We start from the raw sequence: 57,671 nt of genomic DNA, 5'->3' as shown, positions 1-57,671 counted from the left end.
GCTGCCGGGCCTGGTATTGCTGATCATCATCCTGGCGGTGGTGATCCGGATCAATCGCCGCCTGAGCTCGGAAATCGCACGGCGAATCGATCTGGAACAGGAACTGCGCAGCAGCGAATACCACTATCGCGGGCTGGTAGAGAGCCTGTCCGCCATTGCCTGGGAAGCACGGATCAGCGATTTCACCTACAGCTACGTGTCGCCCCACGCCGAGGATCTGCTCGGCTATCCCCTGTCCCATTGGCTGATTCCGGGGTTCTGGCGCAACATCATCCACCCCGCGGACCTGACCCGCGCCCAGACCTTTTGCGACCACGAAGTGCTGGCCGGGCGCGATCACAGCGTCGATTACCGGGTCATCACGGCCGATGGCCGCTGCCTGTGGGTGCGCGATATCGTCAGCCTGATCGAGCACGGCCATGAACCGGTGCTGCGCGGGCTGATGATCGACATCAGCGACGCCAAGCGTACGGAAGAGGCGCTGCGCCTGTCGGAACAGAAGTTCGCCTCGGTGTTCCAGCAATGCCCGGACATCCTGGTGATCGCGCGGCTGTCCGATGGCTGCCTGCTGGAGGTCAACGAAGCCTTTGAAGAGCAGATTGGCCTCAAGGCCCGGGACGTCATCGGCCAGACTGCCACCGATTTGAACATCTGGGGCATTCCGGGGGTTGGGCCGGGCTTGCTGCAACGGTTGCAGGCCGGCAGCATCCGCAATCTGGAGATGCCCTTTCGCCGCAACAACGGCCAGGTGTTCACCGGCCTTATTTCCGCCGAGCCGTTCGATCTCGATACGACGCCCGCACTGGTGGTCGTGGTGCGGGACATCAGTCAGCTCAAGGAAACCCAGCAACAGCTGCAAACCTCCGAAGAAAAGTTCGCCAAGGCCTTCCACGCCTCGCCTGACGGCTTGTTGCTGTCGCGGCAGAGCGATGGCCTGCTGCTGGAGGTCAACGAGGGTTTCAGCCGCATTACGGGCTTCAACAGCGCGATGTCAGTGGATCGTTCGGCGCTGGACTTGGGGATCTGGGTCAATCTGAACGAACGCAAACAGATGCTCGACTTGCTGCATCGGGATGGCTTTGTCCGGGATTTCAGCTGCCACATCCGCCGCAATGACGGGCAGATCCGCCTCTGCGAAGTGTCCAGCCGGCCGCTGCCGATCGGTGATGAAGATTGCATGCTGACCATCGCCCGAGACATCACCGAGCGCCACCTGATGCAGGAGAAACTGCAACAGGCCGCCACGGTATTCGAGAGCACCGCCGAAGGCGTGTTGATCACCGACACCCAGCAGCACATCAGCGCGGTCAATCGCGCTTTCACCGAAATCACCGGTTACAGCGAGAGCGAAGCACTGGGCCACACCCCTCGCCTGCTCGCTTCGGGCCTGCATGACAGCGCGTTCTACGCGGCGATGTGGCATCAATTGACCGACGAGGGCCATTGGCAGGGCGAGATCTCCAACCGGCGCAAGAACGGCGAACTGTACCCGAGCTGGCTGACCATCAGCGCCGTGCGCAACCGCGACAAGTTCATCACGCACTTTGTCGCCGTGTTCGCGGACATCTCCAGCCTCAAGCACGCCCAGGCCAAGCTCGATTACCAGGCGCACCACGACCCGCTCACTGGCCTGCCGAACCGCACGCTGTTCGAAAGCCGACTGCTGACCGCGCTCAACAACCAGCAGGAAAACGGCGGCCAAGGCGCGGTGTTGTTCCTCGACCTAGACCGCTTCAAGCACATCAATGACAGCCTCGGCCACCCGGTCGGCGACCTGCTCCTCAAAGGCATCGCCGTGCGCCTCAAGGAGCAGCTGCGGGACATCGACACGGTCGCGCGCCTGGGCGGCGACGAGTTCATCATTCTGCTGCCCGGCTTGCAGCAAGCCAGCGATGCCGACCACATCGCCACCAAACTGCTCAACTGCTTCTGCGCACCGTTTCAGGCCGGTGAACACGAGTTCTTCATCAGCGCCAGCATCGGCACCAGTCTTTATCCGAAGGACGGTTGTGACGTCGCCACGCTGGTCAAAAACGCCGATGCGGCGATGTACCGCTCCAAGGCCAAGGGGCGCAACCGGGTCGAAAGCTACACCCGCGACCTCACGGCCCAGGCCAGCGAGCGCATAGCGCTGGAACACGAACTGCGGCGCGCCATCGAGCGCAATGAATTGCACCTGTACTACCAACCGAAGATCAGCCTCGACGACCATCGCCTGGTGGGCGCCGAAGCGCTTATACGCTGGCGCCACCCGACCTTCGGTGACGTGCCCCCTGAGCACTTCATTCCCCTGGCTGAAGAAAACGGCATGATCCTGCAGATCGGCGATTGGGTACTCGAGACCGCGTGCCGGCAGATGTTTGAATGGAACCAGCTCTACGAAAGCCTCGGCCCACTGTCGGTCAACCTCGCCGGCGCACAACTGCGCCAGCCGAACCTGCTCGGCCGCATCGAACAACTGCTCAAGGACAACCGCCTCAAGCCCGGATTTCTGCAACTGGAAATTACCGAAAACTTCATCATGAGCCAAGCTGAAGAAGCGCTGGCCGTGCTGCACCAACTCAAACACCTGGGCGTACAACTGGCGATCGACGACTTCGGCACCGGTTATTCGTCCCTCAGTTACCTCAAGCGCCTGCCGCTGGACATCCTCAAGATCGACCAGTCCTTCGTCCGCGGACTGCCGGATGACCCCCACGACGCGGCCATTGTGCGAGCCATCATCGCCCTCGGCCGCAGCATGCAATTCACCATCATCGCCGAGGGCGTCGAAACCCAGGCCCAGCAAGAATTCCTCGCCCTCGAAGGCTGCGAACAGATCCAGGGCTACATCGTCAGCCTGCCCTTACCGCCCGAAGAATTCGCCGCGACGTTTCTTCGTATAGCCGTATCGGATTTTTCGGATAGCACAGCCGAGAAACCATCGCTATAATCCGCGGCCTACTGAGGGCCTATAGCTCAGTTGGTTAGAGCAGAGGACTCATAATCCTTTGGTCCACGGTTCAAGTCCGTGTGGGCCCACCAAACAAAAAAGCCGCGCTGATGCGCGGCTTTTTCGTGTCTGGCGTTCTGGTTTTTCAGATGAGTTTTGCTTCAATAAAGCAGCGGAAATGTCCACAAAGTGTCCACATCGATTTCCAGCGACACGAAGTCATCCGTAGACACAAATTTGAAATTGACAAACCGACCTTGAACTTTAGGACGGCTCAACCTATAAATACTATAGAAAAACACATGAGCCCTCTTCTTCCTTTTCCACTGCCAAAAAAGAAAGCGCTTGAAATTATTCGTGAGCTTTCAGAGGTATCGGAACGCATCTTCTACTCCCCACACGCTAAGGCGCGGATGATTGAACGAGGCGTGAACATGCCGGACGTGATGGACTGTCTGGGTAAAGGGCAGATCACCGAGGGGCCGTTTCAGCAACCGGGAGGTGATTGGAGATTTACTATTTCCTGGTTCAAAGCTGGGTCACCTCTCCAGGTCGTCGGGGCAATCGACATCGATGACGACGGGACATTTCTCGTCATAGTGACCACGATACAAAAGAAGGGATGAATTTTATGTACCACTACGTAGAAAGCGGCCTACCGAACGTATGGCTTAGCAATGGCTTCGTGGTGAAGGAGACCGCCTATGGCGAGTCTGTCGCCATCACGGATGTGAAGGGCCTCCATGACGTAATCGGCAAAGCCATCGCGGAGAAACCTTCAGTACTAACAGGTGCTGAGTTCAGATTTTTGAGGAAGGAGCTTGGCCTGTCCCAGGAAAGCCTCGCCGAGATTGTTGGTTTGACAAGTCAGGCTGTAGCGATCTGGGAAAAAACCGACAAGATCCCGATGGTAAACGACCGTTACTTGCGAGGCCTTTATCTTGAAGCCAAAACGGGTGAAGCGGATCTGATGGCGGCTATCAATACCATCAACAAAATGGACCACGAACTCTACAAACTGAATCTGGAGTTTGAAGGCGAATGGCACAACCAAGCATGCGCTTGAGTCTGAATGTTCTGTAAAGCCCGGCAAAAAATGCCGGGCTTTTTCTTCACCTGCGACTCCCCTTACTCAGGCAACGCATAAGCAATCACATAATCCCCGCGATCCGATGACTGTCGCGCCCCACCCACCGTCAGCAAGATGTATTGCTTGCCAGTCTTCGGTGAAACGTAAGTCATCGGCCCGGACTGACTGCCCACCGGCAAGCGCGACTTCCAGATCTCATTGCCATTACCGGTATCAAACGCCCGCAGATAGAAATCCTGAGTGCCGGCAAAGAACAACAACCCCGACTGAGTCGCCAGCGAAGCGCCCAGCGTCGGCATGCCAATCGGGATCTGCAAGTGCATGCGAATGCCCAGCGGCCCCGTGTCTTGCACGGTGCCGACCGGAACCTGCCACATCAGTTTGTGGGTCTTGAGGTCGATGGCGGACATCGTGCCAAACGGTGGTTTCTGGCACGGGATACCGGCCGCCGAGAGGAAACGTTCGCGCATGGCGCCGAATGGCGTGCCTTCCTGTGGCACAACGCCCATTTCAATGCCGCTGGCCCCCGCGGCGATTTTGTTGCGCGGGATCATGTAGTTGGCCAGGCCCAGGCGCATGTCGTTGACGAACATGTAATTCGTGTTCGGATCAACCGACACGCTGCCCCAATTCATGCCGCCCAGGGAGCCCGGGAATTGCAGTGCGCGATCAAGGCCCGGCGGGGTGTAGACGCCTTGGTGGCGCATGCCTTTGAACTGGATGCGGCACATCAATTGGTCGAACGGGGTAGCACCCCACATGTCGGATTCGGTCAGTGTCTGGTTGCCGATTGACGGCATTTCCACCGAGAACGGCTGGGTCGGCGAATAACGTTCGCCGGGGACGTTGCCTTGCGGTACCGGCCGTTCTTCGACCCGGGCGATGGGCACGCCGGTTTCGCGGTTGAGCAGGAAGATCTCGCCCTGTTTGGTGACTTGCGCCAAGGCTGGCTGAGTGCCGCCCTTGTCGTCCGGCACATCGTAGAGCAGCGGTTGCGCCGGCAGGTCGAAGTCCCAGAGGTCGTGGTGGGTGGTCTGGAAGTGCCAGCGCACCTGACCAGTCCTCACGTCGATGGCGACGATGGATGAGTTCCACTTGTCATCGAAGGCCGTGCGTTGGCCACCGAAGAAGTCAGGCGTAGCGTTGCCGGTTGGCAGGTAGACCAGACCGAGCTTGGCGTCGTAGGACATGGCCGACCAGACGTTGGGCGTACCACGGGTATAGGTCTCGCCGGCCGGCGGGCGCTTGGTGGTGTTCGGGTTGCCCGGATCCCACGCCCACACCAGTTCACCGCTGCGCACGTCGTAGGCACGGACTACGCCGGGTGGTTCACCGGTGGAATAGTTGTCGGCCACGCGTCCGCCGACGATCACCACATTGCCCGCGACCAGCGGGGTCGAGGTTTGCTGGTAGTAACCCGGTTTGACTTCGCCCATGTCGGTTTTCAGGTCGACGGTGCCTTTGTCGCCGAAGTCTTCACACGGCTTGCCGGTATCGGCATTGATGGCGATCAGACGGGCATCGCCCGTCGGCAGAAACAGACGTTTCGCACAGGCCGTTGGCTGGTTATCCGACGACACAGGGGTTTCGGAATAACCCAGGCCACGGCAACGCTGCCAGTTCGGCGCGGTGCCTTGAGGGTCGAACTTCCAGCGCTGGGTGCCGGTGTCGGCGTCCAGGGCGAAGACTTTGCCGTAGGCGGTGCAGGTGTAGACCGTGTCCCCGATTTGCAGCGGGGTGTTCTGGTCTTCGGCGCCAGCGCCGGTGCTTTGCGGGATGTCGCCGGTGTGGAAAGTCCAGGCCACCTGCAACTTGTCGATGTTGCCTTTGTTGATCTGGTCCAGCGCGGCGAAACGATTGCCGGCGGTGGTGTTGCCCCAGTGGGCCCAGTCTTTCTGTTCGGTGCCCGGTTTCACCGGGGTCACCGCAGGCTCAATGCTGGCCCTGACCACGTGGGTCGGCACAAACATGTAGGCCAGCGTGGCGACGACGCCCACCCCCAGAATGCCTGCCAGACCGTAGGCGCCGCGCCCAGCATGAGCGCCGGAAGCACGCACCAGCGTGGGATAAATCAGCGCGACAACCAGACCGATCACGGCAAACGTCAGTACCCGCGAAACCAGCGGCCAGTAATCGAAACCGCTGTCCCACACCGCCCAGATCGCCGTCAGAATCAGCGCCAGAGCGTACAGCCACGCTCCTTGCGGCTTACGACGGGCAATCATCAGCCCGGACAACAGCATCGCCAGGCCCATCAGCAGGAAGTACCAACTCCCTCCCAACGCAATCAGGTAACCACCGCCACCGGCCAGACCGAGCCCGATCAACGCAATCAGGACACCCAGCCCCCACAGCAACCATTTGCTGCCGGCGGCAGCCCCAGAATTATTCATGTCGGAAGTTTTCCCCATTTGTGACAAGCGCGAAATGATGTACTACCTAGTTACTTATGGCAATTTGTCGCAGATGAAAAAGTTCTGAACGGTCCTGAGGCCAGATCAAACCTCCGCCGGGCAAGCCGTGCTGTAACATGCCAACCCACCAATTTATGTTGCTGGAGACGACCTTTGCCTGACACCCGCCCACCCGTGCTCGACGAAATCGACCGCCAGTTGATCGCGGCCTTGCAGATCAACGCCCGTGAAAGCGTGGCCATGCTCGCGCGGCAATTGGGCATCGCGCGCACCACGGTCACTTCGCGGTTGGCGCGACTGGAGAAGGCCAAGGTCATCACCGGTTATGGCGTGCGCTTGGGTCAGCGGGTGGTGGATGGCGGGTTGCAGGCGTATGTCGGCATCACGGTGCAGCCGCGCTCCGGCAAGGAAGTGTTGCGCCGGCTCAGTGCGATGGCTCAGGTGCAGCAGCTGTGCGCGGTGAGTGGTGAATTTGATTACGTGGCGTGGTTGCGTACGGATTCGCCGGAGCAGCTGGATCAGTTGCTGGACCAGATTGGCAGCGTGGATGGGGTGGAGAAGACGACCACTTCAATCATCTTGAGCAGCAAGATTGATCGGGGGCAGCCGGTTTGAGTTTTGGACTGGTTGTTTTGTAGTGTCTTTGAGGGCCCCTTCGCGGGCAAGCCTTGCTCCTACAGGGTCGATGTGTAGCGATAGATCGTCATATTGATCTATAAGATGGCAAAACGACGACACATTGCGTCTTATTAACGTGTTCTACGCTCTCTAGAATGGCTGCCATCTTTTCCTATACTCAGACGCGCATCCCGCGTCGGGTCGCCAGCAAGGTCAGCCATGAACAAGAATAATCGCCATCCTGCAGACGGTAAAAAACCAGTCACCATTTTCGGCCCGGATTTTCCGTTCGCCTTCGACGACTGGATCGAGCACCCGGCCGGCCTGGGCAGTATTCCCGAGCACAACCACGGTGCCGAAGTGGCAATCGTCGGTGGCGGGATTGCCGGTCTGGTGGCGGCCTACGAGTTGATGAAACTGGGCCTCAAACCTGTCGTCTATGAAGCCTCGAAGATGGGCGGCCGTTTGCGCTCCCAGGCGTTCAATGGCGCCGAAGGCATCGTCGCCGAGCTCGGCGGCATGCGCTTCCCGGTGTCGTCCACTGCGTTTTATCACTACGTCGACAAACTCGGCCTGGAGACCAAACCGTTCCCGAACCCGCTGACACCGGCGTCGGGCAGCACGGTGATCGACCTGGAAGGCCAGACCCATTACGCACAGAAGCTGTCGGATCTTCCTGCACTGTTCCAGGAAGTGGCTGACGCCTGGGCCGATGCGCTGGAAGACGGCTCGCGCTTCAAAGAGATCCAGCAAGCGATCCGCGACCGCGATGTACCGCGCCTCAAAGAACTGTGGAACACCCTGGTGCCGCTGTGGGACGACCGCACCTTCTACGATTTCGTCGCCACCTCCAAAGCCTTCGCCAAGCTGTCATTCCATCACCGCGAAGTGTTCGGCCAGGTCGGTTTCGGCACCGGCGGCTGGGACTCGGACTTCCCCAACTCGATGCTGGAAATCTTCCGCGTGGTGATGACCAACTGCGACGATCACCAACACCTGGTGGTCGGCGGCGTCGAGCAAGTGCCGCTGGGCATCTGGCGTCATGTGCCGGAGCGCTGCGTGCATTGGCCGGCAGGCACCAGTCTCAGTTCGTTGCACCGTGGCGCCCCGCGTTCCGGGGTGAAGAAAATCGCTCACGCGCCGAACGGCCGTTTCACCGTCACCGACAACTATGGCGATAGCCGCGAATACGCTGCCGTCCTGACCACCTGCCAGAGCTGGCTGCTGACCACCCAGATCGAATGCGATGAAACCCTGTTCTCGCAAAAGATGTGGATGGCCCTCGACCGCACTCGCTACATGCAATCGTCGAAGACCTTCGTGATGGTCGACCGCCCGTTCTGGAAGGACAAGGATCCGGAAACCGGCCGCGACCTGATGAGCATGACCCTCACCGATCGCCTGACCCGTGGCACTTACCTGTTCGATAACGGCGACGACAAGCCGGGGGTGATTTGCCTGTCGTACTCATGGATGAGCGACGCGCTGAAAATGCTGCCGCACCCGGTGGAAAAACGCGTGAAGCTGGCGCTGGATGCGTTGAAGAAGATCTACCCGAAAGTCGACATCGCCGCGCGCATCATTGGCGATCCGATCACTGTGTCGTGGGAATCCGACCCGCACTTCCTCGGCGCTTTCAAAGGCGCCCTGCCCGGCCACTATCGCTACAACCAGCGCATGTACGCGCACTTCATGCAGGACGACATGCCGGCCGAGCAACGCGGGATTTTCATCGCCGGCGACGATGTTTCGTGGACGCCAGCCTGGGTCGAAGGCGCGGTGCAGACCTCGCTCAACGCGGTGTGGGGCATCATGAAACACTTCGGCGGTGAAACTCACGCCGAGAACCCGGGTCCAGGAGATGTGTTCAACGAGATCGGTCCGATCGCCCTGCCCGAGTAAGAGGAATCCGAAATGCGCGTAGCCCTTTACCAATGTCCACCACTGCCCCTGGACGTCGCCGGCAATTTGCAACGTCTGCATCAATTGGCGCTGGAGGCCAAAGGCGCCGATGTGCTGGTGCTGCCGGAGATGTTCCTGACCGGCTACAACATCGGCGTCGATGCGGTCAGCGTCCTCGCCGAGGTGCACAACGGTGAATCGGCGCAGCAGATTGCGCGCATCGCCAAGACGGCCGGGATTGCCATTCTTTATGGCTACCCCGAGCGCACCGAAGACGGCCAGATTTACAACTCGGTGCAACTGATCGACGCTCATGGCGAACGCCTGTGCAACTACCGCAAGACTCATCTGTTCGGCGACCTCGATCACTCGATGTTCAGTGCCGGCGGGGATGATTTCCCGATTGTTGAGCTCAACGGCTGGAAGCTTGGATTCCTGATCTGCTACGACATGGAATTCCCGGAAAACGCCCGGCGCCTGGCCCTGGCCGGTGCCGAGCTGATCCTGGTGCCGACGGCGAACATGATTCCCTTCGACTTTGTCGCCGACATCACCGTTCGCGCCCGGGCCTTCGAAAACCAATGTTATGTGGCTTACGCCAACTATTGCGGCCACGAAGGCGATATCCAGTACTGCGGCCAAAGCAGCATCGCCGCGCCGGATGGCAGCCGTATCGCCCAGGCCGGTCTGGATGAAGCGTTGATTGTCGGTGAGCTGGATCGGCAGTTGATGGTCGATTCCCGCGCCGCCAATCGCTACCTCATTGATCGCCGTCCGGAGCTGTATGGCGAGCTGAACAAGCGCTGAGTTACCGTTATCCGCTAGCATTAGCGCTTCTCTGCTCTGGAAGTGCTCATGCCTGCGTTGAATCCCCCCCGCCCTCACACTGAAACCCTGGCCAACGGCCTGCGGGTGACGCTGCGCCATGCCCCGGATTTGAAGCGCAGCGCTGCGGCGTTGCGGGTCGCGGCCGGCAGTCATGACGTGCCATTGGCCTGGCCCGGACTGGCGCACTTTCTTGAGCATTTGCTGTTTCTCGGCACCGAGCGCTTTCCTACCGGCGAAGGGCTGATGGCCTACGTCCAGGGGCATGGCGGGCAGGTGAATGCGCGCACCAGTGAACGCACCACGGACTTCTTTTTTGAGTTGCCGCCTCAGGCATTTGGCGGTGGGCTGGAGCGTCTGTCAGACATGCTCGCTCACCCGTGTATGAATCTGGACGATCAGTTGCGGGAACGGGAGGTGTTGCAGGCGGAATTTGTGGCCTGGTCCCAGGACGCTGCCGCGCAACAGCAACTGGCCTTGTTTGATGGGCTATCCGGGGCGCACCCATTGCGGGCGTTTCATGCGGGCAACCGAGATAGCCTGCCGGTGCCGCAGCCTGAGTTTCAGCAGGCGTTGAAAGACTTTTATCAGCGGTTCTATCAGACCGGGCAGATGACGTTGAGTCTGGCAGGGCCGCAAAGTCTTGATGAGTTGAGAGCGATGGCCGAAGCGTTCGGCGCCGTCATGACCCTGGGTGAAAAAGCTCTACAGCAATCGCCGCTTCCACTGATGGACGCTTCCGACAAAAGTTATCAACAGGCCGGCGAACGTCGGCTGGATCTGCTGTTTACCTTCGAAGCGCTTCCCGGCTCGTCAGCCCAAGCGCTGGAGTTCCTGTGCCATTGGCTGAACGCCGCGAAACCCGGTGGGCTGCTGGCCAAGCTGCAAGACAACGGATGCGCCAACAGCCTGAAAGCCACCCCGCTTTACCAGTTCGCCGGGCAAGCCGTGCTGCATATCGAATTCAAGCTGCCCACCCAGACAACAGGAATCCGTGAACAACTGATGGATTGGCTCGGGTTCTTCACCGCCCAACAAGACTGGAACGGGCTGCGCGACGAATACGCGGCCCTGCAACTACGCCAACAGCAGGTCAGCAGCGCCCTGCAACGGGCCCAACGGGACAGTGAACAACTCGAACCCCGGCTGTCCGAACAGGGCGTGGCCGCCCTCAAGGACATCCTGAAACAAATCGGAGCTGTGGATAACTTCACCGGCCAATGGCAACTGCCGGCGCCTAACCCGTTTTTGCGCGCTGAAGAACCGCTCGCCAATGCCGGACTGATCCGTGGCCAGACCAGCGCCCACCGTGGTTTGCGCACCTTTGCCCAGGATCGGTCCCGTGGTCGTCGTGAACGCTCGCCGATGCAGTTCAGCCAAGCGTTACCGGGGAACACTGATGAAGGTGCGATTTACGTGCGCTGGCGGCTGGAGTCGAAGCCTGAGAGCGGCCTTCAGTCAGGCCTGGAACACAGCCTGCAACCCTTGCGCGAAGACGCCCGCCAGGCCGGTGTCGATTTTTCCTTCAGTGCCACGGGCAACGAATGGCTGCTAAAAATGACCGGTCTGCAGGAGCCGATGCCAATCGTCCTGGAGCACGCGCTAACGGTTCTGACAAAAACGAATGCCGATTTCCCACAAGCCGAAACGACAAACCTTGGGTTGATGCCGATCCGGCAACTGCTCAAAGCCTTGCCCGAACATTGCCTTGAACACGCCACCGTCTCAGCCGATCTGCAACAACTCTGGTTGAGCGCCCGTTGGGATGGTCTCGCCGTAGGCCTGTCCGCCCAGACCCAAGCCGCCATGGGCGTTGCCCTGAGTCGTATCCCGGGTGTTGCGGACACTCAACTGACACCACCGCCCTCGATCAACTCGCAGCACCTGTGGCACACCGTCGGCACCGATTCAAGCGAACACGCGCTGCTGCTGTTCTGTCCGACAGCCACCCAGGAAATCTCTGACGAGGCCGCTTGGCGCCTGCTGGCGCACCTGTGCCAGACGCCGTTCTACCAACGCCTGCGGGTCGAGCTTCAACTGGGTTACGCCGTGTTCAGCGGTCTACGCCAGATAAACGGCCAGACCGGGCTGCTGTTGGGTGTGCAATCACCCAATGTCGCTACTGCCGAATTGCTGAAACACATCGAACACTTCCTGAACGGACTGGCCGACGGCATCGAGGCATCCACTTACCTCGCCCAACGCCAAGCCCTCGCCGATCAATTCGACAACACCACGTTGCCCACCCTCCAGGCCGCCGAATGGCTGTGGCAGGCCAAGCTTGCAGGCCACTCGTCGGATTACCTGACGCAACTTCCTGAAGCAATTTTAAAGATCGACCGACAAGCACTGCTCGCCGCCGCCCGACGCCTGAACAACGCCGAAGGCGGTTGGCGCTGCCTGGCCAACACCGCTTGCCCTGGCGCACCCTGGCAAGCGGCAAAATGATCATTACGAACGCCGCAATTAGCTTTCTCAAAGTTTCACGGGCAAGCGCTCGGTAATTTTGAGTAACATAGCCACCTAACTATCTGAACATCTCCGACTGGAGGTGGACTATATGTATAGGTCTCAACTGTCCCTACCACCTGAAAGGAGCACTCCCATGTCCTGGTCCAAACCTGCTTACACCGACCTGCGTATCGGCTTTGAAGTCACCATGTACTTCGCAAGCCGCTAAGTTTGTATCGTTGTGCAACGCCTCGGTCTGCCGAGGCGTTTTTATTTTCAGCGTTGAAATGATGGAGCGCCCATGTTTGTCCAGATTCTAGGTTCCGCTGCCGGCGGCGGTTTCCCGCAGTGGAATTGCAACTGCGTGAACTGCGCCGGTTTTCGCGACGGCAGCCTGAACGCCAAGGCGCGGACCCAGTCGTCCATCGCGATTTCCGATGACGGCGTGAACTGGGTGCTGTGCAACGCCTCGCCGGACATCCGCGCCCAACTCCAGGGCTTCAGCCCGATGCAACCGGGCCGGGCCCTGCGCGACACCGGGATCAGCGCGATCATCCTGATGGACAGCCAGATCGACCACACCACCGGCCTGCTCAGCCTGCGCGAAGGTTGCCCGCATCAGGTCTGGTGCACGGACATGGTCCACGAAGACCTGAGCACCGGTTTTCCGCTGTTCACCATGCTGACCCACTGGAACGGCGGGCTGAACTGGAACCGCATCGAACTCGACCAGAGTTTCACAGTACCGGCCTGCCCGAACCTGCGGTTCACCCCGCTGCCCCTGCGCAGCGCCGCCCCGCCTTACTCACCGCACCGCTTCGACCCGCACCCGGGCGACAACATCGGCCTGATCGTCGAAGACCTCAGCACCGGTGGCAAGCTGTTCTATGCGCCCGGCCTGGGCAAGGTCGACGCACCTTTGCTGGAAATCATGGCCGGCAGCGATTGCCTGCTGGTAGACGGCACGATGTGGGATGACGATGAAATGCAGCGTCGTGGCGTTGGCACCCGCACGGGTCGGGAAATGGGTCATTTGGCGCAGAACGGCCCCGGCGGCATGCTGGAAGTGCTGGAACAATTGCCCGAGCAGCGCAAAGTGCTTATCCACATCAACAACACCAACCCCATTCTCGATGAAAATTCGCCGGAGCGGGCGGAGCTGAATCGGCGTGGGGTTGAAGTGGCGTATGACGGGATGGGTATTGTGTTGTAGCCAATGGCCCCTTCGCGGGCAAGCCTCGCTCCTACAGGTTGATCGCTATCCCTTGTAGGAGCGAGGCTTGCCCGCGAAGACGTCAGACCCGACACCAAAGAACCCACCGGTCCTACCCGGAGAACCGAAATGACTGACACCGCAATGTCCCCCACCGAGTTCGAAGCCGCCCTGCGCGCCAAGGGCGCCTACTACCACATCTACCACCCGTATCACGTGGCGATGTACGAAGGCCGGGCGACCCGCGAGCAGATCCAGGGCTGGGTTGCCAACCGTTTCTACTATCAGGTGAACATCCCCCTGAAGGACGCCGCGATCCTCGCCAACTGCCCGGACCGCGAGATTCGCCGCGAGTGGATTCAGCGCCTGCTCGACCACGACGGCGCCCCCGGTGAAGACGGCGGCATTGAAGCCTGGCTGCGCCTCGGTCAAGCCGTCGGCCTCGACCCGGATCAATTGCGCTCCCAGGAACTGGTGCTGCCCGGCGTGCGTTTCGCCGTGGACGCCTACGTCAACTTCGCCCGCCGTGCCAGTTGGCAGGAAGCCGCCAGCAGCTCGCTGACTGAACTGTTCGCGCCGCAGATCCACCAATCGCGCCTCGACAGCTGGCCCCAGCATTACCCGTGGATCGACCCGGCCGGCTACGAGTATTTCCGCACTCGCCTGGGTCAGGCCCGTCGTGACGTCGAGCACGGTCTGGCGATCACCTTGCAGCACTACACGACGCGGGAAGGCCAGGAGCGCATGCTGGAAATTCTCCAGTTCAAACTGGACATTCTTTGGAGCATGCTCGATGCCATGACGATGGCCTACGAGCTGAATCGCCCGCCTTATCACAGCGTGACCGAGCAACGGGTCTGGCATAAAGGAATCACCTTATGAGTTTTGATCGCAGCAAGATCCCGACCTGGCGTCAGGGCTACCGCTACCAGTACGAACCCGCGCAAAAAGGCCACGTGCTGCTGTACCCCGAAGGCATGATCAAACTCAATGAAAGCGCCGCGCTGATCGGTGGTTTGATCGACGGCGAGCGTGATGTGGCGGCGATCATTGCCGAGCTGGACGCGCAGTTCCCCGGCGTGCCTGAACTCGGTGAAGACATCGAGCAATTCATGGAGGTCGCCCGTGCTGAGCACTGGATCGAACTTGCCTGATTCCGTGTCGGACAAGTTACCGCCCAAACCGGACATCGGCCTGCCGCTGTGGCTGCTGGCCGAATTGACCTACCGCTGCCCGCTGCAATGCCCGTACTGCTCCAATCCGCTGGATTTCGCCGAGCAGGGCAAAGAGCTGAGCACCGAGCAGTGGATCAAGGTGTTCCGCGAAGCCCGGGAGATGGGCGCGGCGCAGCTGGGTTTCTCCGGCGGTGAACCACTGGTGCGCCAAGACCTCGCCGAGCTGATCGCCGAGGCGCGCAAGCTGGGTTTCTACACCAACCTGATCACCTCCGGCATCGGCCTTACCGAGCAGAAAATCCGCGACTTCAAGAAGGCTGGTCTGGACCATATCCAGATCAGTTTCCAGGCCAGCGACGAACAGGTGAACAACCTGCTGGCCGGCTCGAAAAAGGCTTTCGCTCAGAAACTGGAAATGGCCCGTGCGGTGAAGGCCCACGGTTATCCGATGGTGCTGAACTTCGTGACCCATCGGCACAACATTGACAAGATCGACCGCATCATTGAGTTGTGCATCGCCCTCGAAGCGGACTTCGTCGAGCTCGCCACCTGCCAGTTCTACGGTTGGGCCCAGCTCAATCGTGTCGGCCTGCTGCCGACCAAGGAACAACTGGTCCGCGCCGAACGCATCACCAACGAATACCGCGCCAAACTGGAAGCCGAAGGGCATCCGTGCAAGCTGATTTTCGTCACCCCGGACTACTACGAAGAACGCCCGAAAGCCTGCATGAACGGCTGGGGCAGTATTTTTCTGACAGTGACGCCGGACGGAACCGCCCTGCCCTGTCACGGTGCCCGACAGATGCCGGTGCAATTTCCCAACGTGCGCGACCACAGCATGCAGCACATCTGGTACGACTCGTTTGGCTTCAACCGCTTTCGCGGTTACGACTGGATGCCTGAGCCTTGCCGTTCGTGCGATGAAAAAGAGAAGGACTTCGGCGGTTGCCGTTGCCAAGCGTTCATGCTCACGGGCGATGCCAGCAATGCCGATCCGGTGTGCAGCAAATCGGAACATCACGGCGTGATTCTCAAGGCCCGCGAAGAAGCCGAGCACGCGACCCAAACCATCGAACAACTGGCCTTTCGCAATGAACGAAACTCACGCCTCATCGCCAAAAGCTGAACCCTTCAGCGCCATCCGGGCCGTCGCGGCCGGTATCGACTTCGCCGAGTTGCAACTCGGCCGCCATGGCTTGTTCTGGAACGAGTACCGGCCCGAGGATGCCGCGTGCCGAATCTGGCATTGGCACGAAGGCCAGGCGCAATGCCTGACGCCGCTGGGGTTTAGTGTGCGCAGTCGGGTGTACGAATATGGCGGTGGGGCGTTTTGTCTGACGGATGACGGGATTGTTTTCGTCAACGAGGCGGACCAGCAGTTGTATCGGCAATCGTTGAACGGTGAGACGCCTGAGGTGCTGACGTCGGCTGAGTGCCGTTATGGCGATCTGCAGTTTGCCAATGGCCAGGTGTTGGCGGTTGAAGAACATCACGATCAGCATCGATTGGTGGCCATCGACCTGGCGGACGGTGTGCGTCATTTGCTGGCCGAGGGCGCGGATTTTTATGCCGCGCCGACGCTGAGTCCTGACACAAAACGTTTGGCCTGGATCGAGTGGAGCCGGCCGGACCAGCCATGGACCGCGACCCGGTTGATGGTTGCCGAACGCCAGAACGAGGGCTTTGGTCCGCCGCGTTGTGTGGCCGGCGATGGTGCTGAAGAGTCGCTGCAACAACCCCGTTTCGATGCCACGGGCCGCTTGTATTGCCTGACTGATCGCGGCGGCTACTGGCAGCCATGGATGGAATCCGTAGAAGGACTGACCCCGCTGGCCAGCGCCGCGGCTGATCACGGACCCGCGCCGTGGCAGCTCGGTGGCAGCACTTGGTTGCCACTTGGCGAAAACGCTTATCTGGCGAGCTGGACCGAAGGCGGCTTTGGCCGACTGGGTCTGTGCGGCGACGCCCCGGAGGATTTCACCGGGAACTACAGCCGTTTCCGAAGTCTCGCACTGGATGAACAGTTCATTTACTGCATCGCCGCCTCGCCCATCAGCTCCTCGGCGGTGCTTGCCATCGACCGCAACACCCGGCAAGTCAACGTCATCGCCGGCGGCATTGCCCCCTTGCCCGCCGAGCAGATCAGCCGTGCGCAAACCCTGCGCTACCCGAGCGGTTCGGGGGAGGCCCATGGCTTCTTCTACCCGGCGATGACCGGCGCTGCAAAACCGCCGCTGGTGGTGTTCATCCATGGCGGCCCGACTTCGGCCTGCTACCCGATGCTCGACCCGCGCATCCAGTATTGGGCGCAACGCGGCTTCGCCGTGGCCGACCTCAACTACCGTGGCAGCAGCGGCTATGGCCGGGATTATCGGCAGGCGCTGCACCTGAGTTGGGGCGATGTGGATGTGGAAGATGCCTGTGCCGTGGTCACTTACCTCGCCGAACGCGGGCTGATCGATGGCGACAAGGCCTTCATTCGTGGCGGCAGTGCCGGCGGTTACACCACCCTCTGCGCGCTGGCGTTTCACAAGGTCTTTCGCGCAGGGGCCAGCCTGTATGGCGTCAGTGATCCGGTTGCACTGGGCAAGGCAACCCACAAGTTCGAAGGCGACTATCTGGATTGGTTGATTGGCGATCCGCGTCAGGACGCCGAACGTTATGCCGCGCGAACACCGCTATTGCATGCGCGCAACATCGCAGTGCCGGTGATTTTCTTTCAGGGTGAGCTCGATGCCGTGGTGGTGCCACAGCAGACCCGCGACATGGTCACGGCGCTGGAGGACAACGGCATTCTGGTCGAGGCCCACTATTACGCTGATGAGCGTCATGGGTTTCGCAAGGCGGGGAATCAGGCCCATGCGCTGGAACAGGAGTGGTTGTTTTATCGGCGGGTGATGGAATTGGCCGATTGAAACCGCGGCGCGCCCTTCGCGGGCAAGTCGGAACGCCGCCCGCGAACGCTATCTACCTGACACCGAAAATGTCAGCGCTTGGCAATGATGTACACCGCATGCACGATCCCCGGAATATACCCGCACAACGTCAGCAGAATATTCAGCCAGAACGCCCCGGCGAAACCGACTTGCAGAAACACACCCAGGGGCGGCAACAGAATGGCAATGATGATTCGAATAAAGTCCATGGGTCAGCTCCTGATTTGAAGTTGGCTCGTACGAGCCACACAACCAATCGACCTGCTCCGTTCGTCAGGGTTCAGTGCGGTTCTTCAGACCAACATTTCGCCGAGACAAAAAAAACGCCCCACACCAAAAGAATCAGGCATGGGGCGATGCGTTATTACCGCGAGACGGTTCGGGAATTCGTGTTGGACGGCTCTGATCAGACGGCAATCCCTTTGCGGCACTGCAATTGCGCGGTGCGCACTCGGGAGAACGCTCGGGTCAGGCGCAGCAGCATTTCGTCGATGTTGGCTTTGCTGACGGTGAGGGCCGGGGTGAAGCGCAGGCAATCGGGTTGTGGAGCGTTGAGGAGCAAGCCTTCGTGGAGTGCCGCTTTGACTACCGCGTCTGCTGAATCGTCGGACAGGCTCAGCCCCCAAAGCAGGCCTTGCCCGCGCAATTCGCCGTGGCCGTAGCGATGGGACAGACGCCGGAGGCCTTCGCGAAGGTGTTGACCGGTCTGGCGTACATGATCAAGAAATCCGTGGTCCTGCACGCTGCCCAACACGGCGAGGCCAGCCGCGGTCATCAGCGCATTGCCGTGATGGGTGCCGGTCATTTCACCGAGGTCGAAACAGCACGCCTTGCCCCGGGCCAGCAACGCCGCCAACGGCACGCCGCCGCCCAGGCCTTTGCCGAGCACAACGATATCCGCTCGTACGCCGTAGGATTGTTCCGCGAGCAAGGTGCCGCAGCGGCCAATCCCGGTTTGCACTTCGTCGAGAATCAGCAGGATGCCCAGTTCGCGGCACAAACGCTCGACACCCTTGAGGTAATGCTCGTCGGCCGGAATCACCCCGGCCTCACTCTGAATTGGCTCGAGCATGATCGCCACAGTCCGGGCGTCTACTGCGGCATGCAACGCTGGCAGGTCATTGAACGGGACATGACTGAAACCGGGCAACTGCGGCTCGAATCGGTTGGTCAGGTTCGAACTGTCCGACGCCGAAATCGTCCCGAGACTACGACCATGGCAACCCTTGTTGGCGACGATGATCCGCGAAGCGCCGCCACGATGCAGTTGGCCCCACTTGCGAGCCAACTTGATCGCCGCATCGCAAGCTTCACTGCCACTGTTGAGCAGGTAGGCCTGGTCGCTGCCGGTACTGGCGCAGAGACGTTCGGCGAGGTTGAGCATGCCACGGTTATGCAGGCCGAAACCGGGGTTGATCAGTGCCCGGGCCTGATCCGAAATGGCGTTGACCAGCACGGATGGGCTGTGGCCCAAGCTGTTGGCGCCGCCGCCCTGAGTGAAATCCAGATAAGCGCGATCATCGCTGTCCCACAACCACGAGCCCTGGCCCCGGACAAAAATCTGTTGTGGTCGCTCGACGCTGGGCATCAGGCACTCGCTGGAAAGGTTGTCACTGTGAGAGGGCAATGAAACGCCCAGAACCAAGTCATCCAGGCTGGGTGGGTTACGTCGCAAATTAAACAGATTCATAGCAAAAAGCCCCGTTTGAGGTTTTTTGTCTTTCCTATGTAAACACCATCGCTGCAAACGGTATTCATTGCTCGTTCTGGCCCTGTAAGCCTTATGAATGCGGTTAGACTAGGCCCAGGCACGGCGCTGAGCCATTTCGATTTCACAGCATTTTCGATAAGTATTACTTATGGATTTCAAACAACTGCGTTATTTCGTCGCGGTCTACGAAGAAGGCCATGTAGGCCGGGCGGCGGAGCGACTGTCCATCTCCCAACCGGCGCTGTCGCAACAGATCCGTCACCTCGAACAGAACCTCGATGTGAGCCTGTTCGAGCGCAGCAGCAAACGCCTGTTGCCGACTCTGGCGGCGCACACGTTGTACAACCACGCCTTGCCCCTGCTCGATGGTCTGCAACGGGCACGGGAGGCCTTGGGTAATTTCAAGGGTCAGGCACTGCGTACCCTGGCCATTGGCGTGTTGCAGACTGTGCACAGCAGCCTGGTGCCGCAGATGCTCGAACGGGTGCGCAAGGCGCAGCCGCATCTGGTGGTGCAGATCTACGAGCTGACCGGCCTCGAGATTGAGCGGCGCTTGCTCAACGGTTCCCTGGACATCGGCATCAGCTATTTGCCGCCGCGTCAGCCAGGGCTGCATGGCGTGATGCTGTACGAAGATGAACTGACCCTTGTCATCCCGGCGGATCATCCGCTGCGGGAATTCAAGAAAGTTTCCATGAGCCAGGCCGCGGAATTGCCGATGCTGCTGTTGGGCGAAGAGTTTCAGCTACGACAGATCTGGCAGACGCAATTGGCCAGCCTGGGCCGGCGTCCGCAAGTGCAAGCCGAGCTGAATAACATGGCGGGGATTCTCGACAGCCTGCCCCATACCCGACTGGCCACGGTGCTGCCCGGGCGCTCGCAAAAAGCCCTCGGCAACCATGAACTGCTGTGGAAACCACTGACCGAGCCGCGCGTACCGCTGAAAGTCGGCTTGGTGTGTCGAGATGTGCAACGGCAACAAGCCTCGCTGGCGCTGTTGCAGACATTGCTGGAAGAAGTACTGAATGGGCCCGATGACCGCTTGAACGGCCCGGTGACAATGACCTGAGCACTTTTCTGCAGGTAAAAGAAAACCCCGCCGAAGCGGGGCTTTGCAGACTGTTTCCCTGACATCCATTTCACTCCGCCGTCCTGGCAGAATCCTACGTGTCCGTGTTGTTGCTTTGCGCTTCCTGCGCGACGTCCATGTGAAGTAGATTAGCTCTGGATCCAATCGGCGCATATGGGAAAACAGCAGCACGTCATGTAAGAGAATGCTTACATGACGTTACATCGTCAGAACTGCGAGGCGTCCAGCAGGAACAACGATTCGCTACCGGCCTTCACCGACGCGCTCAACGAGTGAATCCGCGGCAGCAGACGGGCGAAATAGAACCGCGCGGTGCCAAGTTTGCTCGCGTAGAAATCGTCTTGCGCCTCTTTGCCGAAGGCCGCCTTGGCCATCAATGCCCACATGTAGGCATAGGCAACGTATCCAAATACTTGCAGATACTCGACCGACGCCGCGCCGATTTCATTCGGGTTGTTTTTCGCCCGGTCCAGCAGCCACGAAGTCAGCTCATCGAGGGTAGTCACCGCGTCGTTCAACGGCTTGGTGAACTCCGCCAGATCAGCGCTGGCGGTCGCGGTGAAGTGACGAATCTCGTCGGCGAACAGGTTGTAGAACGCCCCGCCGCTGCCAACGATCTTGCGTCCTACAAGGTCCAGCGCCTGAATACCGTTGGTGCCTTCGTAGATCTGGGTGATACGTACGTCGCGAACCAGTTGTTCCTGGCCCCATTCACGGATGTAACCGTGGCCGCCGAACACTTGCTGGCCATGCACGGTGGTTTCCAGACCCAGATCGGTCAGGAAGGCCTTGGCCACTGGCGTCAGCAGAGCAACCAGATCTTCCGCACGCTTGCGGGTGGTCGCGTCTTCGCTGAACTTGGCGGTGTCCAACTGCATCGCCACGTACGTCGAGAAGGCACGGCCGCCTTCGTTCGAGGCTTTCATGGTCAGCAGCATGCGACGCACGTCCGGGTGGACGATGATCGGGTCAGCGACTTTGTCTTTGTTTTGCGCGCCGGTCGGCGAACGGCTTTGCAGGCGATCGCGGGCGTATTCGATGGCGTTCTGATACGAGCGTTCGCCGGTGGCCAATCCCTGGATACCGACGCCCAGACGTTCGTAGTTCATCATGGTGAACATCGCCGCCAGGCCTTTGTTCGGCTCGCCGACCAGGTAACCCACGGCTTCGTCGAAGTTCATCACGCAGGTCGCGGACGCCTGGATGCCCATTTTGTGTTCGATCGAACCGCAGTTCGCCGGGTTACGCGCGCCCAGGCTGCCGTCGGCATTGACCATGAACTTCGGCACCAGGAACAGCGAGATGCCCTTCGGACCGGCCGGTGCGTCCGGCAGTTTGGCCAGCACCAAGTGGATGATGTTTTCGGTGAGGTCGTGTTCGCCACCCGTGATGAAAATCTTGGTGCCGCTGACTTTGTAGGAACCGTCGGCCTGAGGTTCGGCCTTGGTGCGAATGATCCCCAGGTCTGTACCGGCGTGCGGCTCGGTCAGGCACATGGAGCCGGCCCAGACGCCGGCGTACATGTTCGGCAGGTACGCGGCTTTCAGCTCGTCGCTGGCGTGGGCGTTGATCGACAGGCAGGCGCCAGCGGTCAGCATCGGGTACAGACCGAACGACAGGCTGGAGGAGTTGACCATCTCTTCGACCTGGGCCGACACAGCCTTGGGCATGCCCATGCCGCCGTAGGCCGGATCGCCACCAACACCGACCCAACCGCCTTCAGCGTAAGTCTGATAAGCCTGTGGGAAACCTGCCGGCGTGGTGACGGCACCGTCCGCCCAATGGCAACCTTCTTCGTCAGCCGCACGGCTCAGGGGCGCGATGCTTTTGCTGGTGACCTTGCCGGCTTCTTCGAGAATGGCTTCGACGGTTTCGGCATCGACGGTATCCGCCAGCGCCGGCAGCTCGGCCCAGAGTTTGGCGACCTCGAAAACTTCATTGAGGACGAAGCGCATATCGCGCAGGGGCGCTTTGTAGTCAGCCATGGCAAACCTCGCAGGATCTAAACGGGTGATTCGTAGGAATTGTGCTTTCGTTGGGTTCGAGTGTAACCCAACAACTTTTACGACACATAGGGTCAGCTCATGACTGATTTGTAATGTTTAGTCATCAGCGTGTATCTGACAAAACGCATTCGCGGGCAAGCCTCGCTCCTACAGGTTCTCTATCGTTCGCGAAGTCTGCGCACGGCGAGGATCTGTAGGAGCGAGGCTTGCCCGCGAAGCTCTTAAAAAACGACTACAGCGCAAACAACTCCGCCGGCAACTTCATCAGGCAATCACTCCCCGCCTCGATCGCCGCCCGATGTGCAGCAGTACGTGGCAGCAATCGCTTGAAATAGAACTCGCAGGTCGCCAGTTTGCCGCGCAAATAATCCGCATCACCGCTGCCCGCGTCCAACTGCGCTTGAGCCACCAGCGCCATACGCAGCCACAGATAGCCGAGGATGATGTAACCGCTGTACATCAAGTAATCCACCGACGCCGCGCCGACTTCATCCGCATTCTTCATCGCAGCCATGCCGATCTTCGTCGTCACCTCGCCCCACTGCTGATTCAACTCGTTGAGCTGCGCCACGAAGCTACCCAACTGCGGATGCTCGGCGTTGGCCGCGCAGAACTTGTGGACGATTTTAGTGAAACCGCGCAGCAGCTTGCCCTGGCTGCCGAGGACTTTGCGCCCCAGCAGGTCCAGTGCCTGAATGCCGTTGGTGCCCTCGTAGATCGGCGCAATCCGGCAGTCGCGCACCAGCTGCTCCATGCCCCACTCGCGGATAAAACCGTGGCCGCCAAACACCTGCATGCCGTGGTTGGTCACTTCCAGGCCGGTGTCGGTCATGAAGGCTTTGCAGATCGGCGTCAGGAACGCCAGCAAGTCCTCGGCCTCCTGGCGCGCCGTGGCGTCCGCACTCAGGTGGGCGATATCCAGCAACTGTGCGGTGAAATAGGTCAGCGCCCGGTTGCCTTCGTTGAAGGCCTTCATCGTCAGCAACATCCGTCGTACGTCCGGGTGCACGATGATCGGGTCAGCGACTTTTTCCGGGGCTTTCGGGCCGGTCAGCGAACGCATTTGCAGGCGGTCGTTGGCGTATTTGATCGCACCCTGGAAGCTCGCTTCACCCAGACACAAACCCTGCATGCCAGTGCCCAGGCGCGCATGGTTCATCATGGTGAACATGCAGTTCAGGCCCTTGTTCGCTTCACCAATCAAATAGCCCTTGGCGTCGTCGAAATTGAGCACGCAGGTGGCCGAAGCCTTGATGCCCATTTTGTGTTCGATGGAGCCGCAGGAAACGCCGTTGCGCTCGCCCGCTTCGCCGTCAGCATCGGGTAGGAATTTGGGCACGATAAACAGCGAAATGCCCTTGGTCCCGGCCGGCGCGTCCGGCAACTTGGCCAACACCAAATGAATGATGTTGTCGCTCATGTCGTGTTCGCCGGCCGAGATGAAGATCTTGCTGCCGGAGATCGCATAACTGCCGTCGGCTTGGGGCACCGCGCGGGTCTTGATGATGCCCAGGTCGGTGCCGCAATGGGCTTCGGTCAGGCACATGGTGCCGGTCCACTGGCCGGCGGTGAGTTTGCTCAGGTAGGTGTGTTTTTGTTCCTCGGTGCCATGGGCGTGGATCGCCGACATCGCGCCGTGGGTCAGGCCGGGGTACATGCCCCAGGAAGTGTTGCTGGAGGCAACCATCTCACTGATGACCAGGCCCAGTGAGCTAGGCAAGCCTTGACCGCCGTAAACCGGATCAGCCGCCAGGCCGTGCCAGCCCGCCTCGACATATTGTGCGAAGGCTTGCTTGAAGCCTGTAGGCGTTGTCACCACGCCGTTGTCGAAATGGCAGCCTTCTTCGTCACCGCTGCGATTAAGCGGTGCCAGAACGTTCTCACAGAATTTCGCGCCTTCTTCGAGGATCGCGTTGACCATGTCCGGGCTGGCATCGGTAGCGCCCAGCGCGGCGTAGTTGCTGTGAAAGTCGAAGACGTGGTCGATCAGGAAGCGCATGTCGCGCAGGGGAGCTTTGTACTCGGGCATGGTCGTTTCTCCGGCGGCAGATTCTTCAAACCTACTGCCGCGCACCATGCCTCACAATCACAGTCCAGACGCTGAATGCGCCGTCATCACTCAACCCGCAGCGGCGTCCATGCGCACCGCGCCACGGCGGCTTTGACCGAACGCCACCACGCAGTTGCGCCCGGCGCCCTTGGCGCTGTAGAGCGCCTCGTCAGCGGACTTGAGCACTTGTTCGGGGGTGCGCTGCTCCAGGCGCTCGGCGACACCGATGCTGACCGTCACCGACACACTCGAAGCGCCGGAGCCTGCCCGGCGCTGGCGACCTTGCTGGTCGTCCTGGGGACGATCCGGATTGCGCAGTTGAATGTTGTAGGACGCAATCGACTCGCGAATGACTTCCAGATGCGGCATACACTCTTCCAGCGTCTTGCCCGCAAACACCAGGGCAAATTCCTCGCCACCGTAGCGATACGCCCTACCGCCGCCGCTGATTTTCGACAGCTTGCTCGCGACCAGTCGCAGCACCTGATCGCCGACATCGTGGCCGTGGGTGTCGTTGAATTTCTTGAAGTGATCGACGTCGCTCATCGCAAGCACGTAATTGCGCCCCAGGCGCTGCATGCGTTCGTTCAACGCGCGGCGCCCCGGCAGGCCGGTGAGTTCGTCGCGGAAGGCCATTTGATAGGCTTCGTGGGCCACAGCCGCGGCAATCATCAGCATCACCTGGCTGCACATGATGTTCAGGGTGAACGGCAGGATGAAGGTTTTCGGCAACATCCAGAACAGTCCCAACAATCCCACCAACTGCGCGGCGTGCAGAGGTCGCGGGTTGCGCCAGTATTGCCAGGCCAGGAGCAGGAACGAGGCGATGAAGACCGGGTAGGACAACTGGATCAGGCTCATCCAGGCGCCATGCAAGGCAGGCCAGCGAATCTCCGACAGCCACATCAACAACGCCTGTGGGTAACTTTGCTCAATGCCCAGTGCCACGCTGCCGAACGCCAGCAACACGGCGAAGCGCGCCACCATGTCCTGGAACAGGTGAGTACGCTCTTGCCACGCCGCGAACAGGCCGAACAGCAAGGGCAGCAGCAAACAACAGAGATGGAACACCACCGCCGCGTCTTCGCGAACCTTGCCGTTGTCGCGGTAATAATCGGTCTGGGTGTCGAGCAGGAAATAGGCGATGTACACCGTGACCATCAGGAACAGTTCACGCTGGCGTCGGTAAACCGCGCAGTACGCGCCGCCGAGCAGCAGCACCAGGGTGGGCAGTACGTTGAACAGCGACGTGAAGAAGACGTTGAGATCCTTGATGTACGCAGCCGAAAGCCCAGCGAGCAATAGCAGTAGTGAGGGCAAGAAATGACTGAAACGTACAGCGGAAGAACGCGGCAAGGGTAAAGCTCCGACCCGGCATAGCAATTGATGGCATTGTGCCTGCAATGCGCACGATTAAGCACACGAAATGTGATGCAGGTCACGTGAACGTCTCTTTAACGGCAGAAATGCCGAGTATCTGAGTCAATTGCCGAGGTTTTTTAATGCAACACACATGTTGTGGAGAGGGAGCTTGCTCCCGCTCCACAAAAGCCCCCCTCGCCACCAATACCCGATGCTTCAGAGATCGTTGTAGAACGGCTGCAAAGGCCCCTCGGTGGCGGTGCGCCCTTCCGCACCAATCGGCTTGAGCGCAATCGGTGCATCCAGCGCCTGCCGGGTCGAAATCTTCGGACTCACAGGCCGTGCCGTTACCGCATTCTCATCACCGACGTGACCTTGGGGAATAACCAGCGACGGATGATCGAACGGCGCCTGCTCCCAGGCCACGCGCGGATCGGTCAACCCGACTTCCATAAACTTGACCAGCGCATCGACTTCCTCAGGGGTCAGGTTCAGCGAAGTCATATCCGGATCAAGGTTCGAGGCGTTGTGCTGATTCGCCGACGGATGCTCGAACCCGCTGGTGTTGCTCGCATCCTCACCACGCCGATCACCGCCGCGGTTGTAGAACTCCATGACCTGTTTGAGCGTCGCCCGGCTGCCATTGTGGAAATACGGCCCGGTCAAGGCGATGTTGCGCAGTGTCGGCGTCTTGAAAGCACCATCCACGGAATCACGGAAACCGACATTCGGTTTAAGCGTCGCATCACACGGCAACGCTGCACTCAATGGCGCTTCGAATGTGCAAACGTCGATATCCAGCGGGTCAGGCACGTTACCGCCCTGCAGCAGGGTGTTGTACTGACGTGTGAAGGACCAAGGGTTGCCCCACGCGTCCGAACCACCTAGCGCCAAATCTTCCGACGTCGGCCGCACGCCAGTGTTGTAGAAGCCGTTGTCATAGAGCGTGGTGAGGTTGTCGGCCATCACCATGCGCTCGATGCGTTCACGCGGATGGAACAGCAAGCGGCTACCGGCGTTGGTCAGTTCCGCGCCACCATGGCAACTGACGCATTTGCCCTTGCCCAGGAACAGGTTCATGCCTTCGACCTGCTGGGCATTCATGGCCGAATGATCGCCCTGCAAGTAAGCGTCCAGCGGTGCCTTATCCGAGATCAGGGTGGATTCGTACATCTGGATCGCCAGGCCGAAGAACAGCGGGAAATTGGCCTCCATCTGAGTGTACGGCGCATCGCCCAACAGCACCTGCTGCGTGGCATTCCACAAACGTGGCTGGAACGCAGCCTTGATCAGTTCACGGTAAGTCGGCCGGCGCGCACCGGAAACGGAGGCCAGCACCGAATCAGTCGAGGAAATCCGTTGCTGCTTGAGCATCAGGGTGTCGAGCATGCGCCGGCCGATATCGGCAAAGGTGCGCCCGCCACAGGACATTTCCACCGGGCTGCCGGGAGGTCCCACCGCTTGCGAGGCCGCCGAGGCATCCTTGAGCGCCAGTCGCACTTTGGTGGCTACGCCGCCGCGATCACCGGTGACGAAAATCCCGGCATCGGGATCGCGATTGCCGAACGGCGAGAAGCCGTTGAACACGTTGTTCGCCCGGCCATCCCAGAAATTTCGCACATTGAACGCGGCGTTGATCACCGTCGGCGCGTTACGCCCGGTGCTGCGACGGACATTGATGCCGCCTACCTGGAATATGCCGTCTGGCTGCGCCGTGCACTTGTCGAAACGCGCTTGGTGTGGCTTGACGAAGTTGGCGTCGAACACGCCTTGGGAGCCGATCACATCGTCGGTGGAATAGAGAATCGGCGAATTGCGATCCAGTGGATCGGCCAGCACATGGGTCGGGAAGTCGCTTTTCTTCAGCGTGTAGTTCGGGCCGCCCTTGCCGCCGGATTTGGTCAAGTAGGAAGCGACGTCGCCCGGAATGTCGGACGCTACAAACGGCTTGTTGAAGATCGAAGAAACGTTTGTGTTGATGTTCGCCTGGCCAGGATTGATCTGGTTGGTGATGCGGTGATCGACACCCGCGTGGAAGTGGCAGGAGGCGCATGCGGTGGAACCGTCACTGCCGATCTCCATGTCCCAGAACAGCGCCTTGCCCAACAGAATCGCCGCTGAGCGGTTGAGGACGTAGTCGGTCATCAGGTCGACTTTGCGCCCGCCTTCGGTTCCAGAAGGGTCGGGTGGCGTCATGCCGTGCAACGACTGCAAGCTGGGGACGTCTACCACGGGTGTGACAACCTCTGGCGGGGACGCAGCGATGGCGCTCTCGCAAGCCAGACCGACAGCGATCAGGCCACCTGTGATCGAACAGGCCCAGCGGATAATACGAAGGATGCTCAAGGACTTCACCATGATGACATTCTCGATTCAGTACGGAGTAGCCAGGCTCCGGGATTATCCTGTTACGAGAGGAACTCATCACCAGGGATATTGCTGCTCGCACGACTAAACGCACCCACTGGAAGTTGGCCGATGCGAAACGAGGCCTAACTGGCAAAGTACTCTCTTGGCTCAGGCTTAATTGAAACGTTGTTTTTGTCGCGCCGTGAGGAGCGCTTAACTCAACTCTAGCTGTAACAAATAATTTCAACAAAAAAAATTAGTATTTTTTATCTCGACTGATCAACGCCTCAGTTAATAGCCATCGGCCGGGAAGCCCATCCATGGTAACTGCAAGCACCCACTCAATTAGGGTGAACATCCCCCCCATTCTTGGGTGCCATTCCCCAACCACAATTGATAAGCGACAAAATACCCATATTTAACAATATGTTAAGCCTTAACCATCAGAAAAATAATATTGGCAAAGTAATTGCTAATTCATAACTCGTAAGATAACCAGCACAGTCTTTGCAATTTTAGAGATCCGACACCTGGTTGAATGAGTCGTCACTAATCAAAAATAATACTCGTGCGCTAGTTGCACTGCGCGAGCTATTGTTTAATTTTTATATGGGTGCAAAAAAACAATTATTTCATAGACCTCTCTATATTCCACTTGCCATTCGATTGGTGTTAAGTGTATCTATAGACAACGGTTCTCAATTACCTGCTTATAACTGCCCGAAGGGTAATTAGTTCAGCACTCCCAAACGTGGGCGCCTAGCCCCCCCTACTTCGGTGCCATTCATATAGATATTGTTGCGTGCAATACCACAACATCCGCGCAGCCCGCATTTATTGCTGGCAAACAACTGTTGGCGTCAATTCGGCACGACTAGTGCTTTACACGTTCCAGGCTCAAGGAATGTCTCTCGCGATTGTGTCCGGAACCGGCCAACGCATCGCCGATTGAATGCATCTGAAGGCTGAGTGCCAGGTATGTCGAAACCATGCTCAGACACTTGCCCTCTGGATCGAGCCCCAACTCGACGCGAGTCGATTGGCCGGCAACAGGTCCCGCAAGATTGTGGAGAGAACCATGAGCTTATCCCTACACGCAAAAGCGCTGGCATCAGCGCCGTTCCTCAAGCGACTCAACGGCACCTCAGGTCACCACGCACTGCTGGCCGGCGCTGTCGCCGTCGCACTCGCCATTGGAGGCGCAGGTGATGCACTTGCCCAAGGCGGCGGGACGGCCAAGCCAGTCAAGGGCGCACCCTCCCCGTTCTCGACCCCCACTTTGCCTAATCCGGTGTTTACCAATCCGGATGCGATTCATGGCTTTGACGTCACGGGTTTTATCCAGAGCATGACCCTGGATCCCACCAATGCGAATTGCCCCGGCACCAGCGATCCTGGTCGATTTGGCGGGACCGTCCAACTGAACGGCGTCACGATTACCGTGCCGTGCAATACGATTTTGCAAATGCCGGCCAATACCCTGACCTGGGCGGATTTTGTCAGGGGCGGGTCGCTGGCGCTCAACAAAGGACCGACTTCATACCCCTCTTTCGAGATCCACGTGGTGGGCAATACCGTCTCCAACAAGCAAATAGCCGGGCTGATCTTTGTCTCGCAGCAAGCGGCGAATGCCGGCAGCGGCTACATCACTCGGATCGACTACACCAACGGCAACCTCGAAGTGGATAGCGGCACGCCTCTGCAACCGACAATCATCCAGATCAACGACCCAAGCGGACGCTTTGGTCGTGCTCAAAGCCCCGATCCCCGGTTCTCCGTGGATGACGCCAACCCGACTATCCACGCTGCCACCGGTTACCCGATGTGCGTACCCCGCACCATTTCCGGGGACGATGCTCTCTGCCCTCAGAAAAACCGGCCAAAAGTCGTGACCCCGACCACCACAAATAACTGCCGCAACTTCAGCCAGGCAGGGGTCATCCCTCCGGCCAGCGGAGAGCTGACCCCTCCGGTTCTGGGCCAGGTTTATTGCAGTCAGTTTGTCATGAAGCGCTTCAGCGATGCTTCGCGCACAGCGACCGACCCCGACCCGATGCAACAGGCACCGTTCGAAGTCGGCGACTTCATCAGCTACGCGGGTACGCTGTTCAAATCGGCCACAGCGGGTACTCCGGACTTTATCTCCGCCCACACGATTGAGGCCAACATCGGGATCTACACCCAACCCGGTACGCAACCCAGCTATCTGGCTATCGGGGAATTCGGTATCGGTACCGCCGACCCCTCGGCAACGGCCATCAACGGCGTAGCGCAGGAAACGCAGGACCGGATATTCCTGGAAGCATCGACAACCGACGTGAAAACACCCGTCGATATCTATCTGATAGATGTGAACCCTTCGACGGGCATACAAACCAATCGCTGGGTTACGCCTTATGAGATGACAGGTGAATGCAACCCTGCACAGTCCCTTCCCGCCAGTTGCTTTGGTGTCTCGGGTGGCATCACGAGCCAGAACATCGGCCCTCAACCACAACGCGCGAGAATTCGCGCGACCAAGGCACCGACCGGGCTTCTCAGCCAGCCGACCCGCACCTTGCGCGTTGTTGTACGGTCACTTTGTGTTCCACAACTGACCGCTTCCCAGACCGCCGTGGACAGTTGCATTCAAAATGCCGGCCGGTTGACGGTGGCCAATGGTCTGATCGCTGGACAGTACGTGGCGCCGGTGTTTGAGTTCATCTTTCCGGAAGGCGTCAAGCCTGGCGACCCGGTGGTCCCGAACGACTTCTGGCACCTGCCGTTCCTGCGTAACGGAGAAGGCGCAGGCACTCCGACCGGCGTCGGCCCTCTGGACCCGACCCCTTGGTAGGTAATGTCTGAGCAGTCAGGAAGAAGCAAAAAAACCGCCGCTCCCAAAAGAGCGGCGGTTTTTTTTAGAACCGCGCGAAGGCTTAGTAACCCAGAGCGAAGTCTTCTTCTTTCATGTCCATCAGGTTGTTGGCGCCCGACAGCATGGTCACTACGTGAGTGCGGGTACGCGGCAGGATGCGCTGGAAGTAGAAGCGCGCAGTCTGCAGTTTGGCGGTGTAGAACGCGGTTTCGGTGGTGCCGGCAGCCAATTTCTCGGCAGCCAGGCGCGCCATGTCAGCCCAGAAGTAGGCCAGGCAGGCGTAACCGGAGTACATCAGGTAGTCCACCGAAGCGGCGCCGACTTCTTCGCGATCTTTCATGGCGGCCATACCGACCTTCATGGTCAGCTCGCCCCACTCTTTGTTCAGCGCAGCCAATGGCTCGACGAACTCTTTGACGGCTTCGTTGCCTTCGTTGGTCTGGCAGAACTTGTGGACGATCTTGGTAAAGCCTTTGAGGGCCTCGCCTTGGGTCATCAGCACTTTGCGGCCCAACAGGTCGAGTGCCTGGATACCGGTGGTGCCTTCGTACAGCATCGAAATACGGCTGTCGCGAACGTTCTGCTCCATGCCCCACTCGGCGATGAAACCGTGACCGCCGTAGATTTGCACGCCGTGGTTGGCAGATTCGAAGCCGACTTCAGTCATGAAGGCTTTGGCGATCGGAGTCATGAAGGCCAGCAGTGCGTCGGCTTTCTTCTTCTCTTCTTCGTCCACGCCGTATTTGACGATGTCGACTTGCTTGGCGGTGAAGTAGACCATCGCGCGGTTGCCTTCGGCGAACGCCTTCATGGTCAACAGCATGCGACGTACGTCAGGGTGCACGATGATTGGGTCAGCGGCTTTTTCCGGCGCTTTCGGGCCGGTCAGGGAGCGCATTTGCAGACGATCGCGAGCGTATTTCAGGCCGCCCTGGAAGCCGATCTCGGCGTGGGCCAGGCCTTGCAGCGCGGTGCCCAGGCGAGCGGTGTTCATAAAGGTGAACATGCAGTTCAGGCCTTTGTTCGCCGGGCCGATCAGGAAACCGGTGGCCGCGTCGAAGTTCATCACGCAAGTGGCGTTGCCGTGGATGCCCATTTTGTGTTCCAGGGAACCACAGGTCACGGCGTTGCGCGCGCCGATCGAACCGTCTTCATTCGGCATGAACTTCGGCACGATGAACAGCGAGATACCTTTGGTGCCAGCCGGTGCGTCCGGCAGGCGGGCCAGCACGATGTGGACGATGTTGTCGGCCATGTCGTGTTCACCGGCCGAGATGAAAATCTTGGTGCCGGAAACTTTGTAGGAACCGTCGGCCTGAGGTTCGGCCTTGGTGCGCAACATGCCCAGGTCGGTGCCGCAGTGCGGTTCGGTCAGGCACATGGTGCCGGTCCATTCGCCGGAGACCAGTTTGGTCAGGTAGGCGTCTTGCTGCTCAGGCGTACCGTGCTCGGAAATGGTGTTCATCGCGCCATGGGACAGGCCTGGGTACATGCCCCACGACCAGTTGGCTTCGCCAACCATTTCGCTGACGGCCAGACCCAGGGACTCCGGCAGGCCTTGGCCACCGTGCTCCACGTCGTGAGCCAGGCTTGGCCAGCCGCCTTCAACGAATTGCTTGTAGGCTTCTTTGAAGCCAGTCGGGGTTTTAACGCCGGACTCGCTCCAGGTGCAGCCTTCGGTGTCACCCACGCGGTTCAGCGGAGCCAGCACCTGCTCACAAAACTTGGCGCCTTCTTCGAGAATGGCGTCAACCATGTCCGGAGTTGCGTCTGCGCAAGCCGGAAGGCTCTGATAGTGCGCTTCGTAGCCGAGCAGTTCGTCACGAACGAAGCGAATATCACGCAAGGGGGCCTTGTAGTCAGGCATAGCGATAAACCTCTGCTGATGTAACCGGGAATGAACGACCGTGTTGATTTGTTGTGACGGTCAAACAGTTGTTTGAAACATACGTTTACGCCCAAATCTTGTCAAGCGCCGAGCCGATACCATTTGTCATCGAGCCTCTGTCGCTGAAACGGTAGCCCTACGCAATTAACGATAAAAGCTCGCCGCTCACCACTTAGCGTAGTGAAGTTGAAAAACGCAGCTGAACAGGTCGAGGTGACCCTGGACGCTTTATGCCCGATATACCTGAAAAAACGTGAAAAACACTTTAATAGCTATAAAAAACTGTCACATCTGACAGTTACTGCGAAGGCAAAAAACACTTTCAATGTGACGAACGATAGCTTCGCGAACCTGCAATGAAGCTTCGAATTTGAACGTGCGTACTCGAGGAGAATGTCATGCCCCCTTCAACAAACGCTCAATCGCGCCAGGCTGGCGACATAGACACGAGCTTTGGCACCGATGGATATCTTGATACCGGCGGCTTCAGTGAATTAGGCAGGACACTGACGATGGCCCTGTCCAAAAACGGCGTCATTACTCATGCGACAGAACTTTACGGAAAGATGTCGATTGACCGCGCACTGATCGATGGAACAAAGGACGCGGGTTTCAACGCACAAAGATGGAATTTCGAGGAGGGTGACAACTCCCGCCCCAATCGTCTGCTTTTACAAAAGCTCACCGATAATGAACAAGACGAAAGGATTGTCATCGTTGGCGAGTCCTTAGTCAGGGATGAGCCAACGGGAATGCCTCGCTATCGACCTGCCGTTATGCGCTTGCTTGCAAACGGCAGTCCGGATCTGGTGTTCGGCCGCAGAATCCTGCCGCAACCGGACAATTCACATCCTGAATATGGTTTCGCCAGACCCACCAGCGATGGCTGCTTACAGCAAGATGGCAAAATTCTTATTACGGCGACTTACCTTACTGGCAGCCTGTACGAAAGCAACAGCAGGCTGTACTGCGTCACGAGAACCGGTGAGCTGGACAATCAATTTGGTCAGGGCGGTTTTGTTGAGATCCGGCTTCATGACAAACCATCACACGTTTGTGCCGTGCAGATTCAGAGCAATGGCAACATAGTCGTAGCGGGATACGACTCTGGCAATGTGACACTTGCCCGTTACTCACCTTCCGGGGTACTCGACAACTCCTTCGGGGATGACGGCTTTATTGATATACCCACCGAACCGACATCCGAAAAAGTCAGTGCCCCAACGACTTTAATCAATCTCCCGTCCCGGCTCCTTGTAATGGATGACAACCGAATAGTTTTCACGGGCTTCAGAAACACCTCCGGTAGAGACCAGGGTTTGATAATGCGACTGACCGCGGACGGTCGACCCGATTCGAGTTTCAACGGTGGCGAACTGGTGTATTTCGAGCGCGACTCGATGGACGTTGAGTTGACGACCGTCGCAATACAACCCGATCGAAAAATCGTAGTTGCAGGCAGAGGAGTCAACCGTGAACTCCCCTTGAATCAAATCTATGGTCATAAATGGCGGTTGCTCGAAAATGGCAGTCTCGACCCGACATTCAACAGCGAATCACTCAGGGGCGAATTTGCCGATATTGCCATCCAGACTAACGGACGCATTCTTCTCGCCGGCAGCAGCGGCTTCGCCTGGTCCTCACGCTTTCCGAAAATCACAGCGCTTACGGGTCAGTGAAAACCCCAGACAAAAAAAATGCGCTCATCCGAGCGCATTTTTTGCAGGGGACAACTTCACGCGTACGTATCAATCAACGTCCCCAGCATTTCATCGGAAGCCTTGGCCACTTTCGCGCCGAGCTCAACCTGAAACTTGCCTTGGGACATCTCGACCACATTGCTGGCGAGGTCGGCTTCCTGGCTGCGATCAACCGAACGCAAACGATCGACCTGAGACTCGGAAGACTGGCTGGACTGCGAACGTTCAATGACGGTGCTGGCGATCTGGCCGGCAGCCTGATCGACACGGTTCTGCCCGGTCTGAATAGTGCTCAGACCGGCATAAAAAGCGGTGCTACCTGAGATTTCCATGGGAGAACTCGTCCTTATGAAGGATCAACAGCGGCCATTGAAGCAGACCCCCACGTAAAACACCCGACAAAAACACTAATGGCACAGTGCCTTGTCATAGGCAAAAACATTAATCCAGCAGATCCAGCTGGAGATGCTCAGCCACCGCCTGCGCCGTCACCGACTTGAGTTTCGGCACCCGGCCCAGGCACGGCGCGGGTATCCGCTCGGCCAACGTGGCGAGGTTCTCCTCCAGGCGCGAAGTCTTCGGCTCAATGATGTTGGCCACCCATCCCGCCAACTGCAGCCCATCGTTGGCAATCGCCTCAGCCGTCAGCAATGCATGGTTGATGCAACCCAGGCGCACGCCGACCACCAGGATGACCGGCAGATCCAGGGCCATCGCCAGATCCGAAAGATTGTCCTGATCCGCCAACGGCACGCGCCAGCCACCCGCACCTTCTATCAAGGTGAAGTCCGCGTTGAGGTCCAGGATTTCGCGCATCGGCGTCAATAAGGATTGCACCGTCAGCGCGATGCCCGCCTCTCGCGCCGCCAGGTGCGGGGCGATCGCTGGCTCGAACGCCACCGGATTGACCTGTGCATACGTCAGCGGCACCGAACATTGCGCCAGCAACGCCAGTGCATCGGCGTTGCGCAATCCTTTGGGGGTCACCTCACAGCCGGAAGCGACCGGTTTGCCCGCCGCCGTACTCAGGCCCGCCAAGCGTGCGGCATGCAGCAAACCCGCCGCCACGGTGGTCTTGCCGACATCGGTGTCAGTGCCGGTGATGAAATACGCTGCGCTCATAAGGGTTTCTCCAACACGGCGTAAACCACTTGATAAGTCGCCGGCAGTCCCTGTGCCTGACGAAACTGCTCATACGCCTCGATCAAGCCGAGAATCCTTGCCCGGCCAGTCAAACCGCCAGGCCGACCGGGGTTCAGGTTATGCGCGCCCAACGCCTTGAGCTCGTGGGTCAAGCTGCGCACATCCGGGTAATGCAACACATGTGGACGGGTTTGCAGGCTGGCGACGTTCAAGCCACTGACCGCGCACAGCTGTTGATATGTCTCGAATTCGCGGAAACGGTTGACGTGCACCATGCCATCCACCTGACGCCAACTGTCACGCAATTCGTACAACGTGCCGACACACAGGCTAGCAAACGCGAAAATTCCGCCCGGTTTCAATGCCCGATACGCCTCGCTGAGCACGCCAGCAAAGTCCGAACACCACTGCACCGCGAGGCTGGAGAAGATCAGGTCACAGGTCGAATCCCGCAACGGCAACCGTTCGGCATCGCCGGCGATGAAATGCGTGGCACCGCCCAATGGCCGGGCGTGATTGAGCATACCTTCGGCGATGTCCAGCGCCACCCCGTGACTCGCCGCAAAACGCTCACCCAGCGCACGGCTGAAATGCCCGGTGCCGCAGCCCAGGTCCAGCCAGCGACCGGGCACAAAATCATCGGGTAACCGGCGCAACAACTCGCTGCCGACATCGCGCTGCAACTGCGCCACGCTGTCGTAGCTGGCCGCCGCACGGGAAAAGGACGCTGCCACCTGGCGCTTGTCGGGCAAGCCGCCGGGCAGGTTGGGAAGGGATAAATCAGTCATCACCGGACTCATGCAAAAAAGCCTGGATCGCCCCCGCCACACCGTGGGGGTCTTCCAGAAGAAACGCGTGGCTGGCCTGTTCGATCAGGCCGATTTCGACATCCGGCAACAACGCCAGCAAGTCCCCCGCCGCTTCGGCCGGGACCAGCCCATCAAGGCCGGCGAACAGGTGCAGTTGCGGGCCACGAAAGGCTTGTAGCGCTTGCCGGGTATCCAGTTGCGCGAGCACTTCCAGGCCGCTCATCAACACTTGGGCCGACGTATGCGGCGCGCCGCCGAGCAACAATCGCGACAAACCGCGCGGGTCTTCGGCGCCTTGGGCGCAAAGCAGCGAGAACCGTTTCAAGGTCATGCGTGGATCGGCGCCACAACCCGCCAGAAACGCATCAAACGTTTCGCCGGGCATCGCGCTCGGCCATTGCTCATGGGCGACAAACGAAGGATTGCTCGCCAGGGTCAGCAAGCCGCAACAACGATCACCGCGCCGCGCCGCCAATTCCGAGGCGAGCATCCCGCCCAACGACCAACCACCGAGCCAAGTGTCCTGAGGCACGGTCGAGTCCAGCTCATCGAGCCACTCTTCAAGATCGCCCGACTCCAGCTCCGGCAACGGCTCGATCTCGACCCGCAGGTGTTCATCCAGTCCCTGCAACGCTGCCGCCAGCGGTTCCAGCGGCGAAACCCCGAGCCCCCAACCGGGCAGCAGAATCAGTCGATCACGCATGGCTTGGCTCCGGTCCCAGTTGTGCAAAACAATCGGCCAGTCCATTTAACAATAGCTGCACCTGTGCCTCGCTGTGGGCGGCGGTCAGGGTCACCCGCAGGCGGGCGCTGCCGGCCGGCACGGTCGGTGGGCGGATCGCGGTGACCATCAGGCCACGCTCGCGCAGCATCTGCGACAGTCGAACCGCGCGGCCGGCGTCGCCGATCATGATCGGTTGAATCGGGGTAAAGCTGTCCATGAGTTCCAGGCCGATCTGCTCGGCCCCTCGACGAAATTGACGGATCAGCACCTTAAGGTGCTCGCGCCGCCAATGCTCGCTGCGCAGTAATTCAAGGCTTTTCAGCGTCGCACAGGCCAGGGCCGGCGGTTGGCTGGTGGTGTAGATGTAGGGACGGGCGAACTGGATCAGGCTTTCGACCAACTCTTCGCTGCCCGCCACAAACGCACCGGCCGTGCCGAACGCCTTGCCGAGGGTGCCGACCAACACCGGCACATCTTCCTGACTCAAACCAAAATGCTCGACGATCCCTGCGCCATTGGCGCCCAGCGGGCCAAAGCCGTGCGCGTCATCCACCATCAGCCACGCGCCTTTGGCCTTGGTTTCCCGGGCCAGCGCCGGCAGGTCGGCGAGATCGCCATCCATGCTGAACACGCCGTCGGTGACCACCAGCGTGTTGCCGGTGGCTTTCTCCAGGCGCTTGGCCAGGCTGCCCGCGTCGTTGTGCAGATAACGATTGAACCGCGCACCGGACAACAGGCCGGCATCGAGCAACGAGGCGTGATTGAGCCGGTCTTCCAGCACCGTATCGCCCTGCCCGACCAGCGCAGTGACCGCGCCGAGGTTGGCCATGTAACCGGTGGTGAACAGCAGCGCCCGCGGACGACCGGTCAAGTCGGCCAGCGCTTCTTCCAGCTCATGATGCGGCGTGCTGTGACCAATGACCAAGTGCGACGCCCCACCGCCGACGCCCCACCGCGCCGCACCGGCGCGCCAGGCTTCGATCACTTGCGGGTGATTGGCTAAACCCAGGTAATCGTTGTTACAGAACGCCAGCAATGGCTGACCGTCGACCACCACTTCCGGGCCTTGAGGGCTTTCGAGCAGTGGACGTTGGCGATAGAGATTTTCGGCACGACGGGCAATAAGACGCGCGCTGAGATCGAAAGACATGCAGACCTCGCGAGTAGGAAAGAGGTATAGCCCCTGTAGGAGCGAGGCTTGCCCGCGAAGGCATCACCGCGGTCATTCAGATAGACCTAGGTGTCTCATTCGCGGGCAAGCCTCGCTCCTACAGAAAGCGGTCAAACAGCGGCGTTATAGAACTGCTCGCTGCTCTTCTGCTCGACCAATGCCTGCTCGATGGCCGCTTGATGCACTTCATCGGCGTGCTCTTCGCGAGCTTCCGGCAGGATCCCCAGGCGCCCGAACAGTTGCATGTCCTTGTCAGCCTGTGGGTTGGCGGTGGTCAGCAGTTTGTCGCCGTAGAAAATCGAGTTGGCGCCGGCGAAGAAGGCCAGGGCCTGCATCTGCTCGTTCATCGCTTCGCGGCCGGCGGACAGGCGCACGTGGGATTGCGGCATCAGGATGCGGGCGACAGCGAGCATGCGGATGAAGTCGAACGGGTCGATGTCATCGGCGTTTTCCAGCGGCGTACCAGCGACTTTCACCAGCATGTTGATCGGCACCGACTCCGGATGCTCCGGCAGGTTGGCCAACTGGATCAGCAGGTTAGCGCGGTCGTCGAGGGACTCGCCCATGCCGAGGATGCCGCCGGAGCAGATCTTCATCCCCGATTCCCGCACGTAAGCCAGGGTTTGCAGGCGCTCGCCGTAGGTGCGGGTGGTGATGATGCTGCCGTAGAACTCCGGCGAGGTGTCGAGGTTGTGGTTGTAGTAGTCGAGGCCGGCGTCGGCCAGCGCCACGGTCTGGTCCTGGTCGAGGCGACCGAGGGTCATGCAGGTTTCAAGGCCCATGGCTTTCACGCCCTTGACCATCTCCAGCACGTACGGCATGTCTTTGGCCGACGGATGTTTCCACGCCGCGCCCATGCAGAAACGGGTCGAACCGATGGCCTTGGCGCGAGCGGCCTCTTCGAGGACCTTCTGCACTTCCATCAGCTTTTCTTTTTCCAGGCCGGTGTTGTAGTGACCGGACTGCGGACAATATTTGCAATCTTCCGGGCAGGCGCCGGTTTTGATCGACAGCAGCGTCGAAACCTGGACCCGATTGGCGTCGAAATGCGCGCGATGCACCGTCTGGGCCTGGAACAACAGGTCATTGAATGGCTGAACGAAGAGTGCTTTGACTTCGGCCAAAGACCAGTCATGACGCAGGGTTGCAGAGGTACTGGCGCTCATGGGCGTTTCCTTTGTTTTATGCTTGGCAAGCGGCCGGGGGAATGGAATACCCACAGGCGCGACACGGATGTTCGGCATATTTAAGGAAGAGCGATGCGCTGTCAACCACGTTACGATGGACCGGTTTACATCTGGTTAAAAAACAAACAATCTTGTCTGCTCTGTTCAGAGCCTGCCGACCACACCACGCCCCTGTGCATCGCCTGCGAAACCGAGCTGCCCTGGCTCGGCGATCACTGCCAGACCTGCGCCCTGCCCTTGCCGGCTTCCGGCCTGACGTGCGGCCAATGCCTGCAACAGCCGCCGGCCTTCGAGCGAGTGGCGGCGCCCTGGACCTACAGCTTTCCGCTGGACACGCTGATTACACGTTTCAAACACAACGCCAAATGGCCACTTGGCCGCTTGCTCGGCGAACTGCTTGCCCAATTCCTGCAACATCGCTTCGATGAAGACCTGGAGCGACCCGATGCGCTGATCCCCGTGCCGCTGGCCACCCGGCGTCTGCGCCAACGCGGCTTCAACCAGGCGGCGATGCTCGCGCGCTGGCTCAGTGAAAGCCTGACTATTCCTTGCGATGAAACGTTGTTACTGAGAACTCAGGACACCAGCGCCCAACAGGACCTGAATGCCCAGGCGCGCAAACGCAACCTGCGTCACGCCTTCACCCTGGCGCCCGGCGCAGCGGTCGCGGGCCGGCATCTGGCCCTGATCGATGACGTGCTGACCACCGGCGCTACCGCGCAAACCCTGGCTCGCTTGCTGATGGACGCCGGTGCCGCCCGGGTCGATGTCTATTGCCTGGCCCGCACCCCCAAACCCGGCGAGTGACCCGACTTGACTCCCGAGCCCCAAGTCGCCAACGTCCTCTCATTGCCACCGCCCAAAGCACCTCGCCATGTCCTTGCCTACGTTGTTGTCCCAACACATTGTCCGTCGCCCGCAGCGCATCGCCCTGCTGCAACACATCGCCGAACAGGGCTCGATCACCCGCGCCGCGAAAAGCGCGGGCCTGAGTTACAAAGCGGCGTGGGATGCCATCGACGAACTGAACAACCTCGCACAAAAACCCCTGGTGGAACGCAGTGTCGGCGGCAAGGGTGGCGGTGGCGCGAAGTTGTCCGAAGAGGGTCAACGGGTCCTGCGCTTGTATCAAAAGCTGCAAGTGTTGCAGGCCCAGGTGCTGGAAGCGGCCGAAGACGCCAGCGATCTCGACCTGCTGGGTCGGCTGATGTTGCGCACCAGCGCGCGCAATCAACTGCACGGCAAAGTCGTGGCGATCGAGTCCCAGGGGCGCAATGACCGCATTCGTCTTGAGCTGGCGGAAGGCCTGAACATCGACGCGCAGATCACTCACGACAGCACCCTGCGCCTGGAGCTGCAAAGCGGCACCGAGGTCGTAGCTCTGATCAAGGCCGGATGGCTGGAACTGCTGGCCATCGAGCAGACTGCAACACCTGGCAACAATTGCCTGAACGGCATTATCGAGGAGATTCTCGATGCCGAAGATGGCCCCAGCGAAGTGCGCATCGGCCTGCCCAATGGCCAGACACTCTGCGCCCTGGCCGAGCCACTGCATTTGAGAACCTCCGGCCTGGGCGTCGACCGACCGGTGCGGGTGCAGTTTGCGCCGTCCAACGTCCTGCTCGGCACGCCGCTCTGAAACAAAACCTTCACTGACGCTCATTAAGGTGACTGCAAAAACCCGCAGGGAGCCTGATGTGAGCCTATTAGAAGAAAACCAACCCACCGACCTGGAAAAAATGGTCGGCCTCAGCCGTCGTGGCTTCATCAGCGCCGGCGCCCTCTGCGGTGCGGCGATGTTCCTCGGCGGCAACCTGCTGAGCCGCAGCGTGCTGGCCGCCAGTGTCAGCGCCGGCTCCAGCAAACTGCTGGGCTTCAACAGCATCGCCGCCGCCACGACCGACACCATCACCCTGCCACCAGGTTACAAATCCTCGGTGTTGATCAGTTGGGGCCAGCCGCTGCAAAAGAACGGGCCGGCCTTCGATCCCAGCGGCAACGGCACCGCCCAGGCCCAGGAAGTCCAGTTCGGCGACAACAACGACGGCATGAGCCTGTTTGAGTTTCCCGGCGACAAAGACCGGGCGCTGATGGCGATCAACAACGAATACACCAACTACCGCTACCTCTACCCCCACGGCGGCATGCCGCAATCGGCGGAAGATGTGCGTAAAGCACTGGCCTGTGAAGGTGTTTCGGTGATTGAAGTGCAGCGTCGCCGTGGCCAGTGGGAATTCGTCCAGGGCTCGCGCTACAACCGACGCATTCACGGTAACTCGACATTGCGCTTCGGCGGCCCGGCCGCCGGACACGAATTGCTCAAGACCAGCGCCGACAAGCACGGCAAGAAAGTCCTCGGCACCTTCCAGAACTGCGCCAACGGCAAGACGCCATGGGGCACCTACCTGACCTGCGAAGAAAACTTCACTGATTGCTTCGGTAGCAGCAATGCCGAGCAAAAATTCGATGCCGCGCAAAAACGCTACGGCGCCGTGGCCGCCAGTAAAGAAATCAATTGGCACCCACACGACCCGCGTTTCGACCTGGCGAAGAACCCCAATGAGCTCAACCGTCACGGCTGGGTGGTGGAAATCGACCCGTTCGACCCGCAATCGACCCCGGTCAAGCGCACCGCCCTGGGTCGCTTCAAGCATGAAAACGCCGCCCTGGCCGAAACCAGTGACGGGCGCGCCGTGGTCTACATGGGCGACGATGAACGTGGCGAGTTCATCTACAAATTCGTCAGCCGCGACAGGATCAATCACCGCAACCCCAAGGCCAACCGCGACCTGCTGGACCACGGCACGTTATACGTCGCGCGTTTCGACGCGGGTGACGGCAATGCCGATCACCCGAAAGGCCAGGGCCAGTGGATCGAGCTGACCCACGGCAAAAACGGCATCGACGCCAGCAGCGGCTTTGCCGATCAGGCCGAAGTGCTGATTCACGCGCGCCTCGCCGCCAGCGTGGTCAATGCCACGCGCATGGACCGCCCGGAATGGATCGTCGTCAGCCCCAAGGATGGCCAGGTTTATTGCACCCTGACCAACAACGCCAAGCGCGGCGAAGAAGGCCAACCGGTCGGCGGGCCAAATCCACGGGAGAAGAACGTCTACGGGCAGATCCTGCGCTGGCGTACCGACCGTGACGATCACGGCTCGAAAAGCTTTGCCTGGGATCTGTTTGTGGTCGCCGGTAATCCGGGGGTGCACGCCGGCACGCCGAAGGGCGGGTCGTCGAACATCACCCCGCAGAACATGTTCAACAGCCCGGACGGTTTGGGCTTCGACAAGGCCGGGCGCTTGTGGATTCTCACCGATGGCGATTCGAGCAATGCCGGAGACTTCGCGGGCATGGGCAATAACCAGATGCTCTGCGCCGACCCGGTGACCGGGGAAATCCGTCGGTTCATGGTCGGGCCGATTGGTTGCGAAGTGACGGGGATCAGCTTTTCGCCGGACCAGAAAACCCTGTTCGTCGGGATTCAGCACCCGGGGGAAAACGGTGGGTCGACGTTCCCTGAGCATTTGCCCAATGGCAAGCCGCGGTCTTCGGTGATGGCCATTTCTCGGGAAGATGGCGGGGTTGTCGGCGCCTGATAGGCCCTCTTCGCGGGCAAGCCTCGCGCCTACAGGTCGTCATGATCGTTCCCACGCTCTGCGTGGGAATGCAGCCCGGGACGCTCCGCGTCCCACAAGCGGACGCGGAGCGTCCGGTGAGGCATTCCCACGCAGAGCGTGGGAACGATCCCCTAAAGAAGCCCCGTCTGCGCTACCATGCTTGGCCGGACGCGGCAGCCTGCTGCGCGCAGGAGTCAGCATGGCCCACCCGTTTGCAACCCTCACCCCAGACCTCGTCCTCGATGCCGTCGAAAGCATCGGCTTTCTCAGCGACGCGCGCATTCTGGCGCTCAACAGCTACGAAAACCGCGTCTATCAAGTCGGCATCGAAGACTCCGAGCCGCTGATCGCCAAGTTCTACCGCCCGCAACGCTGGACCAACGAAGCGATCCTCGAAGAACACCAATTCACCTTCGAACTCGCCGAATGCGATGTGCCGGTGGTCGCGCCAATGATTCACAACGGCGCCAGCCTGCACGAACACGCCGGGTTCCGCTTCACCCTGTTCCCCCGCCGTGGCGGCCGCGCGCCGGAGCCGGGCAATCTGGATCAACTGTATCGCCTGGGCCAATTGCTCGGGCGCCTGCACGCCGTGGGCGCGACCAAGCCGTTCGAGCACCGCGAAGCACTGGGCGTGAAGAACTTCGGCCACGATTCGCTGAACACTTTGCTTGAAGGCAATTTCGTCCCCAAGAGCCTACTGCCGGCCTACGAGTCCGTGGCCCGCGACCTGCTCAAGCGAGTCGAAGAGGTCTACAAGGCGACGCCGCACCAGAACATCCGCATGCACGGCGACTGCCACCCCGGCAACATGATGTGCCGCGACGAGATGTTCCACATCGTCGACCTCGACGACTGCCGCATGGGCCCGGCGGTGCAAGACATCTGGATGATGCTCGCCGGGGATCGTCAGGAATGTCTCGGCCAGTTATCGGAATTGATGGACGGCTACAACGAGTTTCACGACTTCGACCCACGGGAATTGGCGCTCATCGAACCGTTGCGGGCATTACGCCTGATGCACTACAGCGCCTGGCTCGCCCGGCGCTGGGACGACCCGGCGTTCCCCCACAGCTTTCCTTGGTTTGGTAGCGAGCGGTATTGGGGCGATCAGGTACTGGCGTTGCGTGAGCAGTTGTCGGCGCTCAACGAAGAACCCCTGAAACTCTTCTAAACGCCGCAACCCCTGTAGGAGCGAGGCTTGCCCGCGAAGAACGATAACGCGATACATCAGACAGACCGCGTCATCGTTCTTCGCGGGCAAGCCTCGCTCCTACAAAAAACGAAACACATCTATACAATCCCCCCTTTGTTAGCTGCCTAAGCAAGGACTCTGCATGCAAGCCGCCAACCCGCGTCGCGGGTACATCCTGGGCCTGAGTGCCTACATCATCTGGGGACTTTTCCCGCTCTACTTCAAAGCCATCGCCTCGGTGCCGGCTGTAGAAATCATCATCCACCGGGTGCTCTGGTCCGCGCTGTTTGGCGGTTTGCTGCTGATGGTCTGGAAGCATCCGGGCTGGTGGCAGGAGCTGCGCAACAACCCCAAACGCCTCGCGGTCCTGGCCCTGAGCGGCACGCTGATCGCCGCCAACTGGCTGACTTACGTGTGGTCGGTAAACAACGGTCGCATGCTCGAAGCCAGCCTCGGTTACTACATCAACCCGCTGGTGAACGTGTTGCTGGGGATGCTGATCCTCGGCGAGCGCTTGCGGCGCATGCAATGGCTGGCGGTGGGTCTGGCGGCGGTAGGCGTGGCGCAGCAGGTGTGGCAAGTCGGCAGTTTGCCGTGGGTGTCGCTGGTGCTGGCGCTGACCTTCGGCTTCTACGGACTGATCCGCAAACAGGCGCCAGTGAAGGCATTGCCGGGGCTGGTGGTGGAAACCTGGATGCTGGTGCCGATTGCGGTCGCGTGGTTGCTGTTCAACCCGGCGGCAGCCAGTGCGCAACCGGCGTTCTGGACCACGTCCGAGGCCTGGTGGCTGGTGGCCGCCGGCCCGGTAACGCTGGTGCCGCTGGTGTGTTTCAACGCCGCCGCACGGCATTTGCCCTACACCACGTTGGGATTTCTCCAGTACCTGGCGCCGACGCTGGTGTTGCTGCAAGCCGTGCTGCTGTTTGACGAACACTTGTCGTCCAGCACCCTGGTGGCATTTATCTTTATCTGGGCCGGCCTGGCGATTTACAGCGTCGATGCCGTGATCAGCATGCGCCGTCGCAGCTGATCAGAAAACGCACAAACCTCTACAGGCCATGTTCTGCGTGGCCTGCATCAATCCTTCCCAAGGTTATCCACAGCGTGATCCCCGCCGTTTGTGCGCAACTTGTTGAAACTGATGGTTTTTTGATCAGAACCTGAAAAGCCCCGGCCGGCGTGGCCTGGCGGGGTGTCTCTACAGGTTATCCACAGGCAGGTGCACGTATAACTTGGATAACCCTGCGTCAGGGTTCGCTGCGCAGCACCAATTCAACCATCAAGTCGTCGGCCAGGGTTTCCAGCCGCGATTGCAGCACGTCCAGAGACAGGGTCAGCGGCACCGCGAGAATGGCTTCGGCGTGAAACAGCGGCTCGCTGCTCATTGGCGCCGGACGTACTTCCGTGACCAGACGTTCCAGGTTCACCCCCTGCTCGCTCAACAAACGCGTGATATCGCGCACAATCCCCGGCCGATCATTGCCCACCAGCTCCATCGCTATCGGCTTCCAGGTGCAGGATTGCTCGATACCGCTTTCCGCGATCAATACGCGAATGCCATGGGCCGACAACGCCTGTAGGGCATCGACCAATTCGTCGTAGGCTTCCGCCGGCACACCCACCCGAAGAATCCCGGCGAACTGCCCGGCCATGCGCGACATGCGGCTTTCCAGCCAGTTACCGCCGTGCTCGGCGATGCATTGGGCAATGCGCTCGACCTGCCCTGCCTTGTCCGGTGCGAATACGGTGAGTACGAGGTGGTCCATGGCGCAGTCCTCTTTTGTTATTGAAAAAGAAGTATAGGCAAGGGCTGGTTCTGCGCAGAATGGGCTGACGCCTTCGCGGGCAAGCCTCGCTCCTACAGGGATCGCGCAAAACCTTGTAGGAGCGAAGCTTGCCCGCGAATGGCCCACCACCAATGAGCCTGCCAAATACAAATCGTGTACAAGTTTTTATATTTAACTGGAACAATCCAATACTTTTTTGAGAACATCCCGTTCCCCGACATGACTGCAATGCGTCATGGGGTCGCAGAACGACGTAATTAGTCTAATTTTCACAAGCGCAATTCATCATGTAGTATGCCGCAGCGCGCACTACATAACGTTGGATCGATGTCTGCCACCGGCATACTCGCAACCCTGAAAGCCCCGTCAGCAAGGCCTCCAAGCCGTTGATTGGACCGAACCCAGCCGCCCGCAAGGGCATGTACTGGCGGACGGGTTTGTGGTTTAAATGGCCAGAGGCTTCATTGTCAAAATTGAAGAGCTGAAAAGCGAAATAGCTGAGCAGAGTGAGGCAAGCAATGACTGAACACGTTCAAGTCGGTGGCCTGCAGGTCGCCAAAGTCCTGTTCGACTTCGTGAACAACGAAGCCATTCCCGGTACCGGCCTCACCGCCGATAAGTTCTGGGCCGGTGCCGACAAGGTCATTCATGACCTGGCGCCGAAGAACAAAGCCCTACTCGCCAAACGCGATGATTTCCAGGCTCGTATCGACGGCTGGCACCAGGCCCGTGCCGGTCAGGCCCACGACGCCGTGGCTTATAAAGCCTTCTTGCAAGACATCGGTTATCTGCTGCCAGAAGCGGCCGATTTCCAGGCAACGACGCAAAACGTCGATGACGAAATCGCCCGCATGGCCGGCCCGCAACTCGTGGTGCCGGTGATGAACGCGCGCTTCGCGCTCAACGCCTCGAACGCCCGCTGGGGTTCGCTGTACGACGCGCTCTACGGCACCGACGCGATCAGCGAAGCGGACGGCGCGGAAAAAGGCAAAGGCTACAACAAGGTGCGCGGCGACAAGGTCATCGCCTTCGCCCGTGCCTTCCTCGACGAAGCGGCGCCTTTGGCGGCCGGCACTCACGTCGACTCCACCGCCTACAAAATCATCGACGGCAAACTGGTGGTCACCCTTAAAGGTGGCAGCAACACCGGCCTGCGCAACGATGCCCAGTTGATCGGTTTCCACGGTGACGCCGCCGCGCCAACCGCGATCCTGCTGAAGAACAACGGCCTGCATTTCGAAATCCAGGTCGACGCCAGCACCCCGGTCGGCCAGACCGACGCAGCCGGCGTCAAAGACATCCTGATGGAAGCCGCGCTGACCACCATCATGGACTGCGAAGACTCCGTCGCCGCCGTCGATGCCGATGACAAAGTGGTGATCTACCGCAACTGGCTCGGCCTGATGAAGGGCGACCTGTCGGAAGAAGTCTCCAAGGGCGGCAAGACCTTTACCCGCACCATGAACGCCGATCGCACTTACACCGGTATCGACGGTAAAGAATTGAGCCTGCACGGTCGTTCACTGTTGTTCGTGCGTAACGTTGGCCACTTGATGACCATCGACGCAATCCTCGACAACCAAGGCAACGAAGTGCCGGAAGGCATTCTCGACGGCCTGGTGACGTCCCTGGCGGCGATCCACAGCCTCAACGGCCACAACTCGCGCAAGAACAGCCGCACGGGTTCGGTCTATATCGTGAAGCCGAAGATGCACGGCCCGGAAGAAGCGGCGTTCACCAACGAGCTGTTCGGGCGCATCGAAGACGTGCTCGACCTGCCACGCAATACGCTGAAAGTCGGGATCATGGACGAGGAGCGCCGCACCACGGTCAACCTCAAGGCCTGCATCAAGGCCGCCAGCGAGCGCGTGGTGTTCATCAACACCGGTTTCCTCGACCGCACCGGCGATGAAATCCACACCTCCATGGAAGCCGGCCCGATGGTGCGCAAGGCTGACATGAAGGCCGAGAAGTGGATCGGCGCCTACGAAAACTGGAACGTCGATATCGGCTTGAGCACCGGCCTGCAAGGTCGCGCCCAGATCGGTAAAGGCATGTGGGCCATGCCCGACCTGATGGCGGCGATGCTCGAACAGAAAATCGCTCACCCACTGGCCGGCGCCAACACCGCTTGGGTGCCCTCGCCGACCGCCGCTGCGTTGCACGCGCTGCACTACCACAAGGTTGACGTGTTCGCCCGTCAGGCCGAACTGGCCAAACGTGCCCGCGCTTCGGTGGACGACATCCTGACCATCCCGCTGGCCGTCAATCCGAACTGGACGCCCGAGCAGATCAAGAACGAACTGGACAACAACGCCCAGGGCATTCTCGGTTATGTGGTGCGCTGGATCGACCAGGGCGTGGGTTGTTCGAAAGTGCCGGACATCAATGACGTCGGCCTGATGGAAGACCGCGCAACGCTGCGCATTTCCAGCCAGCACATCGCCAACTGGCTGCGTCATGGCATCGTGACTGAAGATCAGGTGATGGAAAGCCTCAAGCGCATGGCGCCGGTGGTTGACCGTCAAAACGCCAACGATGCGCTGTACCGTCCGCTGGCACCGAACTTCGACAGCAACATCGCCTTCCAGGCCGCGGTCGAACTGGTGATCGAAGGCACGAAGCAGCCAAACGGCTATACCGAGCCAGTGCTGCACCGTCGTCGTCGCGAGTTCAAGGCTGCCAATGGCTTGTAACTGAGCGTTGATGCCGCACAAAAAAAGGCCCTGATCTTTCGATCAGGGCCTTTTTTCATGGGCGAGCGCAATCTCCTGTGGCGAGGGAGCTTGCTCCCGCTCGGCTGCGCAGCAGTCGTAAAACCAGAAAACGAGGTGTGTCAGGAGTGCCGGGATTGGGGCTGCTTCGCAGCCCAGCGGGAGCAAGCTCCCTCGCCACAAAATGCGCCTCAATCCTGAAGTCTGTGTCAGGGCTCCATCCCCAACTCATGCTTGACCAACACCAGCAACTTGCCGGTATCAATCGGCTTGAGCAGGAAGTCCACCACGCTCAAATGCATAGCGGCAATCGCGTCTTTCACGTCGGCATCGCCGGAGACGATGATGATCGGCATCGCCGCCCGGACCGATTCACGCACCTTGCGGATCAGCTCCAAGCCGTCCACATGTCCCATCCGCAGATCGGTAATCACCAAACCGATCGCGGGCTTCTCTTCCAGCATCTTGAGTGCAGTCTCACCACTGGCAGCGGTCATGCACCGAATGCCGTCCAGACCGAGGATCTCCGACAACAGCTCCCTGGCATCCTTATCGTCATCAACGATCAACACCCGCTGAGGCGGCAGATCAGGTTCCAGCATGATCGCACTGAGCGCCTCGCGCTCGGCGTCACTCAAAATATCGTGGTCGGACATGGCTTTCTCTACGTTTTCAATTCAATCCCCTAGCACAGTGGTCAGACATCGCTAAGCAGAGCTTCAATGTGCACTTCGTCGGATATTTTGCCTAGAGGAAAAATGAGACGTTTTCCCACTATGGGTGTAGGGCATATCCCAAATATAGCCAAAAGCACCGACTACCTAGACTTACGTCCAATGGGCACCCCGCGCACGGGGGCCGACCATGGCTGAACGATCCGACAACAACAATTCAAAAAAGACTGCGGTAATAGTTATGAGTAAAGCGGATGCCTTCACCCAGGCAGGGAAAACCGCGGTATTGCAGAACATCCAGGGCACTCTGCAATTCCTCCAGCGCTTCCCGCCCTTCAATCAGATGGAACACGCCCACCTGGCCTACCTGGTGGAGCAATGCCAGCTGCGTTTCTACGGTCCCGGCGAGAGCATCATCAAGCCTGCCGACGGCCCGGTTGAACACTTCTACATCGTCAAACAGGGCCGGGTCGTCGGGGAACGCCCGCACACGGCCAAGGGCGGCACCGAAACCACCTTCGAGATCACCACCGGCGAGTGCTTCCCTCTCGCCGCGTTGCTGGGGGAACGGGCGACCCGCACCGAGCACCTCGCCGCCGAAGATACGTTCTGCCTGCAACTGAACAAACTGGCCTTCATCAAGCTGTTCGCCCTCTCCAACACGTTCCGCGACTTCGCCCTGCGCGGGGTCAGCAGCCTGTTGGACCAGGTCAATCAGCAGGTCCAGCAAAAAGCCGTGGAAACCCTCGGCACGCAATATTCCCTGAACACCCGACTCGGCGAACTGGCAATGCGTCACCCGGTGACGTGCAGCCCGACTACCCCGCTGCGCGAAGCCGTGACCCTGATGCATGAGCAGCAGGTCGGCAGCATCGTGATCGTCGACGAACACAAGGCGCCGCTGGGGATTTTCACCCTGCGCGATTTACGCCATGTGGTGGCCCAAGGCACCAACGATTTCAACGAAGTCATCGAACGGCACATGACCCGGGCACCCTTTTTCCTGACCCCGGACCACAGCGCCTTCGACGCGGCGATCGCCATGACCGAGCGGCACATCGCCCACGTCTGCCTGGTCAAGGAGCAGCGCCTGTGCGGCGTGGTGTCCGAGCGGGATCTGTTTTCCCTGCAACGGGTCGATCTGGTGCATCTGGCGCGGACCATCCGTAGCGCACAGAAAGTCGACAACCTGGTGGCGATGCGCGGCGAGATCGGCCAATTGGTGGAGCGTATGCTTGCCCACGGCGCGTCCTCAACCCAGATCACCCACATCATTACCCTGCTCAACGACCACACCGTGTCTCGCGTAATCGAGTTGACCCTCGCCGAGAAAGGCGACCCCGGCATTCCATTCAGTTGGCTGTGCTTCGGCAGCGAAGGCCGCCGCGAGCAGACCCTGCACACCGATCAGGACAACGGCATTCTGTTCGAAGCCCGGGACGCGGCGCATGCCGCCGAGATTCGCGGCAAGCTGTTGCCCATCGCCCAGCAGATCAACCACAGCCTGGCGCTGTGCGGCTTTACCCTGTGCAAGGGCAACATCATGGCCGGCAACCCCGAGCTGTGTTTGTCCCGGGCCGAATGGGCGCGGCGCTTTGCGGCGTTCATCCGCGAGGCGACGCCGGAGAATCTGTTGGGTTCGAGCATCTACTTCGACTTGCGGGTGGTCTGGGGCGACGAGCAAGGCTGCGAGCAACTGCGTCGAGGGATTCTCGATCAGGTGGCGGACAACCGTTTGTTCCAGCGGATGATGGCCGAGAACGCGTTGCGCAACCGTCCGCCCGTAGGACGATTCCGCGAGTTCGTGCTGGCGCGCAAGAATGGCGAGAAAGCCACGCTGGACCTGAAAGTCCAGGGCCTCACGCCTTTCGTCGACGGCGCCCGCTTGCTGGCTCTGGCCAATGGCATCGAAGCCAACAACACCCAGGAGCGCTTCCGGCAACTGGTGGAAAAAGAAGTCATCGATCGGCTGGACGGCGCAGCGTACGAAGAGGCCTATCACTTCATTCAGCAAACCCGCATGCAGCAACATCAGCTACAGACCCGGGAGAACTTGCCCTACTCCAACCGCGTCGATCCCGACAGCCTCAATCATCTGGACCGCCGTATCCTGCGTGAATCCCTGCGCCAGGCCCAACGCCTGCAAAGCAGCCTGACCCTGCGGTATCAGCTATGAGCCTGTTTTCATGGTTGCGCCCGGCGACGCCGCTGTTGCCGGAGGATCTGCAACTGCGTTTGCAGCGCTTGCCGACCGGCGCTGAGCTACGTGAATGCAGCCTGCGCGAGCAGCGCTGGGTGGTGCTGGACCTGGAAACCACCGGGCTGAACCTGAACAAGGATCGGGTGCTGTCCATCGGCGCGGTGGTGATCGAGGACGGGGCGATCGATTTCAGCCAGCAGTTCGAACGCACCCTGCAATGCGTTGATATGAAATTGGCGCCGAGCATGTTGATTCACGGCCTGGGCCCGAGCGCGATTGCCGCTGGCAGCGACCCGGCCGAGGCGTTGCTGGAGTTCATGGAGTTCCTGGGGGACAGTCCGGTGCTGGCGTTTCATGCGCCGTTCGATCAGCACATGCTTGGGCGGGCGCTGAAAGATCATCTGGGCTACAAGTTGCAGCATCCGTTTCTGGATGTAGCCGACATCGCCCCGCTGCTCTGCCCGCAGGCGAATATCCGCGAGGCGGGGCTGGATGAGTGGATCGACTGGTTCAAGCTTGAAGTCTTTGAACGGCATAACGCCAGTGCCGATGCGTTGGCCACGGCGGAACTGGCGCTGATTTTGTTCAGCCGGGCGCGGCAGCAGCAGATTCATAGCCCGTTGAATCTGCAGCAGCGGATCAGCCAGTGGAAGCGGCGGCAGCGGGCGCCATCGTTCTGAATCGGCGGCGTCTGTTCTGGCGCCATCGCGGGCAAGCCTTGCTTCTACGGGTTCGAGTCGGACGCGAAATGGACGACGACACAAAACCTGTAGGAGCAAGGCTTGCCCGCGAAGAACGATAACGCGGTCTAACTGAATGCCCCGCTGCGGTCTCCCGACCAGCGTTAATTGCTTACCTCCCCCGCCTCTGCCACAATCGCGAACAATTCTCGTTAGTTAACACTTCCCAATCGGTGATGCTACGTGTCGTCAGTCCAAGGCCCCCACAGTGAGCTCGTTGGTGCGTTATATCGCGACCATCGCGGTTGGCTATTGGCCTGGCTGCGCCGCAATGTGGCCTGTCCGCAACGGGCCGAGGACCTGAGCCAGGACACCTTTGTCCGCCTGCTCGGTCGTGACGAACTCAAGGAACCGCGCGAACCCCGGGCGTTCCTGGTGGCCATCGCCAAGGGCCTGTTGTTCGACTATTTCCGTCGCGCCGCGCTGGAACAGGCCTACCTCACCGAGTTGATGCTCATCCCCGAGGGCGAACAGCCGTCGGTGGAAGAGCAGCAAATGATCCTCGAAGACCTCAAGGCCATCGACCGCTTGCTCGGCAAACTGTCGAGCAAGGCCCGGGCCGCCTTCCTTTATAACCGCCTCGATGGCCTGACCCACGCCGAAATCGCCGAGAAACTCGGGGTCTCGGTGCCTCGTGTGCGGCAGTACCTGGCCCAGGGCATTCGCCAGTGCTACATCGCGCTGTACGGTGAGCCGGTATGAGCCCGGTCAGCTCCAAACCGGTGTCGGCCCAGGTGCTGGATGCGGCGATTGCCTGGCAGCTGTCCCTGGATTCCAGCAGCCCGATCGAGCGCGAAGAGTTCGCCAAATGGCACGCCGCCCACGAAGAACACGCCCGCGCCTGGCGCCAACTGGGCATGCTCGACCAGCGCTTCAGCGTCGCCAGCGGCCCGGCCCGCACCGCGTTGCTGCAATCGCGCGAAAGCATTCGGCGGCGGGTGCGCAAGCTCGGTAGCGGTTTGGCCAGCGTTGTCGCGGTGATCGGTTTGGCGCTGTTCGCCGGTGATCGCTACCTGCCTGTCGACTATTGGCTCGCCGACCAGCGCACCGCCACCGGCGAGCAGCGCACCCTGCGCCTGGCTGACGGCACGGTGATCAACCTCAACACCCACAGCGCCGTGGATGTGCGCTTCGATGAGAAGCAGCGGCGGATCATCCTTCAGGAGGGCGAGATCCTCGTCGAAACCGGCCACGGCGATGCCCGGCCGTTTATCGTTGAAACCCGCGAAGGCAGCATGCGCGCCTTGGGCACGCGGTTCCTGGTCAAGCGCGAAGAAGCAGGCACGCGGTTGAGCGTGTTGAAGTCGGCAGTGGCGGCGCATCCCGAGTCGAGCCCCGAAGAACAGATTTTGCGCGAAGGCCAGCAGGTGTTGATGCGCAGCAATGGCCTGGGCCCGATTGCCGCGCTCACCCTCGGCGCCGACGCCTGGACCCGGGGCATGTTGGTCGTCGATAACGCACGGCTGGAAGACCTGGTGCATGAACTCGGCCGCTACCGCCATGGGCATCTGGGCGTGGCGCCGGAGATTGCCGATTTGCGCATCACCGGCAGCTTCCCGTTGCACGACATCGACAAGGCGTTGAGCGCGTTGTTGCCGACCTTGCCGGTGCAGATTGAACAGCACACGGCGTGGTGGGTGACGGTGGCGAAGGCTGACGTTAAGCCCTGAGATTTTTGGCGTCTGATCTGACGCCTTCGCGGGCAAGCCTCGCTCCTACAGGGGTTGTGTCGTTCGCAGTATTACCGGTCGACACAAAACCTGTAGGAGCGAGGCTTGCCCGCGAAGAGGCCAGCAGCCCCACCACAAATCCTGAATCGAAATTATTTTCATCCACCCCTATCACTTTTGCATTCTCGTCCGGCACCTAGGCAATTGAGAAATATTTCCATTCAGGAGCCGCTGTATGTCCCGTTCGCTCGACACCTTGTTGCGCCCCAGTTTGCTGGCGGTTGCCATTGCCCTTTGTGCCCCCCTGGCCAGCAGCCAACTGATCGCCGCTGAACAGGTGTCGAGCGTTCGCGCCTACAACCTGCCGGCCGCGCCATTGGCCAGCACCCTGAACCAGATCGCCAGCCAGGCCGGCCTCGCACTGTCGTTGAATCCGTCGTTGGCAGCGGGCAAGACCTCGGCACCGGTCAACGGCCAGTTCGACGCCACTGCGGCCCTACGTGAAGCCTTGCGCGGCACCGGTCTGCAACTGGAACAGAGCAACACCGGCACCTACAGCCTGGTGGCCGTGCCCGAGGGCGTGATGGCCTTGCCGGAAACTGCCGTCATTGGTGTGGAGAACACAGAAAGTGCCTGGGGCCCGGTCGAGGGTTACGTCGCCACCCGCACCGCTGCCGGCACCAAGACCGACACCGCACTGGTCGAAGCACCGCGTTCGATTTCGGTCGCGACCCGTCAGCAGATGGACGACCGCAAGGTACAGAACCTCGACGACGCCGTGCGCTACATGCCTGGCATCACCGCCAGCAGCTACGGCAGCGACACCCGAGCCGACTGGTTGCGGGTACGCGGTTTCGAGCCGACCCAGTTCCTCGACGGATTGCCGCTGCCAAAAGGCGTGTACGCCAACCCGAAACAGGAAACCTGGAACCTTGACCGCCTCGCCCTGCTGCGTGGTCCGGCCTCTTCGGTTTACGGCCAGACCCCGCCGGGCGGCCTGCTGGACATGGTCAGCCGCCGTCCAAGCGACGTGACCAGCAGCGAAATCCAACTGCAATACGGCAGTGACAACCACCGTCAGATCAACTTCGCCAGCACCGGCAAGATCGACGACGCGGGCCAGTTCCTTTATGGCATCAGCGGCGTGGTACGTGACAGCGATACGCAGATCGACCACATCGAAAACAAGCGCTACAACATCGCGCCGAGCCTGACCTGGAACATCGACGAAGACACCAGGTTCACCCTGCTGTCCCAGTTCACTCGCGACGATACCGGCATCACTAGCCAGTTCCTGCCAATTCAAGGCACCAAGATCCGTTCCCCGCTCGGCGATATTTCCCATCACAAAAACCTCGGTGACCCGGACTGGGAATACTACGACCGCACTTATTACGCACTGGGCTATGCGTTTGAACACCGCATCAACGATGTCTGGCAGTTCAAGCAAAACCTGCGCTACACCAAATCCGACCTGTCCTTCCAGGCCCTCACCGTCGGTGCTTTTGAATTCAACCCTGTCGATGCCAATGGCAACGTTGGCCGCACCAGTACCTCCGTCGACGAAGACATCAGCCAATTCGCGGTGGATAATAACTTTCAGGCCGACTTCGCCACGGGCGATGTCCGCCATACCCTGCTGTTGGGTCTGGATCACCAACGCAGCAACACCAATTACACCTCGATTTTCGGCGACGGCCTGAAGACCAACGTCAACAACCCGATCTACGGCCAGCCGATCGTTCGTCCTGCGCGCTCCACTGCGTTCTATGACTACGACCAGAAGACCTATCAAACCGGCCTGTACGTGCAGGACCAGATGGCGCTCGACCAATGGCGCCTGACCCTCGGCGGTCGTGAAGACTGGGTACACACCGGTACCCAATTCCTCAACAAGGCCGATGCGACCAACACCCAGCGCGACAAGAACTTCAGTGGCAACGCGGCCCTGAGCTACGTGTTTGATTCGGGCTTCGTACCGTACATTTCTTACGCCGAATCCTTCCAGCCCACGTCCGGCGCCGATGCCTCTTCCACGGGCTCGCTGAAACCGACCGAAGGCAAACAATGGGAAATGGGCGTCAAGTACCAGCCACCGGGCAGCAAGACCCTGCTTACCGCGGCAGTGTATGACCTGACCCAGAAGAACGTCGCCGTAACCACCACCGTCGGCAACACGCCGATCACCAGCCAGACCGGCGAAGTGAAAGTCAAAGGCCTGGAACTGGAAGCAGTTTCTGACCTTACCGACAACCTGAAAGTGATCGCCGCCTACACCCTGGCCAAGTCCGAAGTGCAAAAAGGCGATTTCAAAGGCAATCGCCTGCAACTGATGCCAAACCAGCAAGCCTCGCTGTGGACCGATTACACCTGGCACACCGGCGTGCTCGACGGCTTCGGTATCGGCGGCGGCGTGCGTTACACCGGCAACACTTACGGCGACCAGGCCAACACCTGGCTGGGCAAGGCGGATGCCTACACCGTATTCGATGCCGCCGTGCATTACGATTTGGGCCGTCTGGATAACAGCCTCAAGGGCGCGTCGCTGGCACTCAACGCCACCAACCTGTTCGACAAGGACTACATGTCCACCTGCGACAGTTACAACTGCTACTACGGCGACCAGCGCAGTGTCATCGCCAGCGCCACTTACAAGTGGTAATTGCCTGAGCTGATAGCTCCAAGACCAAGCCGTCCTTCAAGGACGGCTTTGGTATTTCTGAAGGCCATGAAATGAAAAGTAAAACAATTCGCCGCTGGTCCTGCATCCACACCTGGACCAGCCTGATTTGCACGGTGTTCCTGCTGATGCTCGCACTGACCGGCCTGCCGTTGATCTTCCACCACGAGATCGACCATTTGCTGGGGGATGCCGCCGAGTTGAAGGTCATGCCGGCGGACACCCCACAGCTGAATTTGCAACAGTTGGTGGCCGCCGCCGAGCAGCATCGGCCAGGCGACGTCATGCAGTACTTTGGTTACGACGATGAAGACACCAACGGCGTGATCGCGATCATGGCGAAAACCGCCGGCACCGAGCCCAACTCGTCCCACACCTTCATGCTCGATGCCCGCACCGGCGAAGCGCTGGAGATGCCGTCGGCCAACGGCGGGCTGATGATGGTGATGTTGCGCCTGCACGTGGACATGTTCGCCGGGCTGCCGGGCAAATTGCTGCTGGCGTTCATGGGCATCATGTTTGTCGCGGCGATTGTGTCCGGAACGGTGCTGTATCTGCCGTTCATGCGTCGCTTGAAATTCGCCACCGTGCGCCAGGACAAATCCACCCGCCTGCGCTGGCTCGACCTGCACAACCTGATTGGCGTGGTGACCCTGACCTGGGCCTTGGTGGTTGGCGTGACAGGCGTGATCAGCGCCTGCGCCGACTTGCTGATCGCCGCCTGGCGCAACGACAGCCTGAGCGCGATGGTCGCACCCTATCGCGATGCGCCGCCGCTGACGCAACTGGCA

The 57,671-nt window shown here is 60.0% G+C and carries 44 protein-coding genes and 1 tRNA gene (2 of these 45 only partly in view); 29 read left to right on the top strand and 16 right to left on the bottom strand.

The window, feature by feature from the left end; genetic code table 11:
- From ACZ89E_RS25640 to ACZ89E_RS25625, 4 genes are all read left to right on the top strand, one after another.
- Positions 1-2,932, top strand: partial view of a bifunctional diguanylate cyclase/phosphodiesterase gene (locus ACZ89E_RS25640; RefSeq protein ID WP_463258639.1) — the 3' portion only. Its footprint begins 815 nt before the window's first position; the window shows 2,932 of its 3,747 coding nt (coding positions 816-3,747); the start codon falls outside the window, past its left edge; its stop codon occupies positions 2,930-2,932.
- A 15-nt stretch (positions 2,933-2,947) separates the two neighbouring features.
- A tRNA-Ile gene (locus ACZ89E_RS25635) sits at positions 2,948-3,024 on the top strand.
- Complete coding sequence (locus ACZ89E_RS25630) at positions 3,013-3,558, top strand: DUF4258 domain-containing protein (protein WP_476256686.1); 546 nt, start codon at positions 3,013-3,015, stop codon at positions 3,556-3,558. The genes ACZ89E_RS25635 and ACZ89E_RS25630 overlap by 12 nt, the downstream gene beginning before the upstream one ends.
- A 5-nt stretch (positions 3,559-3,563) precedes the next feature.
- On the top strand, positions 3,564-3,998 hold the full coding sequence (locus ACZ89E_RS25625) for a transcriptional regulator (RefSeq protein WP_149659581.1): 435 nt from the start codon (positions 3,564-3,566) through the stop codon (positions 3,996-3,998).
- A gap of 62 nt (positions 3,999-4,060) precedes the next feature.
- Here ACZ89E_RS25625 and ACZ89E_RS25620 read toward each other — a convergent pair whose 3' ends face one another.
- Positions 4,061-6,415 carry a glucose/quinate/shikimate family membrane-bound PQQ-dependent dehydrogenase gene (locus ACZ89E_RS25620; RefSeq protein WP_476256685.1) on the bottom strand — a complete coding sequence of 785 codons (2,355 nt, stop codon included), beginning with the start codon at positions 6,413-6,415 and terminating at the stop codon, positions 4,061-4,063.
- Between the two features lie 174 nt (positions 6,416-6,589).
- Between ACZ89E_RS25620 and ACZ89E_RS25615 the strand changes: the two genes are divergently transcribed.
- The 10 genes from ACZ89E_RS25615 (at position 6,590) to ACZ89E_RS25570 (ending at position 17,535) form a co-directional block, all read left to right on the top strand.
- The gene (locus ACZ89E_RS25615; protein WP_007980298.1) at positions 6,590-7,051 is read left to right on the top strand and encodes an Lrp/AsnC family transcriptional regulator; all 462 of its coding nucleotides are present in this window, start codon (positions 6,590-6,592) and stop codon (positions 7,049-7,051) included.
- Between the two features lie 222 nt (positions 7,052-7,273).
- Positions 7,274-8,956, top strand: coding sequence for a flavin monoamine oxidase family protein (locus ACZ89E_RS25610; RefSeq protein WP_149659583.1), 1,683 nt, complete (start codon positions 7,274-7,276; stop codon positions 8,954-8,956).
- A 12-nt stretch (positions 8,957-8,968) separates the two neighbouring features.
- Positions 8,969-9,763, top strand: a complete 795-nt coding sequence (locus ACZ89E_RS25605; RefSeq protein ID WP_149659584.1) for a carbon-nitrogen hydrolase family protein — start codon at positions 8,969-8,971, stop codon at positions 9,761-9,763.
- A gap of 48 nt (positions 9,764-9,811) precedes the next feature.
- Positions 9,812-12,229 (top strand): pyrroloquinoline quinone biosynthesis protein PqqF, encoded by a 2,418-nt coding sequence (pqqF, locus tag ACZ89E_RS25600; RefSeq protein ID WP_476256684.1) that lies wholly within the window; start codon positions 9,812-9,814, stop codon positions 12,227-12,229.
- 157 nt (positions 12,230-12,386) lie between these two features.
- Complete coding sequence (pqqA, locus tag ACZ89E_RS25595; protein ID WP_009045898.1) at positions 12,387-12,461, top strand: pyrroloquinoline quinone precursor peptide PqqA; 75 nt, start codon at positions 12,387-12,389, stop codon at positions 12,459-12,461.
- Between the two features lie 72 nt (positions 12,462-12,533).
- Positions 12,534-13,445, top strand: a complete 912-nt coding sequence (gene pqqB / locus ACZ89E_RS25590) for a pyrroloquinoline quinone biosynthesis protein PqqB (protein WP_149659586.1) — start codon at positions 12,534-12,536, stop codon at positions 13,443-13,445.
- 129 nt (positions 13,446-13,574) lie between these two features.
- Positions 13,575-14,327, top strand: coding sequence for a pyrroloquinoline-quinone synthase PqqC (gene pqqC, locus ACZ89E_RS25585; protein ID WP_123410558.1), 753 nt, complete (start codon positions 13,575-13,577; stop codon positions 14,325-14,327).
- The gene (pqqD, locus tag ACZ89E_RS25580) at positions 14,324-14,599 is read left to right on the top strand and encodes a pyrroloquinoline quinone biosynthesis peptide chaperone PqqD (RefSeq protein ID WP_149659587.1); all 276 of its coding nucleotides are present in this window, start codon (positions 14,324-14,326) and stop codon (positions 14,597-14,599) included. Before pqqC ends, pqqD begins: the two co-directional genes overlap by 4 nt.
- A gap of 4 nt (positions 14,600-14,603) precedes the next feature.
- Positions 14,604-15,746: a pyrroloquinoline quinone biosynthesis protein PqqE gene (pqqE, locus tag ACZ89E_RS25575; protein WP_178129146.1), complete on the top strand. Its 1,143-nt coding sequence runs from the start codon at positions 14,604-14,606 to the stop codon at positions 15,744-15,746.
- Entirely contained in the window at positions 15,712-17,535 is a 1,824-nt protein-coding gene (locus ACZ89E_RS25570; RefSeq protein ID WP_476256683.1) for a S9 family peptidase, read from the top strand. The genes pqqE and ACZ89E_RS25570 overlap by 35 nt, the downstream gene beginning before the upstream one ends.
- A 71-nt stretch (positions 17,536-17,606) precedes the next feature.
- Here the strand turns inward: ACZ89E_RS25570 and ACZ89E_RS25565 are convergent, their stop codons facing one another.
- Together ACZ89E_RS25565 and ACZ89E_RS25560 are read right to left on the bottom strand one after the other, a co-directional pair.
- Positions 17,607-17,765, bottom strand: a complete 159-nt coding sequence (locus ACZ89E_RS25565) for a YqaE/Pmp3 family membrane protein (protein ID WP_007904205.1) — start codon at positions 17,763-17,765, stop codon at positions 17,607-17,609.
- A gap of 197 nt (positions 17,766-17,962) precedes the next feature.
- A complete protein-coding gene (locus tag ACZ89E_RS25560; protein ID WP_149659590.1) occupies positions 17,963-19,246 on the bottom strand; it encodes an aspartate aminotransferase family protein in 1,284 nt (427 codons plus the stop codon).
- 169 nt (positions 19,247-19,415) lie between these two features.
- On the opposite strand from ACZ89E_RS25560, the gene ACZ89E_RS25555 reads away from it, so the two are divergent.
- Positions 19,416-20,336: a LysR family transcriptional regulator gene (locus ACZ89E_RS25555; protein WP_463258663.1), complete on the top strand. Its 921-nt coding sequence runs from the start codon at positions 19,416-19,418 to the stop codon at positions 20,334-20,336.
- A gap of 227 nt (positions 20,337-20,563) precedes the next feature.
- Here the strand turns inward: ACZ89E_RS25555 and ACZ89E_RS25550 are convergent, their stop codons facing one another.
- The 4 genes from ACZ89E_RS25550 to ACZ89E_RS25535 form a co-directional block, all read right to left on the bottom strand.
- Positions 20,564-22,342, bottom strand: a complete 1,779-nt coding sequence (locus ACZ89E_RS25550; RefSeq protein ID WP_476256682.1) for an acyl-CoA dehydrogenase C-terminal domain-containing protein — start codon at positions 22,340-22,342, stop codon at positions 20,564-20,566.
- A gap of 253 nt (positions 22,343-22,595) precedes the next feature.
- Positions 22,596-24,392, bottom strand: coding sequence for an acyl-CoA dehydrogenase C-terminal domain-containing protein (locus tag ACZ89E_RS25545; RefSeq protein WP_476256681.1), 1,797 nt, complete (start codon positions 24,390-24,392; stop codon positions 22,596-22,598).
- A 90-nt stretch (positions 24,393-24,482) separates the two neighbouring features.
- The gene (locus ACZ89E_RS25540) at positions 24,483-25,769 is read right to left on the bottom strand and encodes a GGDEF domain-containing protein (protein ID WP_149659594.1); all 1,287 of its coding nucleotides are present in this window, start codon (positions 25,767-25,769) and stop codon (positions 24,483-24,485) included.
- A gap of 222 nt (positions 25,770-25,991) precedes the next feature.
- Positions 25,992-28,133: a cytochrome-c peroxidase gene (locus ACZ89E_RS25535; protein WP_476256680.1), complete on the bottom strand. Its 2,142-nt coding sequence runs from the start codon at positions 28,131-28,133 to the stop codon at positions 25,992-25,994.
- A 1,069-nt stretch (positions 28,134-29,202) separates the two neighbouring features.
- Between ACZ89E_RS25535 and ACZ89E_RS25530 the strand changes: the two genes are divergently transcribed.
- Positions 29,203-30,957: a hypothetical protein gene (locus ACZ89E_RS25530; protein ID WP_476256679.1), complete on the top strand. Its 1,755-nt coding sequence runs from the start codon at positions 29,203-29,205 to the stop codon at positions 30,955-30,957.
- Between the two features lie 82 nt (positions 30,958-31,039).
- Here ACZ89E_RS25530 and ACZ89E_RS25525 read toward each other — a convergent pair whose 3' ends face one another.
- Positions 31,040-32,845 carry a phenylacyl-CoA dehydrogenase gene (locus ACZ89E_RS25525; RefSeq protein ID WP_463258666.1) on the bottom strand — a complete coding sequence of 602 codons (1,806 nt, stop codon included), beginning with the start codon at positions 32,843-32,845 and terminating at the stop codon, positions 31,040-31,042.
- A gap of 419 nt (positions 32,846-33,264) precedes the next feature.
- Between ACZ89E_RS25525 and ACZ89E_RS25520 the strand changes: the two genes are divergently transcribed.
- A complete protein-coding gene (locus ACZ89E_RS25520; protein WP_476256678.1) occupies positions 33,265-34,545 on the top strand; it encodes an NHL repeat-containing protein in 1,281 nt (426 codons plus the stop codon).
- Positions 34,546-34,601: 56 nt separating this feature from the next.
- Here ACZ89E_RS25520 and ACZ89E_RS25515 read toward each other — a convergent pair whose 3' ends face one another.
- The 6 genes from ACZ89E_RS25515 to bioB form a co-directional block, all read right to left on the bottom strand.
- Positions 34,602-34,898 carry a pyrroloquinoline quinone biosynthesis protein PqqE gene (locus tag ACZ89E_RS25515; protein WP_476256677.1) on the bottom strand — a complete coding sequence of 99 codons (297 nt, stop codon included), beginning with the start codon at positions 34,896-34,898 and terminating at the stop codon, positions 34,602-34,604.
- 109 nt (positions 34,899-35,007) lie between these two features.
- Entirely contained in the window at positions 35,008-35,688 is a 681-nt protein-coding gene (bioD, locus tag ACZ89E_RS25510; protein ID WP_149659599.1) for a dethiobiotin synthase, read from the bottom strand.
- Positions 35,685-36,497: a malonyl-ACP O-methyltransferase BioC gene (bioC, locus tag ACZ89E_RS25505; RefSeq protein WP_476256676.1), complete on the bottom strand. Its 813-nt coding sequence runs from the start codon at positions 36,495-36,497 to the stop codon at positions 35,685-35,687. Before bioC ends, bioD begins: the two co-directional genes overlap by 4 nt.
- Positions 36,490-37,221 (bottom strand): alpha/beta fold hydrolase, encoded by a 732-nt coding sequence (locus tag ACZ89E_RS25500; protein WP_149659601.1) that lies wholly within the window; start codon positions 37,219-37,221, stop codon positions 36,490-36,492. The genes bioC and ACZ89E_RS25500 overlap by 8 nt, the downstream gene beginning before the upstream one ends.
- Positions 37,214-38,392 (bottom strand): 8-amino-7-oxononanoate synthase, encoded by a 1,179-nt coding sequence (gene bioF / locus ACZ89E_RS25495; protein WP_476256675.1) that lies wholly within the window; start codon positions 38,390-38,392, stop codon positions 37,214-37,216. The genes ACZ89E_RS25500 and bioF overlap by 8 nt, the downstream gene beginning before the upstream one ends.
- Before the next feature lie 131 nt (positions 38,393-38,523).
- The gene (bioB, locus tag ACZ89E_RS25490) at positions 38,524-39,579 is read right to left on the bottom strand and encodes a biotin synthase BioB (protein ID WP_123513110.1); all 1,056 of its coding nucleotides are present in this window, start codon (positions 39,577-39,579) and stop codon (positions 38,524-38,526) included.
- A gap of 93 nt (positions 39,580-39,672) precedes the next feature.
- Between bioB and ACZ89E_RS25485 the strand changes: the two genes are divergently transcribed.
- The 5 genes from ACZ89E_RS25485 to rarD all read left to right on the top strand — a co-directional run bounded on the left by ACZ89E_RS25485 (position 39,673) and on the right by rarD (position 45,445).
- Positions 39,673-40,407, top strand: coding sequence for a ComF family protein (locus tag ACZ89E_RS25485; protein ID WP_463258672.1), 735 nt, complete (start codon positions 39,673-39,675; stop codon positions 40,405-40,407).
- Between the two features lie 67 nt (positions 40,408-40,474).
- Positions 40,475-41,239, top strand: a complete 765-nt coding sequence (locus tag ACZ89E_RS25480; protein WP_463258673.1) for a TOBE domain-containing protein — start codon at positions 40,475-40,477, stop codon at positions 41,237-41,239.
- A gap of 58 nt (positions 41,240-41,297) precedes the next feature.
- Positions 41,298-43,199, top strand: coding sequence for a PhoX family protein (locus tag ACZ89E_RS25475; RefSeq protein WP_476256674.1), 1,902 nt, complete (start codon positions 41,298-41,300; stop codon positions 43,197-43,199).
- A 220-nt stretch (positions 43,200-43,419) separates the two neighbouring features.
- Positions 43,420-44,394: a serine/threonine protein kinase gene (locus ACZ89E_RS25470; RefSeq protein WP_054616850.1), complete on the top strand. Its 975-nt coding sequence runs from the start codon at positions 43,420-43,422 to the stop codon at positions 44,392-44,394.
- A 163-nt stretch (positions 44,395-44,557) separates the two neighbouring features.
- The gene (rarD, locus tag ACZ89E_RS25465; protein ID WP_149659606.1) at positions 44,558-45,445 is read left to right on the top strand and encodes an EamA family transporter RarD; all 888 of its coding nucleotides are present in this window, start codon (positions 44,558-44,560) and stop codon (positions 45,443-45,445) included.
- Positions 45,446-45,662: 217 nt separating this feature from the next.
- Here rarD and ACZ89E_RS25460 read toward each other — a convergent pair whose 3' ends face one another.
- Complete coding sequence (locus tag ACZ89E_RS25460) at positions 45,663-46,181, bottom strand: glycine cleavage system transcriptional repressor (RefSeq protein ID WP_123410579.1); 519 nt, start codon at positions 46,179-46,181, stop codon at positions 45,663-45,665.
- Positions 46,182-46,720: 539 nt separating this feature from the next.
- Here ACZ89E_RS25460 and ACZ89E_RS25455 point away from each other — a divergent pair.
- On the top strand, positions 46,721-48,898 hold the full coding sequence (locus ACZ89E_RS25455) for a malate synthase G (protein ID WP_476256673.1): 2,178 nt from the start codon (positions 46,721-46,723) through the stop codon (positions 48,896-48,898).
- 227 nt (positions 48,899-49,125) lie between these two features.
- Here the strand turns inward: ACZ89E_RS25455 and ACZ89E_RS25450 are convergent, their stop codons facing one another.
- Positions 49,126-49,572 carry a response regulator gene (locus tag ACZ89E_RS25450; protein WP_476256672.1) on the bottom strand — a complete coding sequence of 149 codons (447 nt, stop codon included), beginning with the start codon at positions 49,570-49,572 and terminating at the stop codon, positions 49,126-49,128.
- Between the two features lie 259 nt (positions 49,573-49,831).
- On the opposite strand from ACZ89E_RS25450, the gene ACZ89E_RS25445 reads away from it, so the two are divergent.
- The 6 genes from ACZ89E_RS25445 to ACZ89E_RS25420 all read left to right on the top strand — a co-directional run.
- Positions 49,832-51,766, top strand: coding sequence for a putative nucleotidyltransferase substrate binding domain-containing protein (locus ACZ89E_RS25445; RefSeq protein ID WP_149659609.1), 1,935 nt, complete (start codon positions 49,832-49,834; stop codon positions 51,764-51,766).
- Positions 51,763-52,470 (top strand): 3'-5' exonuclease, encoded by a 708-nt coding sequence (locus ACZ89E_RS25440; RefSeq protein ID WP_476256671.1) that lies wholly within the window; start codon positions 51,763-51,765, stop codon positions 52,468-52,470. Before ACZ89E_RS25445 ends, ACZ89E_RS25440 begins: the two co-directional genes overlap by 4 nt.
- Positions 52,471-52,713: 243 nt before the next feature.
- Positions 52,714-53,232 (top strand): RNA polymerase sigma factor, encoded by a 519-nt coding sequence (locus ACZ89E_RS25435; RefSeq protein ID WP_149659611.1) that lies wholly within the window; start codon positions 52,714-52,716, stop codon positions 53,230-53,232.
- Positions 53,229-54,200: a FecR domain-containing protein gene (locus tag ACZ89E_RS25430; protein ID WP_476256670.1), complete on the top strand. Its 972-nt coding sequence runs from the start codon at positions 53,229-53,231 to the stop codon at positions 54,198-54,200. The genes ACZ89E_RS25435 and ACZ89E_RS25430 overlap by 4 nt, the downstream gene beginning before the upstream one ends.
- 235 nt (positions 54,201-54,435) lie before the next feature.
- A complete protein-coding gene (locus ACZ89E_RS25425) occupies positions 54,436-56,862 on the top strand; it encodes a TonB-dependent siderophore receptor (RefSeq protein WP_476256669.1) in 2,427 nt (808 codons plus the stop codon).
- Positions 56,863-56,933: 71 nt separating this feature from the next.
- Positions 56,934-57,671, top strand: partial view of a PepSY-associated TM helix domain-containing protein gene (locus tag ACZ89E_RS25420; protein WP_149659614.1) — the 5' portion only. The gene runs 393 nt beyond the window's last position; only the first 738 of its 1,131 coding nucleotides appear in the window; its start codon is at positions 56,934-56,936; its stop codon lies beyond the right edge, outside the window.

The sequence above is a fragment of the Pseudomonas sp. TE3899 genome (assembly GCF_056279105.1).
Note: the sequence above shows the minus strand (reverse complement) of the source record. Positions and strands in the feature narration are given on the sequence as shown.

Bases quoted from the DNA above. Each gene is read 5' to 3' on its own strand.
- ACZ89E_RS25625 (WP_149659581.1), top strand. From the start codon at position 3,564: ATGTACCACTACGTAGAAAGCGGCCTACCGAACGTATGGCTTAGCAAT.
- ACZ89E_RS25620 (WP_476256685.1), bottom strand. From the start codon at position 6,415: ATGAATAATTCTGGGGCTGCCGCCGGCAGCAAATGGTTGCTGTGGGGG.
- ACZ89E_RS25610 (WP_149659583.1), top strand. From the start codon at position 7,274: ATGAACAAGAATAATCGCCATCCTGCAGACGGTAAAAAACCAGTCACC.
- ACZ89E_RS25605 (WP_149659584.1), top strand. From the start codon at position 8,969: ATGCGCGTAGCCCTTTACCAATGTCCACCACTGCCCCTGGACGTCGCC.
- pqqF (WP_476256684.1), top strand. From the start codon at position 9,812: ATGCCTGCGTTGAATCCCCCCCGCCCTCACACTGAAACCCTGGCCAAC.
- pqqB (WP_149659586.1), top strand. From the start codon at position 12,534: ATGTTTGTCCAGATTCTAGGTTCCGCTGCCGGCGGCGGTTTCCCGCAG.
- pqqC (WP_123410558.1), top strand. From the start codon at position 13,575: ATGACTGACACCGCAATGTCCCCCACCGAGTTCGAAGCCGCCCTGCGC.
- pqqD (WP_149659587.1), top strand. From the start codon at position 14,324: ATGAGTTTTGATCGCAGCAAGATCCCGACCTGGCGTCAGGGCTACCGC.
- ACZ89E_RS25570 (WP_476256683.1), top strand. From the start codon at position 15,712: ATGAACGAAACTCACGCCTCATCGCCAAAAGCTGAACCCTTCAGCGCC.
- ACZ89E_RS25565 (WP_007904205.1), bottom strand. From the start codon at position 17,765: ATGGACTTTATTCGAATCATCATTGCCATTCTGTTGCCGCCCCTGGGT.
- ACZ89E_RS25560 (WP_149659590.1), bottom strand. From the start codon at position 19,246: ATGAATCTGTTTAATTTGCGACGTAACCCACCCAGCCTGGATGACTTG.
- ACZ89E_RS25555 (WP_463258663.1), top strand. From the start codon at position 19,416: ATGGATTTCAAACAACTGCGTTATTTCGTCGCGGTCTACGAAGAAGGC.
- ACZ89E_RS25550 (WP_476256682.1), bottom strand. From the start codon at position 22,342: ATGGCTGACTACAAAGCGCCCCTGCGCGATATGCGCTTCGTCCTCAAT.
- ACZ89E_RS25545 (WP_476256681.1), bottom strand. From the start codon at position 24,392: ATGCCCGAGTACAAAGCTCCCCTGCGCGACATGCGCTTCCTGATCGAC.
- ACZ89E_RS25535 (WP_476256680.1), bottom strand. From the start codon at position 28,133: ATGGTGAAGTCCTTGAGCATCCTTCGTATTATCCGCTGGGCCTGTTCG.
- ACZ89E_RS25530 (WP_476256679.1), top strand. From the start codon at position 29,203: ATGAGCTTATCCCTACACGCAAAAGCGCTGGCATCAGCGCCGTTCCTC.
- ACZ89E_RS25525 (WP_463258666.1), bottom strand. From the start codon at position 32,845: ATGCCTGACTACAAGGCCCCCTTGCGTGATATTCGCTTCGTTCGTGAC.
- ACZ89E_RS25520 (WP_476256678.1), top strand. From the start codon at position 33,265: ATGCCCCCTTCAACAAACGCTCAATCGCGCCAGGCTGGCGACATAGAC.
- ACZ89E_RS25515 (WP_476256677.1), bottom strand. From the start codon at position 34,898: ATGGAAATCTCAGGTAGCACCGCTTTTTATGCCGGTCTGAGCACTATT.
- bioD (WP_149659599.1), bottom strand. From the start codon at position 35,688: ATGAGCGCAGCGTATTTCATCACCGGCACTGACACCGATGTCGGCAAG.
- bioC (WP_476256676.1), bottom strand. From the start codon at position 36,497: ATGACTGATTTATCCCTTCCCAACCTGCCCGGCGGCTTGCCCGACAAG.
- ACZ89E_RS25500 (WP_149659601.1), bottom strand. From the start codon at position 37,221: ATGCGTGATCGACTGATTCTGCTGCCCGGTTGGGGGCTCGGGGTTTCG.
- bioF (WP_476256675.1), bottom strand. From the start codon at position 38,392: ATGTCTTTCGATCTCAGCGCGCGTCTTATTGCCCGTCGTGCCGAAAAT.
- bioB (WP_123513110.1), bottom strand. From the start codon at position 39,579: ATGAGCGCCAGTACCTCTGCAACCCTGCGTCATGACTGGTCTTTGGCC.
- ACZ89E_RS25485 (WP_463258672.1), top strand. From the start codon at position 39,673: ATGCGCTGTCAACCACGTTACGATGGACCGGTTTACATCTGGTTAAAA.
- ACZ89E_RS25480 (WP_463258673.1), top strand. From the start codon at position 40,475: ATGTCCTTGCCTACGTTGTTGTCCCAACACATTGTCCGTCGCCCGCAG.
- ACZ89E_RS25470 (WP_054616850.1), top strand. From the start codon at position 43,420: ATGGCCCACCCGTTTGCAACCCTCACCCCAGACCTCGTCCTCGATGCC.
- rarD (WP_149659606.1), top strand. From the start codon at position 44,558: ATGCAAGCCGCCAACCCGCGTCGCGGGTACATCCTGGGCCTGAGTGCC.
- ACZ89E_RS25460 (WP_123410579.1), bottom strand. From the start codon at position 46,181: ATGGACCACCTCGTACTCACCGTATTCGCACCGGACAAGGCAGGGCAG.
- ACZ89E_RS25455 (WP_476256673.1), top strand. From the start codon at position 46,721: ATGACTGAACACGTTCAAGTCGGTGGCCTGCAGGTCGCCAAAGTCCTG.
- ACZ89E_RS25450 (WP_476256672.1), bottom strand. From the start codon at position 49,572: ATGTCCGACCACGATATTTTGAGTGACGCCGAGCGCGAGGCGCTCAGT.
- ACZ89E_RS25445 (WP_149659609.1), top strand. From the start codon at position 49,832: ATGAGTAAAGCGGATGCCTTCACCCAGGCAGGGAAAACCGCGGTATTG.
- ACZ89E_RS25440 (WP_476256671.1), top strand. From the start codon at position 51,763: ATGAGCCTGTTTTCATGGTTGCGCCCGGCGACGCCGCTGTTGCCGGAG.
- ACZ89E_RS25430 (WP_476256670.1), top strand. From the start codon at position 53,229: ATGAGCCCGGTCAGCTCCAAACCGGTGTCGGCCCAGGTGCTGGATGCG.
- ACZ89E_RS25425 (WP_476256669.1), top strand. From the start codon at position 54,436: ATGTCCCGTTCGCTCGACACCTTGTTGCGCCCCAGTTTGCTGGCGGTT.